The organism is Rhodoplanes sp. (genome assembly GCF_013377085.1).
Taxonomy (GTDB): Bacteria; Pseudomonadota; Alphaproteobacteria; order Rhizobiales; family Xanthobacteraceae; genus Rhodoplanes.
This window is the reverse complement of the sequence record NZ_JACAAX010000049.1, coordinates 1-48637: the sequence shown is the minus strand read 5'-3', so window position 1 is coordinate 48637 and position 48637 is coordinate 1. Positions and strand designations below refer to the sequence as shown.

Annotated in this window: 42 protein-coding genes; 24 read left to right on the top strand and 18 right to left on the bottom strand. The window is 69.7% G+C overall.

Features of this window, described 5'->3' with window-relative positions; genetic code table 11:
* The 5 genes from infB to pnp all read left to right on the top strand — a co-directional run.
* On the top strand, nt 1–2205 hold a 2205-nt coding region (gene infB / locus HXX10_RS25360), incomplete at its 5' end, for a translation initiation factor IF-2 (protein ID WP_296526085.1).
* Between the two features lie 149 nt (nt 2206–2354).
* Entirely contained in the window at nt 2355–2807 is a 453-nt protein-coding gene (rbfA, locus tag HXX10_RS25355) for a 30S ribosome-binding factor RbfA (RefSeq protein ID WP_296526084.1), read from the top strand.
* A complete protein-coding gene (gene truB, locus HXX10_RS25350) occupies nt 2804–3925 on the top strand; it encodes a tRNA pseudouridine(55) synthase TruB (RefSeq protein ID WP_296526083.1) in 1122 nt (373 codons plus the stop codon). Before rbfA ends, truB begins: the two co-directional genes overlap by 4 nt.
* A 3-nt stretch (nt 3926–3928) precedes the next feature.
* Complete coding sequence (gene rpsO / locus HXX10_RS25345) at nt 3929–4198, top strand: 30S ribosomal protein S15 (protein ID WP_296526082.1); 270 nt, start codon at nt 3929–3931, stop codon at nt 4196–4198.
* Between the two features lie 358 nt (nt 4199–4556).
* Complete coding sequence (pnp, locus tag HXX10_RS25340) at nt 4557–6719, top strand: polyribonucleotide nucleotidyltransferase (RefSeq protein WP_296526081.1); 2163 nt, start codon at nt 4557–4559, stop codon at nt 6717–6719.
* 217 nt (nt 6720–6936) lie between these two features.
* Here pnp and HXX10_RS25335 read toward each other — a convergent pair whose 3' ends face one another.
* Complete coding sequence (locus HXX10_RS25335) at nt 6937–7872, bottom strand: hydrogen peroxide-inducible genes activator (RefSeq protein WP_296526079.1); 936 nt, start codon at nt 7870–7872, stop codon at nt 6937–6939.
* 420 nt (nt 7873–8292) lie between these two features.
* On the opposite strand from HXX10_RS25335, the gene katG reads away from it, so the two are divergent.
* Nucleotides 8293–10479 (top strand): catalase/peroxidase HPI, encoded by a 2187-nt coding sequence (gene katG / locus HXX10_RS25330; protein WP_296526078.1) that lies wholly within the window; start codon nt 8293–8295, stop codon nt 10477–10479.
* A 137-nt stretch (nt 10480–10616) separates the two neighbouring features.
* On the opposite strand, the gene HXX10_RS25325 is transcribed toward katG, so the two are convergent.
* From HXX10_RS25325 to fabA, 4 genes are all read right to left on the bottom strand, one after another.
* Nucleotides 10617–11630 (bottom strand): transporter, encoded by a 1014-nt coding sequence (locus HXX10_RS25325; protein ID WP_296526077.1) that lies wholly within the window; start codon nt 11628–11630, stop codon nt 10617–10619.
* A 3-nt stretch (nt 11631–11633) separates the two neighbouring features.
* Nucleotides 11634–12470 carry an enoyl-ACP reductase FabI gene (gene fabI / locus HXX10_RS25320; protein WP_296526087.1) on the bottom strand — a complete coding sequence of 279 codons (837 nt, stop codon included), beginning with the start codon at nt 12468–12470 and terminating at the stop codon, nt 11634–11636.
* A gap of 306 nt (nt 12471–12776) precedes the next feature.
* On the bottom strand, nt 12777–13994 hold the full coding sequence (gene fabB / locus HXX10_RS25315; protein WP_296526076.1) for a beta-ketoacyl-ACP synthase I: 1218 nt from the start codon (nt 13992–13994) through the stop codon (nt 12777–12779).
* Between the two features lie 47 nt (nt 13995–14041).
* Entirely contained in the window at nt 14042–14569 is a 528-nt protein-coding gene (gene fabA / locus HXX10_RS25310; protein WP_296526075.1) for a 3-hydroxyacyl-[acyl-carrier-protein] dehydratase FabA, read from the bottom strand.
* A 218-nt stretch (nt 14570–14787) separates the two neighbouring features.
* Here fabA and irr point away from each other — a divergent pair, with 218 nt between their 5' ends.
* Nucleotides 14788–15291 (top strand): Fur family transcriptional regulator Irr, encoded by a 504-nt coding sequence (gene irr / locus HXX10_RS25305; protein ID WP_296526073.1) that lies wholly within the window; start codon nt 14788–14790, stop codon nt 15289–15291.
* Nucleotides 15292–15474: 183 nt separating this feature from the next.
* On the opposite strand, the gene HXX10_RS25300 is transcribed toward irr, so the two are convergent.
* Nucleotides 15475–16053: an SH3 domain-containing protein gene (locus HXX10_RS25300; RefSeq protein WP_296526072.1), complete on the bottom strand. Its 579-nt coding sequence runs from the start codon at nt 16051–16053 to the stop codon at nt 15475–15477.
* A gap of 205 nt (nt 16054–16258) precedes the next feature.
* Here HXX10_RS25300 and HXX10_RS25295 point away from each other — a divergent pair, with 205 nt between their 5' ends.
* Together HXX10_RS25295 and HXX10_RS25290 are read left to right on the top strand one after the other, a co-directional pair.
* Entirely contained in the window at nt 16259–17260 is a 1002-nt protein-coding gene (locus HXX10_RS25295; protein WP_296526070.1) for a D-glycerate dehydrogenase, read from the top strand.
* A gap of 209 nt (nt 17261–17469) precedes the next feature.
* On the top strand, nt 17470–17850 hold the full coding sequence (locus tag HXX10_RS25290) for a hypothetical protein (RefSeq protein ID WP_296526069.1): 381 nt from the start codon (nt 17470–17472) through the stop codon (nt 17848–17850).
* 131 nt (nt 17851–17981) lie between these two features.
* Here the strand turns inward: HXX10_RS25290 and HXX10_RS25285 are convergent, their stop codons facing one another.
* Nucleotides 17982–18788 carry a molybdopterin-synthase adenylyltransferase MoeB gene (locus tag HXX10_RS25285; RefSeq protein ID WP_296526068.1) on the bottom strand — a complete coding sequence of 269 codons (807 nt, stop codon included), beginning with the start codon at nt 18786–18788 and terminating at the stop codon, nt 17982–17984.
* A gap of 72 nt (nt 18789–18860) precedes the next feature.
* On the opposite strand from HXX10_RS25285, the gene HXX10_RS25280 reads away from it, so the two are divergent.
* Complete coding sequence (locus HXX10_RS25280) at nt 18861–20297, top strand: peptidoglycan-binding domain-containing protein (protein WP_296526067.1); 1437 nt, start codon at nt 18861–18863, stop codon at nt 20295–20297.
* 127 nt (nt 20298–20424) lie between these two features.
* Here the strand turns inward: HXX10_RS25280 and HXX10_RS25275 are convergent, their stop codons facing one another.
* The gene (locus tag HXX10_RS25275; protein ID WP_296526066.1) at nt 20425–21237 is read right to left on the bottom strand and encodes an enoyl-CoA hydratase; all 813 of its coding nucleotides are present in this window, start codon (nt 21235–21237) and stop codon (nt 20425–20427) included.
* Between the two features lie 472 nt (nt 21238–21709).
* On the opposite strand from HXX10_RS25275, the gene HXX10_RS25270 reads away from it, so the two are divergent.
* Both HXX10_RS25270 and hisG read left to right on the top strand, forming a co-directional pair.
* Nucleotides 21710–22867 (top strand): ATP phosphoribosyltransferase regulatory subunit, encoded by a 1158-nt coding sequence (locus tag HXX10_RS25270; protein WP_296526064.1) that lies wholly within the window; start codon nt 21710–21712, stop codon nt 22865–22867.
* Nucleotides 22864–23832 carry an ATP phosphoribosyltransferase gene (gene hisG / locus HXX10_RS25265; protein WP_296526062.1) on the top strand — a complete coding sequence of 323 codons (969 nt, stop codon included), beginning with the start codon at nt 22864–22866 and terminating at the stop codon, nt 23830–23832. The genes HXX10_RS25270 and hisG overlap by 4 nt, the downstream gene beginning before the upstream one ends.
* 127 nt (nt 23833–23959) lie before the next feature.
* Here the strand turns inward: hisG and HXX10_RS25260 are convergent, their stop codons facing one another.
* On the bottom strand, nt 23960–24511 hold the full coding sequence (locus HXX10_RS25260) for a GtrA family protein (protein ID WP_296526060.1): 552 nt from the start codon (nt 24509–24511) through the stop codon (nt 23960–23962).
* Between the two features lie 163 nt (nt 24512–24674).
* On the opposite strand from HXX10_RS25260, the gene HXX10_RS25255 reads away from it, so the two are divergent.
* From HXX10_RS25255 to HXX10_RS25245, 3 genes are all read left to right on the top strand, one after another.
* The gene (locus HXX10_RS25255) at nt 24675–25760 is read left to right on the top strand and encodes a glycosyltransferase family 2 protein (RefSeq protein ID WP_296526058.1); all 1086 of its coding nucleotides are present in this window, start codon (nt 24675–24677) and stop codon (nt 25758–25760) included.
* Nucleotides 25757–26611 (top strand): ChbG/HpnK family deacetylase, encoded by an 855-nt coding sequence (locus HXX10_RS25250; RefSeq protein ID WP_296526056.1) that lies wholly within the window; start codon nt 25757–25759, stop codon nt 26609–26611. The genes HXX10_RS25255 and HXX10_RS25250 overlap by 4 nt, the downstream gene beginning before the upstream one ends.
* 155 nt (nt 26612–26766) lie before the next feature.
* On the top strand, nt 26767–27660 hold the full coding sequence (locus HXX10_RS25245) for a DUF2076 domain-containing protein (RefSeq protein ID WP_296526054.1): 894 nt from the start codon (nt 26767–26769) through the stop codon (nt 27658–27660).
* A 74-nt stretch (nt 27661–27734) separates the two neighbouring features.
* On the opposite strand, the gene HXX10_RS25240 is transcribed toward HXX10_RS25245, so the two are convergent.
* Together HXX10_RS25240 and HXX10_RS25235 are read right to left on the bottom strand one after the other, a co-directional pair.
* Nucleotides 27735–30173: a tetratricopeptide repeat protein gene (locus tag HXX10_RS25240; protein WP_296526053.1), complete on the bottom strand. Its 2439-nt coding sequence runs from the start codon at nt 30171–30173 to the stop codon at nt 27735–27737.
* Nucleotides 30174–30460: 287 nt separating this feature from the next.
* Nucleotides 30461–31204 (bottom strand): L,D-transpeptidase, encoded by a 744-nt coding sequence (locus HXX10_RS25235; RefSeq protein ID WP_296526052.1) that lies wholly within the window; start codon nt 31202–31204, stop codon nt 30461–30463.
* Between the two features lie 365 nt (nt 31205–31569).
* Between HXX10_RS25235 and HXX10_RS25230 the strand changes: the two genes are divergently transcribed.
* Nucleotides 31570–32331, top strand: a complete 762-nt coding sequence (locus HXX10_RS25230) for a chemotaxis protein (protein ID WP_296526051.1) — start codon at nt 31570–31572, stop codon at nt 32329–32331.
* 21 nt (nt 32332–32352) lie between these two features.
* On the opposite strand, the gene HXX10_RS25225 is transcribed toward HXX10_RS25230, so the two are convergent.
* On the bottom strand, nt 32353–33543 hold the full coding sequence (locus HXX10_RS25225; protein WP_296526050.1) for an MFS transporter: 1191 nt from the start codon (nt 33541–33543) through the stop codon (nt 32353–32355).
* A 144-nt stretch (nt 33544–33687) separates the two neighbouring features.
* Here HXX10_RS25225 and HXX10_RS25220 point away from each other — a divergent pair, with 144 nt between their 5' ends.
* The gene (locus HXX10_RS25220) at nt 33688–34698 is read left to right on the top strand and encodes a tripartite tricarboxylate transporter substrate binding protein (protein ID WP_296526049.1); all 1011 of its coding nucleotides are present in this window, start codon (nt 33688–33690) and stop codon (nt 34696–34698) included.
* 175 nt (nt 34699–34873) lie between these two features.
* On the opposite strand, the gene HXX10_RS25215 is transcribed toward HXX10_RS25220, so the two are convergent.
* Nucleotides 34874–35308, bottom strand: a complete 435-nt coding sequence (locus HXX10_RS25215) for a GNAT family N-acetyltransferase (RefSeq protein ID WP_296526048.1) — start codon at nt 35306–35308, stop codon at nt 34874–34876.
* Between the two features lie 15 nt (nt 35309–35323).
* Nucleotides 35324–35878 carry a hypothetical protein gene (locus HXX10_RS25210; protein ID WP_296526047.1) on the bottom strand — a complete coding sequence of 185 codons (555 nt, stop codon included), beginning with the start codon at nt 35876–35878 and terminating at the stop codon, nt 35324–35326.
* Between the two features lie 510 nt (nt 35879–36388).
* Here HXX10_RS25210 and groES point away from each other — a divergent pair.
* Nucleotides 36389–36685, top strand: a complete 297-nt coding sequence (gene groES / locus HXX10_RS25205; protein WP_296526046.1) for a co-chaperone GroES — start codon at nt 36389–36391, stop codon at nt 36683–36685.
* Nucleotides 36686–36786: 101 nt separating this feature from the next.
* Nucleotides 36787–38424 carry a chaperonin GroEL gene (groL, locus tag HXX10_RS25200; RefSeq protein WP_296526045.1) on the top strand — a complete coding sequence of 546 codons (1638 nt, stop codon included), beginning with the start codon at nt 36787–36789 and terminating at the stop codon, nt 38422–38424.
* Between the two features lie 87 nt (nt 38425–38511).
* On the opposite strand, the gene HXX10_RS25195 is transcribed toward groL, so the two are convergent.
* On the bottom strand, nt 38512–40368 hold the full coding sequence (locus HXX10_RS25195) for an FAD/NAD(P)-binding protein (RefSeq protein WP_296526044.1): 1857 nt from the start codon (nt 40366–40368) through the stop codon (nt 38512–38514).
* 272 nt (nt 40369–40640) lie between these two features.
* Here HXX10_RS25195 and HXX10_RS25190 point away from each other — a divergent pair, with 272 nt between their 5' ends.
* Nucleotides 40641–41699 (top strand): ABC transporter substrate-binding protein, encoded by a 1059-nt coding sequence (locus HXX10_RS25190; RefSeq protein WP_296526042.1) that lies wholly within the window; start codon nt 40641–40643, stop codon nt 41697–41699.
* A gap of 153 nt (nt 41700–41852) precedes the next feature.
* On the opposite strand, the gene HXX10_RS25185 is transcribed toward HXX10_RS25190, so the two are convergent.
* Nucleotides 41853–42353 carry a MarR family transcriptional regulator gene (locus tag HXX10_RS25185; protein WP_296526041.1) on the bottom strand — a complete coding sequence of 167 codons (501 nt, stop codon included), beginning with the start codon at nt 42351–42353 and terminating at the stop codon, nt 41853–41855.
* Between the two features lie 157 nt (nt 42354–42510).
* Here HXX10_RS25185 and HXX10_RS25180 point away from each other — a divergent pair, with 157 nt between their 5' ends.
* The 3 genes from HXX10_RS25180 (at nt 42511) to HXX10_RS25170 (ending at nt 44827) form a co-directional block, all read left to right on the top strand.
* Nucleotides 42511–43380, top strand: a complete 870-nt coding sequence (locus HXX10_RS25180; protein ID WP_296526040.1) for an ABC transporter ATP-binding protein — start codon at nt 42511–42513, stop codon at nt 43378–43380.
* The gene (locus tag HXX10_RS25175) at nt 43377–44195 is read left to right on the top strand and encodes an ABC transporter permease (RefSeq protein ID WP_296526039.1); all 819 of its coding nucleotides are present in this window, start codon (nt 43377–43379) and stop codon (nt 44193–44195) included. Before HXX10_RS25180 ends, HXX10_RS25175 begins: the two co-directional genes overlap by 4 nt.
* Before the next feature lie 200 nt (nt 44196–44395).
* The gene (locus HXX10_RS25170) at nt 44396–44827 is read left to right on the top strand and encodes a RidA family protein (protein ID WP_296526038.1); all 432 of its coding nucleotides are present in this window, start codon (nt 44396–44398) and stop codon (nt 44825–44827) included.
* A gap of 142 nt (nt 44828–44969) precedes the next feature.
* On the opposite strand, the gene tcuC is transcribed toward HXX10_RS25170, so the two are convergent.
* Nucleotides 44970–46283 (bottom strand): tricarballylate/proton symporter TcuC, encoded by a 1314-nt coding sequence (tcuC, locus tag HXX10_RS25165; RefSeq protein WP_296526037.1) that lies wholly within the window; start codon nt 46281–46283, stop codon nt 44970–44972.
* Nucleotides 46284–46353: 70 nt separating this feature from the next.
* Nucleotides 46354–47430, bottom strand: a complete 1077-nt coding sequence (locus HXX10_RS25160) for an Ldh family oxidoreductase (protein ID WP_296526036.1) — start codon at nt 47428–47430, stop codon at nt 46354–46356.
* Between the two features lie 94 nt (nt 47431–47524).
* Here HXX10_RS25160 and HXX10_RS25155 point away from each other — a divergent pair, with 94 nt between their 5' ends.
* Entirely contained in the window at nt 47525–48430 is a 906-nt protein-coding gene (locus tag HXX10_RS25155; protein ID WP_296526086.1) for a LysR family transcriptional regulator, read from the top strand.
* The last annotated feature ends 207 nt before the right edge of the window (nt 48431–48637 follow it).

The following is a 48637-nucleotide window of genomic DNA, read 5'->3' as shown; positions in this document are numbered from 1 at the left end:
GAGGACGACCGCCGCCGCCTCGAGGACGAGGCCAAGCGCAAGGCCGAGCACGAGGCCAAGAAGCGATTCGGCGAAGACGAGAGCTCCAAGGCGACCGCAGCCGCGCCGACGTCGACATCGCCATCGACATCGGCGCCGAGCAGACCGGCCCGCCCGGCCGGCGGCGCTCCGGCGTCGACGACGCCCTCGGTCAACACCCGCACGGCCGTGCAGGAGCCCGACGAGGAGGAGCGTCGCCCGGTTCGCCGCGGCAGCGGCGCCGGTCCGGCCCGTCCGGTGCCGGCTCCCAAGCCGACCAAGACCACGACCGTGAAGACCCGCGGCCGCCTGACCGTGGTGACGGCACTCGACGCCGGTGAAGAGCGCGAGCGCTCGGTGGCGTCGTTCCGCCGGCGCGTCCAGCGCCTCAAGGGACATGCCGCAAACGAGCCCAAGGAGAAGCTCGTGCGCGAGGTCACGATTCCGGAGGTGATCACCATCCAGGAGCTCGCCAATCGCATGGCCGAGCGCGCCGTGGACGTGATCAAGCTCATGATGAAACAAGGCCAGATGGCGAAGATCACCGATACGATCGACGCCGACACGGCCCAGCTCATCGCCGAGGAGCTCGGCCACACGGTCAAGCGCGTCTCCGAGGCCGATGTCGAGGAAGGCCTGTTCGACGTCGCCGACGCGCCCGAGGATCTGGTGTCGCGGCCGCCGGTCGTCACCATCATGGGCCATGTCGACCACGGCAAGACGTCGCTGCTCGACGCCATCCGCAAGACCAACGTGGTCGGCGGCGAGGCCGGCGGCATCACCCAGCATATCGGTGCCTACCAGGTGACCGCGCCGTCCGGCGCCAAGATCACCTTCATCGACACGCCCGGCCACGCCGCCTTCACGGCGATGCGCGCCCGCGGCGCCAAGGTGACCGACGTGGTGGTGCTGGTGGTCGCGGCGGACGACGGCGTCATGCCGCAGACGGTCGAGGCGATCCTGCACGCCAAGGCCGCCAAGGTGCCGATGATCGTCGCCATCAACAAGATCGACAAGCCCGACGCCAAGCCGGAGCGGGTCCGCACCGAGCTGTTGCAGCACGAGGTGCAGGTCGAGACGTTCGGCGGCGACACCCTCGAGGTCGAGGTCTCGGCCAAGCAGAAGACCAATCTCGACAAGCTGCTCGACATCATCGGGCTGCAGTCGGAAATCCTCGAGCTGAAGGCCAACCCCAACCGGCCGGCCGAAGGCACCGTGATCGAGGCCAAGCTCGATCGCGGCCGCGGTCCGGTGGCCACCGTGCTGATCCAGCGCGGCACCCTCAAGGTCGGCGACATCGTCGTCGCCGGCGCCGAATGGGGCCGCGTGCGCGCGCTCATGTCCGACAAGGGTACGCCGATCGACACCGCCGGCCCGTCCGTTCCAGTCGAGGTGCTCGGCTTCAACGGCACCCCGGAGGCGGGCGACCGTCTCGCGGTGGTGGAAAGCGAAAGCCGCGCCCGCGAGGTCACGGACTACCGCTCGCACCAGAAGCGCGAGAAGCAGGCGGCCCGGGCGACCGGCATGCGCGGCTCGCTCGAGCAGATGATGAGCCAGCTCAAGACCAGCGGGCGCAAGGAATTCCCGCTGCTGATCAAGGGCGACGTGCAGGGCTCGGTCGAGGCGATCGTCGGCGCGCTGGAGAAGCTCGGCACCGACGAGGTCGCGGCCCGCATCATCCTGTCGGGCGTCGGCGGCATCACCGAATCCGACGTGACGCTGGCGGAAGCCTCCGGCACGGCGATCATCGGGTTCAATGTCCGCGCCCACAAGGAGGCCCGCGAGGCCGCCGAGCGGCTCGGCATCGAGATCCGCTACTACAACATCATCTACGACCTCGTGGACGACGTGAAGAAGGCCATGTCGGGCCTGCTGCCGCCGACCACGCGCGAGACGATGCTGGGCAACGCCCTGATCCTGCAGGTCTTCAACATCACCAAGGTCGGCAAGGTGGCAGGCTGCCGGGTCACCGACGGGGTCGTCCAGCGCGGCGCCAATGTCCGCCTGATCCGCGACAACGTGGTGATCCACGAGGGCAAGCTCGGACAGCTCAAGCACCTCAAGGACGACGTCCGTGAGGTCACGACCGGCCACGAATGCGGCATGTCGTTCGAGAACTACCAGGACATCCGGGCCGGCGACATCATCGAGTGCTACCGGCTCGAGACCATACAGCGCAGCCTGTAAGACAGCGGCGCCTGATCAGCCAGGCGCCTTGATCCGTCGTGCCCCGCTTCGGCGGGGCACCGGGCGTCCGGGATCGACGGCACATTTCCGAGGCTTTCGGATTTCCCCTCGCCCGCCCACGCGGGCGCCGCAGACGAACAGAGGTCGACATGTCGCGCGGACATCACCGCGACCCCGCCGCCGGGCCCTCGCAGCGCGCGCTGCGCGCCGGCGAGCTGGTCCGTCACGCCATCGCCGACGTGCTGGCACGCGGCGAGGTCCACGATCCCGTCATCGAGACGCATCTGATCACGGTGCCCGAGGTGCGCATGAGCCCGGATCTGCGGCTCGCCACCATCTACGTCATCCCGCTCGGCGGCCAGAACCAGAAAGAGGTGCTGGCGGCGTTGGAGCGCAACAAGCGCTTCCTGCGCGGCGAGGTCGCCAAGCGGGTGAACCTCAAATTCGCACCCGACATCCGCTTCCACATCGACGACCGCTTCGCCGAGGCCGCCCGCATCGACGGGCTCCTGCGCTCGCCCGCCGTCAAGCGCGACCTCGAGGCCAGTGACGTGGACGCGACGGGAAGTGACTTGGACGCGAAGAGAGAAGAACACGAATGACGTCCATCATCGCCGAAGACGACGTCCCGGCCGCGACGGCCGCAGGCACCCCGAGCGAATCCGAAGCCGGCGCTCCGGCGGCCGAAGCCACGGTCGAAGGACAGCCCGAGACCGCGCCGTCCGGGCACGAGCGCGGACCGCGCCGCAACCGGGGCGAGCAGAAGAAACGCGACAAGCGCGACGTGCACGGCTGGCTGGTGCTCGACAAGCCGGTCGGCATGACCTCGACCCATGCGGTGTCGATCGCCAAGCGGCTGTTCTCGGCCAAGCGCGCCGGCCACGCCGGCACGCTCGACCCGCTCGCCTCCGGCTGCCTGCCGATCGCGATGGGCGAGGCGACCAAGACCGTCATGTTCGTGATGGACGGCAAGAAGCGCTACGAGTTCACGGTGCGCTGGGGCGAGGAGCGGGATACCGACGACGCCGAGGGCCGCGTGGTCGCCGAGAGCGAACAGCGCCCGACCGCAGAGGCGATCCAGGCCCTGCTGCCGCAGTTCACCGGCACCATCGAGCAGGTGCCGCCGAAATATTCGGCCATCAAGATCGAGGGCGAGCGCGCCTACGACATTGCCCGCGACGGCGAGACCGTCGACCTCAAGGCCCGGCCCGTGGAGATCCACCGGCTCGACCTGATCGCCACCCCGGATGCCGACCATGCCGTGTTCGCCGCCGAATGCGGCAAGGGAACCTATGTCCGGGCCATCGCCCGCGACATGGGCCGCCTGCTCGGCTGCCGGGGCCATGTCGCTGCGCTGCGCCGCACCGCGGTCGGCCCGTTCGCCCGCGAGGACATGATTCCTCTGGCGGATTTGCAGGCGTTGTGCGATAGAGCGGCCGTTGGCGAGGTCAGCCTCGCCGATGCACTTCTGCCTGTCTCGACCGCGCTGGACGACATCCCGGCGCTGGCCGTCAGTCGGGCGGACGCGGCAAGGCTCCAACGGGGCCAGGCCGTATTGGTGCGCGGGCGGGACGCCCCCATCGTCCGCGGTACGGTCTGTGTCACGGTCGCCGGCCAATTGCTGGCCCTCGCCGACATGGACCGTGGCGAGATCGTCCCCAAGCGCGTGTTCAACCTCGCCGGCCTGCATGGCAGGGCCGGCCGACAGCAAGGTGTTTGACCGATGTCGATCACGACGGGCCGCAAGGCCGAACTGATCACAACGTTTGGAGCGAAGGCCGGCGACACAGGGTCGCCGGAAGTGCAGATCGCGATCCTCACCGAGCGCATCACGAACCTGACCGAGCACTTCAAGAGCCACGTGAAGGACAACCATTCGCGACGCGGCCTGCTCAAGCTGGTGTCGCAGCGGCGCCAGCTTCTCGACTACCTCAAGCGGACGGAAGAGAGCCGGTATCGCACCATCATCGAGAAGCTCGGCATCCGCCGCTGAGCGATCGGCGCGGGTCCGTTCCCGCGTCGCGTGAGCGCGAGGCGCACGACGCCTCGCGGCAGATGGCGGTCCCGTCGACGACAGGACCGTGGACGACAGGCGACCGAAAGGTCCGGAGCGCAGCGAATTCGGTCGGAGTGGCGCTCCGGCGGCGGACCGAGGGTCCTTGCCGCGCCCGTGTGCGGCGGCACCCCCCGCCGACCGAGTCGGGCCCGGGAGGCCCGGCTAACGCTGGAGATCGCCATGGCAGGATCGCCGGACGCTGTCGCGTGAATCGCGTGTGAACGCGCGCGGCAGCCTCTCGCCGTCTTGCTCATGGCTGTCCGAGGCAACCCCGCAACCATGAAAGAAACCGAACATGTTCGACAAGCATACCGTGGAGATCGACTGGGCCGGCCGTAAGCTCGTGCTGGAGACCGGCCGCATCGCCCGTCAGGCCGACGGCGCCGTGCTCGCCACCTATGGCGAGACCACCGTGCTCGCCACCGTGGTGGCCGAGAAGACGCCGCGCCCCGGCATCGACTTCATGCCGCTGACCTGCAACTATCAGGAGAAGACCTACGCGGCCGGCCGCATCCCCGGCGGCTTCTTCAAGCGCGAGGGCCGGCCGAGCGAGAAGGAGACGCTGACCTCCCGCCTGATCGACCGCCCGATCCGCCCGCTGTTCGCCGACGGCTGGCGCAACGACACCCAGGTGATCGTGACGACCCTGTCGCACGACCTGGAGAACGATCCCGACATCGTCGCCATGGTGGCGGCCTCGGCCGCGCTGACCATCTCGGGCATTCCCTTCATGGGCCCGATCGGCGCCGCCCGCGTCAGCTTCATCAACGGCGAGTTCGTGCTCAACCCGCAGCTCGACGAGATGACGGAGAGCCAGCTCGACCTCGTCGTCGCCGGCACCCAGGACGCCGTCCTGATGGTCGAGTCCGAGGCCAAGGAGCTCCCCGAGGAGGTGATGCTCGGCGCCGTGATGTTCGGTCACCGCCACTTCCAGCCGGTCATCCAGGCGATCATCCAGCTCGCCGAGAAGGCCGCCAAGGAGCCGCGCGACCTCGTCACGCAGGACAATGCCGAGATCGAGAAGGAGATGCTGGGCATCGTCGAGCAGGATCTCCGCGCCGCCTACGCGATCCCGCTGAAGCAGGAGCGCTACAAGGCGGTCGACGCCGCCAAGGCCAAGATGAAGGCGCACTTCTTCCCCGAGGGCGGCACGCCGCGCTTCGACGAGCTGCGCGTCAAGGGCGTGTTCAAGGAGCTCGAGGCCAAGATCGTCCGCTGGAACATCCTCGACACCGGCCGCCGCATCGACGGCCGCGACGTGAAGACGGTGCGTCCGATCGTCGCCGAGGTCGGGGTGCTGCCGCGCGCGCACGGCTCGGCGCTGTTCACCCGCGGCGAGACCCAGGCCCTGGTGGTGGCGACGCTCGGCACCGGCGAGGACGAGCAGTTCATCGACGCGCTGGAGGGGACCTACAAGGAATCCTTCCTGCTGCACTACAACTTCCCGCCCTTCTCGGTCGGCGAGACGGGCCGCATCGGCTCGCCGGGCCGCCGCGAGATCGGCCACGGCAAGCTCGCCTGGCGCGCCATCCGGCCGATGCTGCCGCTCAAGCACGACTTCCCCTACACGATCCGCGTCGTCTCGGAGATCACCGAGTCGAACGGCTCGTCGTCGATGGCGACCGTGTGCGGCACCTCGCTCGCCCTGATGGACGCCGGCGTGCCGCTGCGCGCGCCGACGGCCGGCATCGCCATGGGCCTGATCCTCGAGGGCGAGCGCTTCGCGGTGCTCACCGACATCCTCGGCGACGAGGATCATCTCGGCGACATGGACTTCAAGGTGGCCGGCACCGAGAAGGGCGTCACCTCGCTGCAGATGGACATCAAGATCGCCGGCATCACCGAGGAGATCATGCAGGTCGCCCTCAGCCAGGCGAAGGACGGCCGGCTGCACATCCTCGGCGAGATGTCGAAGGCGCTGACCTCGGCCCGCGCCCAGCTCGGCGAGCACGCGCCGCGCATCGAGATGTTCTCGATTCCCGTCGACAAGATCCGCGAGGTGATCGGCACGGGCGGCAAGGTGATCCGCGAGATCGTCGAGAAGACCGGCGCCAAGATCGACATCCAGGACGACGGCACCGTCAAGGTCGCCTCGGCCAGCGCCGAGTCGATCCGCGCCGCCATCAACTGGATCAAGTCGATCGCCTCGGAGCCCGAGGTCGGCCAGATCTACGAGGGCACGGTCGTCAAGGTGATGGACTTCGGCGCCTTCGTGAACTTCTTCGGCTCGAAGGACGGCCTGGTGCACATCAGCCAGCTCGCCTCCCGCCGCGTCCAGAAGGTCAACGAGGTCGTCAAGGAAGGCGACAAGGTGAAGGTGAAGCTGCTCGGCTTCGACGAGCGCGGCAAGGTCCGCCTGTCGATGCGGGTGGTCGACCAGGAGACCGGCGAGGACCTCGAGGCCAAGCAGAAGGCCGAGGGCGGCGACCACCGCGAAGGCCGCGAGGCCGGCGAGTAAGCCGACGCCTCTCGAAGGTTTCACGTGTTGCGACAGGGCGGCCTCCGGGCCGCCCTGTTTTTTTGTTGCGCGTGATCCCGGTCTTCACAAACTCCAATTCGTCATTCGCGGGCTCGACCCGCGAATCCATCGCTTGGGAAGAGTTTCTTTCGAAGGTCGATGGATGGCCGGGACAAGCCCGGCCATGACGGCGGACAGGTCGAGCGGCACGAAATGATCAGGCCGGCATTGGCGTCAACGTCGACGTCGCCTCGTCGAGGCTCAGCGCCTCGGTGACGCGCCGGGCCAGCGCGAAAAAATCCGGCTTTCTAGGCGAGGTGCGGCGGAAGGCGAGCGCGATGGTGCGGCCGGGCTCCGGCGCCACGAAGCGCAACAGCTTTATGCGCGGGTTCTGCGCCTCGACGCGGGCGGCGACCTGCGGCAGCAGGGTGGCGCCGTAGCCCGAGCAGACGAGCTGCACCACGGTGGCGAGGCTGGTGGCGCCGAGCCCGATCGCGTCGCTCCGCCCGCCGGCGCGCGCCCCCGAGCACACCGCCAGCGCCTGGTCGCGCAGGCAGTGTCCCTCCTCCAGGAGGATCAGCCGCTCCCGCTCGATCGAACGCACCGTGATGGGCTTGGCCGCCGGCCTCGGGTCGTCGGCCGGCACGGCGAGCACGAACGGATCCTCGAACAGCGGCACGGTCTCGATCTCGTTTTCCTCGACCGGCAGGGCCAGCATCACCACGTCGATCAGGCCGCGGGCGAGCTCGTCGAGCAGATGCCGGGTCTGGCTTTCGCGCAACTCCACCATCAGGTCCGGGTGATGGCGCTGCAGCGCGGGGAGCACCTTGGGCAGCACATAGGGGGCGAGCGTCGGGATGACGCCGAGCCGCAGCCGACCCGACAGCGGCGCGGCGTGGTGGCGGGCGATGTCGACGAGGTCGCGGCTTCCCGCCAGCAGCTCCTCGGCCCGGCGGGCGACCTCGGCGCCGATCGGGGTGAGCACCACCTCACCGGGGCGGCGCTCGACCAGATCGACCCCCAGCCGCGCCTCGAGGTCGCGGATCTGCATGGAAAGGGCAGGCTGGCTGACCGCGCACTCGCCCGCGGCCTTACCGAAATGCTTCCGGCGGGCGAGCGCCGCGAAATACTTGAGCTGTCTCAGCGTGATCATGTCGATAAGATAACCTGATCGATATCGGCAGACAATACGATTAGACCTGATCGAAAGACGGGTCCATGGTGCCACGACACCGAGCGCCCCCCGCGCCCCGTGGAACACCGAAAAAAAGCCCGGAGGAGCTCGCATGGCGGAGCGTCCCGTCCTCACCACCACGGCCGGCAATCCGACCGTCTCCCACGCCGAGGGCCGGGGCACCTGTGGCGAACCCGTCATCGGCGCCGACATATCCTGATGCATCGACGCCGAGTCGTGGTCGGCGAGATGGTGCGGCTGACGAAGAGCGCGACATCCACGGCGCCGCGCTGAAGCTCGCGCACCGCGAAGGGCAACCGGGGCGTCGTCGGCGACACCTCGAATTCGTCACGGACGGAACAACGCGAACAAATTCACCGAACACGATCGGAGAGACCCATGACCGCAAAGACTGACGAGAGCGCCGGCAAGTGCCCGGTCGTGCATGCGACCGCGCCCAGGGCCAACCGCGACTGGTGGCCGAACCAACTGAACATCTCGGTTCTGCACCAGCACTCCCCGCTGTCCAATCCGATGGGCGAGGCGTTCGACTACGCGGAGGCGTTCAAGACGCTCGACATCGAGGCGCTGAAGAAGGACCTCACCGCGCTGATGACGGATTCGCAGGAGTGGTGGCCGGCCGACTTCGGCCACTACGGGCCGCTGTTCATCCGCATGGCGTGGCACAGCGCAGGCACCTACCGCACCGGCGACGGCCGCGGCGGCGCCGGCGGCGGACAGCAGCGTTTTGCGCCGCTCAACAGTTGGCCGGACAACGTCAACCTCGACAAGGCGCGCCGCTTGCTGTGGCCGATCAAGCAGAAATACGGCCAGAAGATTTCCTGGGCCGACCTGATGATTCTCACCGGCAACGTCGCCCTCGAATCGATGGGGTTCAAGACCTTCGGCTTCGGTGGCGGCCGCGCCGACACCTGGGAGCCCGAACAGGACATTTACTGGGGGCCCGAAGGCAAGTGGCTGGCCGACGAGCGCTACTCGGGCGACCGTGATCTCGACAATCCTCTCGCCGCCGTTCAGATGGGCCTGATCTACGTCAATCCGGAAGGCCCGAACGGCAATCCTGACCCGCTCGCGGCGGCCAAGGATATTCGCGAGACGTTCGCCCGCATGGCGATGAACGACGAGGAAACCGTGGCGCTGATCGCCGGCGGCCATACCTTCGGCAAGACCCACGGCGCCGGCGATGTGACTCTGGTGGGCCCGGAGCCGGAAGCCGCCGGCCTCGAGCTGCAGGGCCTCGGCTGGCAGAACGCCTATGGCAGCGGCAAAGGCGACGACACCATCGGCTCGGGCCTGGAAGTCATCTGGACCACGACGCCGACCAAGTGGAGCAACAACTTCTTCTGGAATCTGTTCGGCTACGACTGGGAGCTGACCAAGAGCCCGGCCGGCGCGCATCAATGGACGCCGAAGCATGGCGCCGGCGCCAATTCGGTGCCGGATGCGCACGACCCGACCAAGCGTCACGCCCCGTCGATGCTGACCACCGACCTCGCCTTGAAGGTCGACCCGGCCTACGAGAAGATCTCGCGCCGCTTCCACGAAAACCCGGATCAGTTCGCCGACGCCTTCGCCCGCGCCTGGTTCAAGCTCACGCATCGCGACATGGGACCGATCGTGCGCTATCTCGGCCCGCTGGTCCCGAAGGAGGTTCTGCCGTGGCAGGATCCGATCCCGGCGGTCGATCACGAGCTGATCGGGGAGCAGGACATTGTCGCGCTGAAGGCCAAGATCCTCGCGTCGGGCCTGTCGGTGTCGCAGCTCGTCTCGACGGCCTGGGCCTCGGCGTCGACGTTCCGCGGCTCCGACAAACGCGGCGGCGCCAACGGCGCGCGCATCCGCCTCGCGCCCCAGAAGGACTGGGACGTCAACCAGCCGGCCCAACTGGCGAAGGTGCTTGAAAAGCTCGAAGCGATCCAGAAGGAGTTCAACACGGCGCAGACCGGCGGCAAGAAGGTCTCGCTCGCCGACCTGATCGTTCTCGGCGGCGCTGCGGCGATCGAGAAGGCCGCGAAGGATGCCGGGCACGACGTGAAGGTGCCGTTCACGCCCGGCCGGATGGACGCGTCGCAGGAGCACACCGACGTTCCGTCCTTCGCGCCGTTGGAGCCGACCGCCGACGGTTTCCGCAACTATCTCGGTGGCAAGCCGCGCGTGTCCCCGGAGGAGCAGTTGGTCGACCGGGCGGAATTGCTGACGCTGACGGCGCCCGAGATGACGGTGCTGATCGGCGGCCTACGCGTGCTGAACGTCGGACAGCCGGCGCACGGCGTGTTTACCACGAAGCCCGAGACGCTGACCAACGACTTCTTCGTCAACCTGCTCGACATGAGCACGCGATGGCAGCCGTCGGCCGGCACCGAAGGCGTGTTCGAAGGGCGCGACCGCAAGACCGACGAGGTGAAGTGGACCGGCACCCGGGTCGACCTGATCTTCGGCTCGCACTCCCAGCTCCGCGCGCTGGCGGAAGTCTATGCGCAGGCGGATTCCAAGGAGAAGTTCGTGAGGGACTTCGTGGCGGCCTGGACCAAGGTGACGAACGCCGATCGCTTCGACCTCGCCTGATCCCCGACCCCCCGGTCCCGAACCCCCGCGGGACGAACGAAGCGGCCGGAGCGCAAGCTCCGGCCGTTTTGGTTTTCGAACTCTATGTGTTTGTCTGGTGGATCCGGAACGGCGCGCTGCGCGCGCCCGCTCCGCACCTACCCGCGCGTCAGGCCGCGCCAGCGCAGAACCAGATAGGTCGCGACCGAGGAGACGACCGAGGCGACGACGCCCGACCAGAATCCGAGATCGTGGTCGGAGAAGGCCATGCCCTTCAGGTTCATCCCGAAGAAGCCCGCCATCAGCGTCGGCGGCAGGAACAAGATGGTGACGATCGACAGGGCGCGGAGATTGCGGTTGGTCTCCTCGACGAGCTGGCTCGAGATCTCGTCCTGCAGCAGGCGGGCGCGGTCGCGCAGCGCGTCGATCTCGTGGTCGAGCCCATCGAGCCGCTGCGACAGCCGCCCGGCCTCGAGCCGCAGCGGCGGGCTCAGCGCCTCCGGATCCTGCGCCTCGAGCCGATGGAACAGGGCGCGCAGGCCGGACAGTTGCCGGTGCAGCCGCACCGTGGTCCGCCGGAAGGCGCCGAGCCGCTGGCGGTCGCCGGCCGTCTCACGATCGAGAATGCGCTCCTCGATGCGGTCCATCTGCACGGCGAGATCGTCGGCGAGACGATCGATCGCGTCGGCGATGTGGTCGACGATGAGGTCGAGGAGCGACGCCACCGACTCGAGCCGGCGGCCGCCGCGCAGCGCCTGCCGGGTCGCCTCGACGGCGTTGAGGGCGCGCCGCCTTGCGCTGACCAGGCAACGCTCCGTCATGGCGAAATGCAGCAGCCGGATCTCTTCGGTGATGCCCTCGAAGTCGCGGCCGAGATCGGCGATGACGCCGTACACGCAGGCGCTGTCGGCCTGGAGCTGCTGGTGCGTGTCGGGCCCGACCAGCGCCTCGATCGCCTCCTCGGGCAGATCCGGGAACGCCTTCAGGAAGGCGCAGCCGCGCGCGTCGGCGAGGTTGAAGTGGAGCCACAGCCAGCCGTCGTGACGCGGCTCGATCGGGCGATCGACCGCGAGCTCCTCGGCGCCGCCGTCGTCGTGAATGCGGAACGCCCAGACCAGCCCGGGCAGCGGGTCCGACCCGACTGTCGGGCCCGGGCTCGGCAAATGCGTCATCCTCTACTGCGCGGCGTCCTTGGCGGCCCGCTCCTCGGCGGCGGACTCGGCGTCGTCGACGGTCTTGAGGGCTTCCGGGTGCGGCATCGAGATGATGTTGTAGCCGGAGTCGACGAAATGGATGTCGCCGGTGACGCCGGTGGAGAGGTCCGACAGCAGATAGAGCGCGGCGCCGCCGACCTCCTCGATGCTGACAGTCCGCCGCAGCGGCGCGTGGCGCTGCTGATAGTTGAACATCAGCCGCGCATCGGCGATGCCGGCGCCGGCCAGCGTGCGCACCGGCCCCGCCGAGATGGCGTTGACGCGCACGCCCTGCGGCCCGAAATCGGTCGCCAGATAGCGCACCGACGCCTCCAGCGCCGCCTTGGCGACGCCCATCACGTTGTAGTTCGGCATCACGCGGGTGGAGCCGCCATAGGTCAGCGTGACCATGCTGCCGCCGTGGTTCATCAGCGCCGCGGCGCGCTTCGCCACCTCGGTGAAGGAGAAGCAGGAGATCAGCATGGTGCGCATGAAGTTGTCGCGCGTCGTGTCGGCGTAGCGGCCCTTCAGCTCGTTCTTGTCGGAGAAGGCGATGGCGTGCACCAGGAAGTCGATGCCGCCCCAGGTCTCGCCGAGCCGCGCGAACACGCCGTCGACCGAGGCGAGGTCCTCGACGTCGCACGGCAGCACGAGGTCGGAGCCGACCGATTCGGCGAGCGGCTTGACGCGCTTGCCGAGCGCCTCGCCCTGATACGTGAAGGCGAGCTGGGCGCCGTGCGTGGCGAGCGCCTTGGCGATGCCCCAGGCGATCGAGTGGTTGTTGGCGACCCCCATCACCAGGCCGCGCCGGCCCAGCATCAGGCCGCTCTTGGTGCCGCCCTGCTCGGCCGTCATGACGAACGGCCTGCGTGGCGGAAACCGAACCACGGCGTGTTCCGCCGTCTTGCTGTCCTTCGCCATGTCTGCCCCGCCTTCCCTGGCGCCGCCAGCCGCGGCGACCCGCCCGGACTCGCCCGCCGTGACGATATGTCCCGTCGGGCCGTCTGGTTCTCTATGTCGGGCGTGCAACAGCCGCGTGACGGCAACGGCACGGACGAACGGCCCTGTGGACGAGTCTCTGCCAGCACGACATGACCTTTCGAACGGAGGGCCGCGAAGGCCGGCTCAGGCATCCACGTGCTTGAAGACGATCGAGGCATTGGTGCCGCCGAAGCCGAACGAGTTGGACAGCACGCAACCGAGCGTGAGGCCGTCCTTGCGCTCGCGCACGATCGGCATGTCGGCGAAGGCGGGATCGAGTGTCTGGATGTTGGCGCTCTCGCAGATGAAGCCGTTGTTCATCATCAGCAGCGAGTAGATCGCCTCCTGCACGCCGGCCGCGCCGAGCGAATGGCCGGTCAGCGACTTGGTGGCGGAGATCGGCGGCACCTTGTCGCCGAACACCTCGCGGATCGCCTCGATCTCCTTGATGTCGCCGACGGGAGTCGAGGTGGCGTGCGGGTTGATGTAGTCGAGCGGCGCCTTGACGTCGGCGAGCGCCATGCGCATGCAGCGCGCCGCGCCCTCGCCCGAGGGGGCGACCATGTCGTAGCCGTCCGAGGTGGCGCCGTAGCCGGCGACCTCGGCATAGACGCGGGCGCCGCGGGCGCGCGCATGCTCGAGCTCCTCCAGCACCAGCACGCCGGCGCCGCCGGCGATGACGAAGCCGTCGCGGTCGGCGTCGTAGGCGCGCGACGCCGTGGTCGGCGCGTCGTTGTACTTGGACGACATCGCCCCCATGGCGTCGAACAGCACCGAGAGGGTCCAGTCGAGCTCCTCGCAGCCGCCGGCGAAGATCACATCCTGCTTGCCGTACTGGATGGTCTCGTAGGCGTTGCCGATGCAATGGTTCGAGGTCGCGCAGGCCGACGAGATCGAATAGTTGACGCCCTTGATCTTGAACCAGGTGGCGAGCGTCGCCGACGCGGTCGAGGACATCGCCTTCGGCACCGCGAACGGCCCGACCCGCTTCGGGCCCTTGCTGCGGGTGATGTCGGCGGCTTCGACGATGGTACGGGCCGACGGGCCGCCGGACCCCATGATGATGCCGGTGCGGATGTTGGAGACCTCGGTCTCCTCGAGCCCGGCGTCGCGGATCGCCTGCTCCATGGCGACGTGGTTCCACGCCGCGCCGCACCCCAAGAAGCGCATGGCCCGCCGGTCGACCACGTCCTCGGGGACGAGGGTCGGCGCTCCGTGCACCTGGCAGCGGAAGCCGAGCTCGGCGTATTTGTCGGCGCGCGAGATGCCGGACTTGGCTTCGCGCAGGCTCGCCAACACCTCCTGGGTGTTGTTTCCGATGGACGAAACGATGCCCATCCCGGTGACGACGACGCGTCTCATGATTCCGATTCCTGAATGTCCGGCGGGCGCCTCGCCCGCGCTACCGGCTACGCCGGGCCCGGCTGCGGCGCCTGATCCCGGAACAAGCCCACCTTGAGATCCATTGCGCGGTAAATGACCGAACCGTCAGCGGACAGCCAGCCATCGGCAACCCCCAGCACCAGCCGGGACCGCACGACGCGCTTGACGTCGATGCCGTAGACGACCTTACGGACGGTCGGGAGAACCTGACCGGAGAATTTCAGCTCGCCGAGCCCGAGGGCGCGGCCCTTCCCTTCGGCCCCGAGCCAGCCGAGGAAGAAGCCGAGAAGCTGCCACAGCGCATCGAGGCCGAGGCAGCCGGGCATCACGGGATCGCCCTTGAAATGGCAGGGAAAGAACCACAGATCCGGCTTGACCTCGAGCTCGGCCCGCACGAGCCCCTTGCCGTGATCGCCGCCCTGCTCGCCGATCTCGCCGATGCGGTCGAACATCAGCATCGGGGGCAGTGGAAGCTGCGGTCCCTCCGAAAACATCTCGCCTCGGCCACAAGCCAGGAGATCTTCGTACTCGAAGCTCGACCGACGATTGTGCATTCCGTGAGACCCCCGAAAATCCCGGTCCTTGGGCCGGGTCGCCTTTCCCTAACACACGACAACGACCGGTCAAACCGCCCGTCGAGCCAGGTTCATCGGAATTGTCGGCGCGCCTCCCGGGGCGCGTAAATGCGATGCAGTTGCAAGAAGCAGGGCCTGCCGATATGATGGCCTCACACAAACAGGTTCAGCCGCCGCGGCACGCGAGTTCGGTCAACATGCAGAGAAATTCTCCGGCTTTCAATGCCGGTCCGGGGTCGAAGGCGGGGGAAGCAGGAGCATTCTTCGCCCAGCGCACCGAGCTCAACGGTTGCCCGTGGCACGACGTGAAGAGCATGCTGCGCGGCGTCGGCCTGCGTCCGACCCTGCAGCGCATGGCGCTCGGCTGGATCCTGTTCGGCAAGGGCGACCGCCACCTGACGGCCGAAATGCTCTACGAGGAGGCGTCCCGCGCCCGCGTGCCGGTGTCGCTCGCCACCGTCTACAACACGCTCCACCAGTTCACCGATGTCGGCCTGCTGCGCCAGGTCGCGGTCGACGGCTCGAAGACCTATTTCGACACCAACGTCTCCGAGCACCACCACTTCTTCCTCGAGGACAAGAACGCCCTGGTCGACATCCCGACCGTCGAGACGGCGATCGGCACCCTGCCGGCGCTGCCCGAGGGCTACGAGGTCGGCCGGGTCGACGTGGTGGTCCGCCTCAAGCAGAAGAGCAAGTAGGCCGGAGACGCTGCACCTGCCGCAGCCGTCGTCATTCCGGGGCGCGAACCAAAGGTTCGCGAGCACGGAATCCATACGCCCGGTGCCGATGGCGATCGAGAGACAGGGGATATGGGTTCCGGGCTCGGCCTGCGGCCGCCCCGGAACGACCGGAAACATCCTGCGCCGCGCGGCGCCCCTCCCTCAATCGATCTTCTCGTTGGGGTAGACGCCCCACAGGCGCTCCTGGGCGATCCAGCCGTCGAACTTGTCGCCGACGAAACGGCACCAGCGGCCGTCGCAACGCTTGACCGTGCCGACCACACCGGGCTCGAGCTGTGCCTTGACGGCACTCGCCGGGTCGGCGTCCTGGCGCACCACAACCAGGTCGTCGGCGCCCTTGGCGCGCGCCACGAAGGCGGTGCGCTTGCCCGACAGGAGCGAATGGTAGACCCAACCCTCGGCGCCTTCCCAGTCGCGGATGCGGCGCCAGTTCTCGTACTCGGCCGTGATCTCCACGGGCAGACCGGCGCGCGTATAGACCCAGGTCACCTCGTGGTCCTTGGTCGGACCACCCCGAACATTGACCCGATCCGGCTTGAGGCTGACGAAACGCGGCACCGGCAGGCCGCTCTGCGCGCCGGTGGGCAGATCGCCGGCCCGGGCGGGCCCGCGGTCGGCCGCGGCGAGGGCGAGAATCGCGGCCCCGAGCAGCACGGCGCGGACGCCGGCGCGGCACGCGCGCGAGGCGTCGACAGCATGCGGGCTTGCCTTTCGGCGCATGCCGAAAGCAGCCCGAACAGGGGATGGTCGCAGCCGGTTCTGGCGCATTGTGTTATCCCGGCCATCTGATAGAGAAGAACCGGTGTGGTCCGTCTCCAAGAGCCTCTGAGCGCGGGAATCCAATGTCCGCGATGAGGGTTAAGGAGGACTGAAAGACCGCGAGCCCGCTCGTTGCGAGCGCCCTGGACGCGGTGGGGCAAACGACATGCCGAATCGGAAGAAGCCGGTCGTGGTGGTGACGCGCAAGCTGCCCGACAGCGTCGAGACCCGCATGCGGGAACTTTTCGACACGCGCCTCAACATCGACGACACGCCGATGACGCCGGCCGCCCTCGCCGAGGCGATGGCGGATGCCGACGTGCTGGTGCCGACCGTGACGGACCGCATCGATGCGCACGCGCTCGGGCACGCCGGCGACAACCTCAAGCTGATCGCCAATTTCGGCAACGGCGTCGACAATATCGACGTCGCCGCAGCCCTCCAGCGCGGCATCACGGTGACCAACACGCCCGGCGTCCTCACCGAGGACACCGCCGACATGACCATGGCCCTGATCCTCGCGGTGCCGCGCCGGCTGACCGAAGGCGCCGCCCTGATGATCGGCGACAAGCCGTGGACCGGCTGGACGCCGACCTGGATGCTCGGCCACCGCATCTCCGGGAAAAGGCTCGGCATCATCGGCATGGGCCGCATCGGCCAGGCAGTGGCGCGGCGCGCCCGCGCCTTCGGGGTGCAGATCCACTATCACAACCGCCGCCGGGTGCCGCTCAAGATCGAGGAGGCCGTGGAGGCGACCTATTGGGAGAGCCTCGACCAGATGCTCGCCCGCATGGACATCATCTCGGTCAACTGCCCGCACACGCCGGCGACCTATCATCTGCTGTCGGCGCGGCGCCTCAAGATGATGCTGCCGGGCGCCTATCTGGTGAACACGGCACGCGGCGAGATCATCGACGAGAACGCGCTCGCGCGCATGATCGAGTCGGGCGAGATCGGCGGCGCCGGCCTCGACGTGTTCGAGCACGAGCCCGCCGTCAACCCGAAGCTGATGCGGCTCGCCCGCGCCGGCAAGGTGGTGCTGCTGCCGCATCTCGGCTCGGCCACCATCGAGGGCCGGGTCGACATGGGCACCAAGGTGATCATCAACATCCAGACCTTCATGGACGGTCACCGCCCGCCCGACCGGGTGCTGCCCTCGATGCTGTGACGACTGTCGGGCGCCGCGAGGCGCCCGATCCGCTTCGGGCCTACGCCCTCCTCCCCGCCCCTTCCCCGCGCAAAGCGACGCCGCCGACCCGGTCCGCGGCGGCCGTCCATGCCGGCCGCCTCCGTAACCGCCGCAGCTTGCCGCCGGCCACGCTTTGGTGGAGCATCGCCGGGTCCTGACACCCGCCCACCGAGGCATTGGGGACTACGATGTGTAACCGAGTGACGGCGCGCGACAGTGCGGCTCTGGCCGCAGTGCTGGTGCTGCTTGCCGTTCCGATGGCGGCGGCGGCGGCCGGCACGTTGGCGCCCAAGGACATCCAGACGACCTTCTTCGACGGCAAGGGATTTATGGCGACGACCCCGTCCGGCGTGACGTTCCGGATGGTGTTCGACGCCGACGGCAAGGTCCGGCGCGAGCCGACCGCCAAGACCGGCGCCAAGGGCGAAGGCACCTGGACGCTGGCCGGCGACGGCTTCTGCACCACCTGGAAGGGCGCCAAGGCCAACTGCTTCACGGTCGTCCCGGCCGGACCCAACACCTGGTCGGTGATGAAGGGTCCGACCCTGAAGGCGACCTGGAGCAAGTAGGACGCAGCCGCCATCGGCTCTGTAGGGCGCAATGAGCGCAGCGAATTGCGCCGCGCAATGAAGATCGGCCCGACCCGGATCGGCTTCCGACGGTGCAATTCGCTGCGCTCATTGCACCCTACGAAGCTGGCTCACGCCGCCCGGTAGGCCGACAGATCCGTGATGGTGGCATGCTCGCCGGTCAGCGGGTTCTCCGGATCCCAGGCGTAGCGCAGCGTCTCGAAGCGCAGGGCGCGGCCGTCGACCATCAGCAGCCGGCCGACCAGGCCCTCGCCGAAACCGACGATCTCGCGCACCACCTCGACCGCCATCAGCGACCCGATCACACCCGTGAAGGCGCCGAGGATCCCCGCTTCGGCGCAGGCCGGCACGGTGCCGGGCGGCGGCGGCTCCGGGAACAGGCAGCGATAGGTCGGATTGGGTCGCCCGTCGGCCCCGCACTCGTGCGCCCGCAAGGTCGTGATGGTGCCGTCGAAGACTCCGACCGCCGCCGTCACCAGCGGCTTTTTGGCCAGGCAGCAGGCGTCGGAGGCGAGATAGCGGGTGGTAAAATTGTCGGAGCCGTCGGCGACCAGATCGTAGCGACCGATCAGGTCGAGCGCATTGTCCGCCGTCAGCCGCACCGGATGCGGCTCCACCGCCACCAGCGGGTTGAGCCTCGCGATCGCCTCGGCGGCGCTCTCGACCTTGGGCCGGCCGAGATCGGGGGTCGCGTGGATCACCTGCCGCTGCAGGTTGGAGAGCGACACACTGTCGTCGTCGACGATGCCGAGCGTGCCGACACCGGCCGCCGCGAGATAGAGCAGCAGCGGCGCCCCCAGCCCGCCGGCACCGACCACCAGCACGCGCGCATTCTTCAAGGCGTTCTGGCCCGGGCCGCCGACCTCGTGCAGCACGATGTGGCGGGCATAGCGCTCCAGTTCGACGGTCGTCAGCATGGTCCGGCCTTTCTCGCCCCGCCTGCTTTGGGTAGGGTTCGCCCCGCGCTCTATCACGTTCGGGAGGCCGGAATGAACCGTCGCGTCGCGCACCTTGCGCTGGCCGTGTCGCTCGCGGGTTGCTTCGGCGTCGTGATCCCGGCGGCGGCGCAGGCGCCCGCCGCTCCGCCCGTACCCGCCGCGCCTGCCGCGCGGCCGAAGCCCGCTGCCGCTCCCCAGGCGCAGGCATCGCCGAAGCCAGCGGTCGCAAACCCCGCGGCGCCGAAACCGGCTGCGCCAAAACCATCGCCGGGCTCGGCGGTCTGGGCCACGGTGCCGGAGGCCGAGCGCATCGCCGTGCAGAGCGACCTGATCTGGACCGGCGACTACAACGGCGTCGCCACGCCGGAGTTCGGCGAGCGCGCCGTCGCCGCGGTGAAAGCCTGGCAGAAGCAGCACGGCTCCAAGGAGACGGGCCAGCTCGAGCCGGCCGATCGCGGCCGCCTCGCCGAGCAGGCCCGCATCCTGCGAGAGCGGGTCGGCTGGACCATCCGGGACGACCGGGCAAGCGGCGTGCGGCTCGGCCTGCCCGAGAGCATGGCGCCGAAGGCGTCACCGGCCCAGGGCGGCGGCGGCACGCACTGGCAGTCGGGCAAGGGCGAGGTGCAGGTCTACACCTTCCGGTTCGCTGGTCCGGACGTGACGCTCGCCCAGGCGTTCGAGCAGCAGAAGAAGGAGCCGAAGACCCGGTCGGTCCAGTACGCCGTGATGAAGGGCGACTTCTTCGTCGTCTCCGGCCTGCAGGGCCTGAAGAAGTTTTACGTGCGCGCCCACGTCAAGGACCGCGAGGTGCGCGGCATGACGGTGCTGTACGACCAGGCGCTCGAGGGCACCATGGATCCGGTCGCGGTGGCGATGTCGAGCGCCTTCGTGCCATTCCCGGAGAGCACCGCGGGCGTGGCGGCGCCGCGCCGCCGCGTCGAATATGCGAGCGCCGTGGCGGTCGGCGCGGCCGGCGACCTCGTCACCGACGCACGGGCGCTCGAGCAGTGCCGCAGCGTGCAGGTGGTCGGGCACGGCTATGCCGAAATCCGGGCCAGAGAGGCCGGTGTCGCGCTGCTGCATCTCTACGGCGCGCCGAGGTTGCCGGCGCTGGCGCTGGCGCCGGGCGGAACCGCGGGCAGCGACGCGACGCTGGTCGGGATCGTCGATCCGGCCCAGCAGGGCGGCGGCGCAGCGGTCTCGACTTGGGCCGTGAAGCTGGCGCCGGGCGGCACCGTGACGCCGCTGCCGCCGCCGGGCTTTTCGGGCGCCGCGGCCGTCGATGCGTCCGGCCGTCTGGTCGGTATGGTGGTGTCGTCGCCCACCCAGGTCGCCGGCCCCGGCGGGCCGGGCACCGGCTTCGTCTCGGCCGAGACGATCGGCCGCCTGCTGGCAGCCCAGGGCGTCGACGCGGGCGCCCCGCCGGCGCGGTCGGGCCTCGACGCCGCCAAGGCCGCCGCCGTGCGGGTGATCTGCGTGCGCGATTGATCCGATGGTCATTCCGGGGCGCGGGCTGCAAGCCCGCGAGCCCGGAATCCATACACACAGACCGGGATTATGGATTCCGGGCTCGCGGCCTGCTGGCCGCGCCCCGGAATGACCCGTTGTTCGTCGCCTACTCCGCCGCCTCGCGGAGGTCGTCGGGCGCCTGGTGATGCGGCTGGTTGAACTCCGGCTTGCGCTTCTCCAGGAACGCCGTCATGCCCTCGCGCTGGCCGTCGGTGCCGAACAGCGCGTGAAACGCGCGGCGCTCGAACCGCAGCCCTTCCGCGAGCGGCAGCTCGTGGGCGCGCTGCACCAGCTCCTTGGCCGTCATCACGGCCGGCAGCGACATCGACGCGATGGTCTCGGCCGCCTTCATGGCGACGTCCATCAGCTCGGCGAGCGGCACGACCCGCGAGACCAGCCCGCAACGCTCCGCCTCGACGGCGTCCATCATCCGGCCGGTCAGCACCAGGTCCATCGCCTTCGCCTTGCCGACCGCCCGGGTCAGCCGCTGCGTGCCGCCGAGCCCGGGCACGATGCCGAGCGTGATCTCCGGCTGGCCGAACTTGGCATTGTCGGCCGCGATGATCAGGTCGCACTGCATCGCCAGCTCGCAACCACCGCCGAGCGCAAAACCCGCCACCGCCGCCACCGTCGGCTTGCGCGAGCGCGCCGGGCTGTCCCAGTTCGCCATGTAGTTCTTGGTGAAGGTGTCGATGAACGACTTCGGCTGCATCTCCTTGATGTCGGCCCCGGCCGCGAAGGCGCGGTCCGTGCCGGTGATCACCACGCAGCCGATCTCGTCGTTCTGGTCGAAGTCCGCGAACGCCGCCCTGAGTTCTTCCGCCAGGGTCGAGTTCAGCGCGTTCAACGCCTTCGGCCGGTTCAGCCGGATGACGCCAACACGCCCTACGGTGTCGATGAGCAGGGTCTCGTACGTCATGGTTCAATCCTTTTTGGACCGAGCCGGGGGGAGCTCGGGCGCCGGGTCGTAGCGCGTCGCGGGGGTACTGCAGCCGCGCGAAGGGCGGAACGAATTGTAGTGGCCCAAACGTGCTGCATTGCAGCAGGGGTAACGCACCAGACCGTCACAGGCAATCATGATTCGCTTAATTTCCAGTGATCACGGGGGTTCTAAAAGAACCGCACAGCACAAAAACGATGCTGCAATGCGAATTGTGCATAGACTTTGCCGCCTCCACATGCGGCTTGGGGCGATTACTTGGTAACCTCCCGTACATCCTCGGCGCTGTCGGATGAGCATCCCGCAACCACCCCGGGAAAATATACGAGCTGTTTAGATCCGGTGACGGCCGAGCGGCACGGCCCGGCACGACGACAGCCCCGCCGAAGTCGTCGAAACCGGACAGAAGTCGTGCTACAGGCGGCCCGACCAACGGGTGGCCGGGGAGCACATGTCCGCTGCAACGATCATCGGCAAGGATGCGCGCGCCGACGCGCTGGTCGCATCCTATGCGGGCGCCGGCTATGCCCGCGTCGAGCCCGCCATCCTGCAGCCGGCCGAGCCTTTCCTGGCGCTGTCGGGCGAGGACATCCGCCGCCGCATGTACCTGATCGCCGACGGCGGCGCCGGCGACCTCTGCCTGCGGCCCGACCTCACCATCCCGGTGGCGCTCGACTACCTCGCCTCGCCCGACGCCGGCAAGCCGGCCCGGCTCAGCTATCTCGGCCCGGTGTTCCGCCAGCGGGCGGGCGCCTCCGGCGAGTTCCTGCAGGCCGGTCTCGAATCGTTCGGGCGCCCCGACAAGGCGGCGGCCGACGCCGAGGCGGTGGCGCTGGCGCTGGAGGCGACCGCGCTCTACGGCCTCGCCGCCCCCGACATCCGCATGGGCGATGTCGGCCTGTTCGCCGCCCTGATCGCGGCGCTCGACCTGCCGCCGGTGTGGCGCCGCCGGCTCGCCAAGGACTTCAACCGCAAATCCGTGCTGGCCGAGGATCTGCATCGGCTGACCGAGCCGCCCGGCAACGGCCCGCCCGAATACCAGGGCGTGCTGACGGCGCTCGCCAACTCCGATCCCAAGGGCGCCCGCGCGCTGGTCGCCGACCTTCTGTCGATCGCCGGCATCACCACGGTCGGCGGCCGCTCGGTGGCCGAGATCGCGGCGCGCTTCCTCGAGCAGGCCGAGCTGGGCGCCGGCGCCGCGCTGCCCGGCGAGGTGCGCGACCTGGTCGAGCGCTTCTTCGCCGTCGCCGGCACGCCGGCGGATGCCGCGGCGGCGCTCCGCAGCTTCGCGGCCGAGGCGAAGCTCGACCTCGCGGCCGCCCTCGACACCCTCGACGAGCGCCACCGCCTGCTCGCTGCAGCCGGCATCGACACGGCGCGCATCCGCTTCGCCACCGGTTTCGGGCGCGGGCTCGACTACTACACGGGCGTGGTGTTCGAGCTGCACGACCCAGCCGGCCGCATCGACGGCCAACTGGTGGCGGGCGGGCGCTATGACGGCCTGTTCGCCCGGCTCGGGCAGCCCGAGCCGATCGCGGCGGTCGGCTTTTCCGTGTGGATCGAGCGGCTGGTCGCGCTCGGCGCCGGACCGGCGGGAGAGGCACGATGAGCGCCTTCGTCATCGCGGTGCCGGCCAAGGGCCGCCTGCAGGAGAACGCCGAAACCTATTTCGCCCGCTCCGGCCTGAAGCTCGTCAAGCCGCGCGGCGCCCGCGAGTACCGCGGTACCGTCGCCGGCGTGCCGGAGATCGAGGTGGCGTTCCTGTCGGCCTCGGAGATCGCCCAGCAGCTCGCGACCGGCGCCGTCCATTTCGGCATCACGGGCGAGGATCTGATCCGCGAGAGCATCCCGCAGGCCGACGACAAGGTGGTGCTGCTGCACGGGCTCGGCTTCGGCTTCGCCACCGTGGTGGTGGCGGTGCCGCAGGCCTGGATCGACGTGCGCAGCATGGCCGATCTCGACGACGTCGCCACGGCGTTCCGCATCGAGAACGACCAGCGCATGCGGGTGGCGACCAAATACGTGAACCTGACGCGCGCGTTCTTCGCCCGCCACGGCATCATCGACTACCGCATCGTCGAGAGCGCCGGCGCCACCGAGGGGGCGCCGGCGGCCGGCACGGCAGAGCTGATCGTCGACATCACCTCGACCGGCACGACGCTCGCCGCCAACGCGCTGAAGATCGTCGACGACGGCATCATGCTGCGCTCGCAAGCCAACCTGGTCGCGGCCCGCGGCGCCAACTGGGACAGCGCCGCGCGGGACACCGCACGGCTGGTGCTCGACCGCATCGCCGCCTTCAGCCGGGCGAGCAATTTCCGCGAGATGCGCACCCGCTTTCCGGGCTGCAACGAGACGCTGCTGGCCGAGGCGCGGGACAAATTCGGCGTCGAGGCACCGTTCGGCGGCCCGACCTCGTCCGGCATGCTGACGCTGCACTGCCCGCCCGACCACGTCCACGCGCTCGCCACCTTTCTTCGCGCGCACGGCGCCGCGAGCGTGGTGGTGGGGCCGCTCGACTACGTCTTCGCCTGCGAGAACCCGCTGTTCGACCGGCTGGAGGCGGCGCTCTAGGGCGTGATGACGGGTCATTCCGGGACACGCGCGACAGCGCGTGGACCCGGAATCCAGTCACGAATGTTGAATGCGCCGCTGGATTCCGGGTTCGCGGACCTGCGGTCCGCGCCCCGGAATGACGGTGTCAAACGCGAGGATCGAGCTCGGCAGCCTCATCGGCCGGCCGTCGCACCCGGAACACGACGAAGTGCGACATGGTGAAGTTGACCACGAAGCTCACCAGGATGGCGCAGCCCTTGGCGAACCACACCGGCATCACCTGGGCGACCAGCACCAGGGTCGCGGTGTTGGCGATGGCGCCGACGATGCCCGAGGCGGCGAACACGCCGTAGTCGCGCAGCCGCAGCGTGCGGCCCGATTCGGCCGCGAACGTGAAGGTGGAGTTGAGCACATAGGAGCCGGTGACGCCGACCACCCAGCCCATCAGGTTGGCGGCGATCAGCATGAGGTCGTCGGCGCCGCCGCAGCCGCACAGGCCCGACAAGGCCGCAAAGCCGCGGACGCTCGCTCCGGCCGATTGGAGCGCCGCCAGCGCCAGGAAGAACACCCCGGCGTCGACAAAGGTGTTGATCACGCCGATCAGCGCGAAGCTGACCGCCTTGCGGACGAAGACCACGCGCCGGCGCAGCGCCGGGGCGGCGTGCGGAAACAGGGCTTCGATCCGGGTCGGGTCCATCAGGGCATCCGCTTCGACTGGCGCCGTGCCCTTACCACGGCGGCGGCGCGGAACCGAGCCCGAACCGCGGCGCGGCGGACAAGCGCAACGCCCCGCCGCGACAGCCCCGGCGCCTTGCGCTATAAGCCGCCCATCGCGACGAACACGGACGACGACGGAACGCATGACCTCGGGTGACCCAGCATTGCGGCAGGACGCGGGCGCAAACACCGCGGGCGCCGACGGCGCGGCCAAGGCCGCGCGGGCGGCCGCCGGGCTGTCGATCGTGATGCCGGTGTACAACGAGGCCGGCGGCCTCGCGGCGCTCCACGACCGCCTCGTCGCGGTGGCGCGCACGCTGCGCGAGCGCCACGGCCTCGCCTGCGAGGTCGTCTATGTCGACGACGGCAGCCGCGACGCCTCGCTCTCCATCGCCGACAAGCTCCCGCCCGACGGGCTCGACGTGCAGGTGGTGGCGCTGTCGCGCAACTTCGGCAAGGAGGCGGCGCTGCTCGCCGGGCTGGAGCATGCGCGGCTCGGCGCCGTGCTGTTCATGGATTCCGACGGCCAGCATCCGCCCGCCATGGTGGAGACGCTGGTCGGCCACTGGATCGACGACGGCTACGACGTCGTCTACACGGCGAAGGCCAGCCGCAAGGCCGAGTCGCTGCCGCGGCGGCTGAGCGGCCGGGCCTTCTACACGCTGATCAACTGGGGCTCGCGCCACAAGATCCCCGAGGACGCCGGCGACTTCCGCCTGCTGTCGCCGCGCGCCGCCGCAGCATTGCGGCAGCTTCCCGAGCGCAACCGCTTCTTCAAGGGGCTGGCGAGCTGGATCGGCTTCCGCCAGCTCCGCATCGACTACGAGCCGGCGGCCCGCGAGCACGGCACGTCGAGCTGGAATTTCGGCGCGCTGCTCGGCCTGTCGATCGAGGGCCTGACGGCCTTCTCGGTGGCGCCGCTGCGCATCGCCAGCCTACTCGGCATCGCGCTCGCCGCCACCGCGTTCCTGTTCGGCGTGCAGATCCTGATCGAGGCGCTGTTCTTCGGCACCGCCGTGCCGGGCTATCCGTCGCTGCTGGTCGGCGTGATGGTGCTGGGCGGCGTGCAGCTCGTGATGATCGGCGTGATGGGCGAGTACATCGCCAAGATCCTGTCGGAGGCCAAGGGACGGCCGGTCTATTTCGTCGCCGAGCGCAGCCTCAGGCGCGCCGACGGCGCCGATGCGCCGGTGACGACGTCTGCACCGGCCCCGGAGCGGCGCACGTGACCACCACCGCCTCACCCGCCGCGCCGCCGCGCCGCCTCATCCTGTGCGCCGACGATTACGGCCTCGCCCCCGGGGTCGACGACGCCATCCTCGACCTGATCGGGCGCGGCCGCCTCAACGCCACCAGCGTGATGGTGTTGCCCAAAACCTTTTCGACGGCCGAGGCCGAACGGCTCGCCGCCACGGCGCAGGGCCGCGCCGAGATCGGCCTGCACGTCACCCTGACGGCACCGTTCCGGCCGCTCACGGCCGGCTTCGGCCCGCTCGCCGGCGACGGCAGCTTCCTGCCGATCGGCCGCATGCTGGTCGCCTCCTTCGCGACGCCGATCGACCGCGGCGCGGTGGCGCGCGAGGTCGATGCCCAGATGGCGGCCTTCGTCGCCGCCTTCGGACGGCCGCCCGACTATGTCGACGGCCACCAGCACGTCCATCTGCTGCCCGGCGTGCGCGAGGCCGTGCTCGCCGCGGCGCAGCGCGCCAATCCGGGCGGCTGGGTGCGCCAGTGCGGCCAGGTGACCTCGGCGCTCAAGCGCCTGCGCGATCCCAAGAGCCTGCTGCTCGACCGGCTGAGCGGCGCCTTCCGCCGGCTCGCCGAGACGTTCGGCGTCGCCACCAACCCGGCCTTCGCCGGCACCTACACGTTCAAGCCCGGCACCGACTACGCGGCCCTGTTCCCGGGCTTCCTGAAGGACCTGCCGGACGGCGCCCTGGTGATGTGCCATCCGGGCCGGGTCGATGCCGAGCTGGCTCGGCTCGACCCGCTCACCGACTTGCGCGAGACCGAGTACGCCTACCTCTCGGGCGACGCATGTCCGGCCGCGCTGGCCCGGGCGGGTTTCACCCTAGCCTGACCCGGTGGGTGCGGCAGGCTGCCACGGGCCTCCTCCACCACCATTCCACCGCGACCGGCATCACCATATAGGGGGCGCACGAGACGGCGCGGCGCTCCGATGCGATCCGCAGCCGCTCGGCGCTCGTGCCGGACACCGGCCCACAGGAGAAAGAGATGACTCCGCAGGAACACCAGCTCGTCACCGATCTGTTCGAGCGCCTCGCCACCCTCGAGAAGGAGCCCCGCGATCCCGAGGCCGAGCGCGCCATCCGGGACGGGCTGTCGCGCGCGCCCAATGCCCTCTATGCCCTGGTGCAGACCTCGCTCCTCCAGGACGAGGCGCTGCGGCAGGCGCAGGCCCGCATCGACGAGCTCGAGGCGGCGCTCTACCCGCCCCAGCCGGCCCAGCAGCAGGGCGGCGGTTTCCTCGACAATCTGCGCAGCGCCATGTTCGGCGGCGGCCAGGGACAGCCGCAGGGCCAGGGCCGCGGCTCGGTCCCCTCCGTCCGCCCGGGCGAAAACCAGGGCGGCGATCCGCGCTGGGGCGCGCCGCCGATGGGCGCGCCGGCCGCTTACGGCCAGCCCGGCTACGGCCAGGATCCCCGCTATGCGGATCCCCGCTATGCCGGCCAAGGTTACGGCGGCCAGGCCCCGGGCTATGGCGGGCCGGGCGCTCCCGGCTACGGCGCGCCGCCCGCGGGCCCCTTCGGCGGCCGCGGCGGCTCGTTCCTCGGCACGGCGGCGGCGGCGGCGGCCGGCATGATCGGCGGCTCGCTGCTGCTCGACAGCCTGCGCAACATGGGCCATGCGGCTGGCGGCGGCAGCCATGCCGCCTTCGATGCCGGCAGCGGCGGCGGCGACAGCCGCTCGGCCTGGGGCAACTCGGCCGACAGCGGCCTCGCCCGTGACGCCGGCCTCAACGACATCGGCAGCGGCAGCGGCAGCGGCGGCGCCAGCCGCAGCGCGGGGGCCTACGAGGATCCGGGCGCGTTCGACCAGGACGACGGCGCCGACGATGACGAGGACGGCGGCGACCTCGGCGGCGGCGGCGACTCCGATTACGCGTGAGGCCCGCGAAACGAACGCGCTCTGAATCTCAGAGCGCGTTCGAAGCTGCACCACCGATACGTTGCTGACCTGCCCTACCGCCCCCGCGCCTTGGCCAGTTCGCGCTCGGCGAGCGGCAGCCAGCGGGCCTGCTCGGGGCTCAGCTTGCGGCGCGCCGCGAGGTCACGCAGCACCGTCACTACGGCGCGGTAGCGCTCGACCGGCTCGTCGCCGGCGCTGGCGAGGCGCCACTGCAGCACCGCCAGCTCCCACTGCCACTGCGTGTTGGCGGGATCGAGCAGCGCCAGCCGCTGGCTGATGGCGAGCGCCGCCCGGTAGCTGGCCAGCGCCGCGGCGGCGTCCCCCTTGGCGGCGAGCGCGTCGCCGATCTTGCTCTGCGCCACCGAGACGTCGCGCTGGGTCGTCGGGGCGGGGGTCTCGGCGGCGAGACGCTCGCGTGCCGCCAGGCTGGCGCGGTAGGCGGCGAGTGCGTCGTCATAGGCCCCCTTGGCCATCAGCACGTCGCCGATGCGCTCGTGCGAGACCGGCAGGTCGCGTTGCCAGCGGGTCGTCTGCGGATCGCCGCCGGCGAGCCGCTCGCGGATGGCGAGGCTCGCCCGGTAGGAGGCGAGCGCCTCGTCGAAGGCGCGTTGCGCCTTCAGGGCATCGCCGAGCCGCTCGTAGGACACCGACATGTCGCGCCGCGCCGCCGCGTCGGCCCGATCGGCGACCGCGAGCTGGAGCGCAAGGCCGGCCCGGTAGCTGCCGAGCGCGTCGTCGCTCGCGCCCTGCGCCATCTGCACGTCGCCGATCTTGTTGTAGAGGATCGACAGGCTGCGCTGCCAGCCGGCCCCGGCACCGGGATCGACCGCGGCGAGCCGCAGCGACAGGCCGGTGCGATAGCCCTTCAGGGCCTCGTCGTGGGTACCGCGGGCGACCAGCACGTCACCGAGCCGCTCATAGGCGACCGACAGGTCACGCCGCGCCGCCTCGCCGCCGGGGTCGAGCGCCACCAGCTTCTCGCGGATCGCCAGCGCGGCGCGGAACTGCCTGAGCGCCTCGTCCTGCGCCCCTTTGGCGAGCAGCGCGTCCCCCACCGCCGTGACGGCGCGCGAAACATCGCGTTGCCGCTCGGTGCTCGACGGATCGGCGGCGGCGAGCCGCTCGGCGCCGGCCAGTGCGGCGCGCGCGCTCTGCAGGGCCCGGTCGGTCGCGCCTTGGGCGAGTCGCATGCCGACGACGCCGAGTTGCGCCGCGATGATCTCGCGCTGCAGGTCCGGGGCGGAGATGCCGGGTCCGTTCAGGCCGTCCAGCAGCGCCTCGGCGGCGGCCGTACGGGTCCGCTTGCCGTCGGCGAGGCCGAGCGCCTCGTAACGCTGCTCGAAGGCGACCAGCATGGCCGCCCGGCGCAGCCGCAGCCGCGGCTCGTCGCCGCCGGACGCCGCGAGGTCGCGCAGCATCGCCTCGGCCGGCTCGGCGATCGCCGCGATCACGATGCGGGGCGCGCCCATCCGGTCGGCGAAGTCGACCGTGCGCAGCGTCGCGTCGGTGCCGGCCGCGACGACCCCGTCGAGCAGCGCCGGGCTGTGCGGCAGGACGAAGCGGGCGAGGCCGAAAGCGCCGCCGACCAGCACCAGGAGAACCGCGGCGGCCGTCAGCCAGAAGCGCCGGCGCCGGCGGCTCCGGTGCGCCCGCTCGGCCGGTCCGCGAAACTCGTCGACGCCGAGCCCGAGCAGCGCGGCGGCAAGCCGCATCACCACCTCGGACCGCGGCGTGCGGCCGGAGCGCGCATCGATGACGAGCGGGGCGAGAGGCTCTTCAGGCGTCTCGCCGACACTGCCGTCGGGCTTGATCTGGAAGCGCAGCGCCGGCGGGCAGAGCTCGGCCTCCGGCTGCTCGGGCGTGCCGCCGACCAGCACGGCGATGATGCGGTCGCCGCGGCCGAGCGCCTTGAACCGGCGCACCACGTCGTCGACGGCCCGATTCGCGGCGGCGTCGGACGAGCACAGGACGATCAGGAAGCGTGAGTCGGCAAGCGCCGCGACGGCCGGATCGGACACGATCGGCTGGGCCGGCACCAGCAGCCCCGGCGGCTCCGGTAACGGCGCGGCGACAGGCGTCGGCGCCGGCAGCTCCGGCGCTGCGGCCGCCGCGGCCTCGGCCGGCGACGGCAGGATGAGGGTGAGCCCCGGCGTGGCCGTCGCGACGGCGGGCGTCGTGGCGACCGGAGGGGGTGCGGAAGCCGGCGTCTCGGTCGTGGCCTCCGGGCTCGCAGCCGGAACGGCGGCCGATTCGGGAGCCGGAACGGACGGCGCCGGCGCAACCTCGTCCGGCATCGCGGGCGGCGACTCGGCGGCGAAGCGGAACAGTGGCTTGAGCGATTTCGGCACTGGCCCCTGCGGGGTCTCGCGCCCGACCAGCGCCCACGGCACGCCGGTGTCCTCGAGGCCGCGCTGGATGGCCCGGCCCAAGGCGTCGTCCGCCTGCGCCTCGACCAGGAACGCTCGGTATTTCGGCTGGACCACTTGAGCCACGATCTCCTCCCCGGCCGCCCCCGCGGCCGGTCCGTTATCGCACCGACCGGGACCCTATGGGCAAGATTTTGGCCCCCGCGTGTCAAAGGCGTGCCGCCCGGCCTGCGCCGAACGCAGGAACGCGCCCGATCCCTCAGCAGAATCGGACGCGCCCCGCGCCAGTAATCAACAGGTCGACGTGCGGTCGTGCTGTGGGGCCTGGACCCTCCGGAATGGCGCCGTCCGGCGGACGGCGCGGAATGCCTGCCGGGGCGGCGGCGCCGCTCCCGCTTCGCGACTCAGCGGCTTTAGATCACCACCACCTTGGTGCCGACCTTGACCCGCTCGTAGAGGTCGATGACGTCCTCGTTGCGCATGCGGATGCAGCCGGACGACACCTGGGTGCCGATCGTCCAGGGCTCGTTCGAGCCGTGGATGCGGTAGAGGGTCGAGCCGAGATAGAGGGCGCGCGCGCCGAGCGGGTTCTGCGGGCCGCCCGCCATGAAGGTCGGCAGGCTCGGCTGGCGTTGCAGCATCTCGTCCGGCGGCCGCCAGTCCGGCCATTCTTTCTTGGCGCTGACCGTGTGGACGCCCGCCCAGGTGAAGCCCGGACGGCCGACGCCGACGCCGTAGCGCATCGCCCGGCCGCCCCCCTCCACCACGTAGAGATAGAATTGCCGCGTATCGACGACGACGGTGCCGGCCGGCTCGTCGCCCGTATAGGCGACCACCTGGGGCCGGAACCGCGGATCGACGGCGGTCCGGCTGTAGTCGGCCGGATCGACGCCGGCGTAGCGGCCGCCGCTGAACTGCTCGGCCGGCTCCTGCCGATACTGCGGCGTTCCGCGGGCGCCGGCATCGCCGCCGCCGAAGATCGCCTCGATGAAGCCGCCGCCGAGGGCTGGCCGTGGGGCGGCCGGCCGCATCTCCGTCTGCGGCACCACGTAACTGCGCCCCGACGTGCCGTAGGGGCCGGGCACGTAGGACTGAGCGGTCGCCAGCGATCCGGACAGCGCGGTCGCGGCCAAGGCGCAAAGAAGAACGCGATACATGACGGTCTCTGCACTCGTTACTGCGTTAAACGGTTCTGACACCAAGCCTTGGTGCATTTCGAGTAAAAACGAAAAGTGGACACCAAGTCGTAAAAATGAGCGGCCCGGCGTTTACTGTAGCGGTATGATCGAAACAATTCGAATGACCATGGTGTCCGAAACGTAAACACCGAAGTTTCATGGTTAAGGCCGCGTCAACACGAAAAACACGGTTAATGCTTGGTTGACGACCTGAGGTCTGGCGACCGCTGGGCGCTGGACACGCCCGGGCCGCCCCTCAGGACCCCGCGTGCCGGGCCCGTGAACCGGGCGTTAAAGAATGGTCGGCTAGAACGATAAACAACACCTCGAATTGCGAACCCTCCATGCAGCCGCGCAAACTCTTCCGCATCGAGCAGCTCCGCCCCGTCGAGGACGTCGCCACCGGCGTCGCCGGCGCCGAGAGCGACGGCGTGCCGCCGGCCTCGGCCAACGACGCCGATGCCGCCCTGCGGCACCTCGAGGTCATCACCGAGATCCGCGGCGTCCGCGCCCTGATCGAGGGTCGAGCCCAGGACTCTGAACGCGCCCTGGAGAAGTTCCAGTCGCAGTTCAACGAGTTTCACAAGCTCAAGGCCGAGCTCGACGTGATCGGCAACGCCATCACGGAGACCAAGCGCGAGCTCGCCACCATCCATGTGACCGGCTTCAACGGCCAGGACATGTCGCGGGTGGCCAACGAGCTCGACGCCGTGGTGGACGACACCGAGCGGGCCACCGACGCGATCCTCGGCGCCGTCGAGGACATCGACGCCCGCGCCAACACGCTCGCTGCCACGGTGACGGCCGAGTCCGACCAGGCGACCGCCCGCGAAATCCAGGACTGCGTGGTTCGAATCTTCGAGTCCTGCAACTTCCAGGATCTCACCGGACAGCGGATCAGCAAGGTGGTGGCGGCCCTGAAATTCATCGAGGACCACATCCACCGGATGGAAGAGATCTGGGGTGGCATCGAAGCCTTCGGGGAGTTCGCGCCGGCCGTGGCGGCACCCGAGAAGCCGGAGGAGGACAAGCTCCTCAACGGCCCCAAGCTCGAAGGCGACATCGGCCACGCCTCCCAGGACGACATCGACGCGCTGTTCGGCTGAGCCGGACGGCTCCCGCCGGCCTCACGCCGGCTTACGGATCATCGCAAAGCACGCGAGCGCCACCACGGCGAACACCGCCGACAGGGCCAGCGCCGCCATGTCGGAGCTGCGCTCCGCCACGATCGCCAGCACCAGCGGCGCGGCCGCCTGCATGGCGAGCCACGGCGCCGCCAGCCGGCCGACCAGCACGCCGAACCCGGACGGGCCGAACAGCGCCAGCGGCACGGTGCCGCGCGCGATGGTGACGAGCCCGTTGCTCGCCCCGAACATCACATAGAAGACCGCCGCCGCGGCGACCGACAGGCCGGCCACCGCGATCAGCACAAAGGCCGCGACCATCAGCGTGAAGGCGAAGCGCGCCAGATACAGCGGGTGGGCGCGGCCGCCGAAGGTGAACTCGCACACCCGCGCCAGCACTTGGCAGGGGCCGAACAGCATCCCGATCAGCACCGCCGTCGAGGCATCGATGCCGCCGCGCTGCAGAATCGCGATGAGATGTGCCGACAGCGCCGAAGGAATGAACGCATAGGCGGCGAAGCCGGCCATCACCAGCAGGAAGGCTTTACCACGCGGCGGCAGGACCTTGGCCGGCGGCGGCGCGTCGGCGACCGGCCCGGGTGACGGCGCCGCCGGCTTGCGCGGCAGAACGAACGCATGCAGCGGCGCGGCGACGCCGGCGAGCAGCGCCGCGTAGACGAGGCAGCAGCCCTGCCAGCCGAGCGCGTCGCAGAGCGCCCGCGTGGTCGGCCAGCTCACCGTCGAGGCGAGGCCGCCGACGAAGGTGAGGAGCGTGATGGGCCGCCGCGCCGCGGCCCCGAACAGACGCCCGAGGGTGGCGAAGGCGGGGTCATAGAGCGACGCCGCCATGGCGACGCCCATCACGGCCCAGGCGGCCAGATAGGCGAGCGGATGCGTCGCGACGGCGAGCGCGACAAGCCCGACGGCGCCGGCGAGCGAGCCGGCCGTCATCGCCACATGGCCGCCGCGGCGATCGATCACCCGGCCGACCAGCGGGGCCACGAGCCCGCCGGCGAGCAGCGCGGCCGAGAAGCCGCCCATCGCGAAGGACAGCGACCAGTCGCGCTCGGCGGCGATCAGCGGCACCGTGAGGACGGGCGGGTAGAACAGCGCCCCCCAGGCGAGCACCTGGGTGACGGCGAGCACCGGTAGGGCGCGCCAGGGACCGGCCAGGATCGTGCGGATGCTCGCCATCACTCCCCGACAGTCCCGCTCCACCGACCGCCCGGCAAGGTGGCGTCCTCCCCCGCACGCAAGGCTCGCGGGCGGCACGCGCCCATGCTAGCCGTAAGGGAAAGGATCGGCACTCACAACGATCCGCAACGGGAGGACGACCTGATGACCGCTCGACGGCGCGCGCTCGCCTTCGTCTCGTCTTGCTTTGCCATCTCTTGCTTTGCCATCGCCCTGCTCGCCCTCGCGTCGGCCCCGCCCGCCGTCGCGCAGGACTATCCGTCCCGGCCGGTGCGGCTGATCGTGCCGTTCGGGGCCGGCGGCCCGGCCGACGTGTTCGCCCGGGTGCTGGCGCAGCATCTCTCGGAGTCGCTCAAGCAGTCCTTCGTGGTGGAGAACCGGCCCGGCGCCGGCGCCATCATCGGCACCGAGGTGGTGGCGAAGTCGCCGGCCGACGGCTACACGCTGCTGATCATGTCGAACACCCAGACGACCAACGAGTCGCTGGTGCCGAACAAGCCGTTCGAGCTGATGCGCGACTTCGTCGCGGTGTCGCCGATCAACTCGTCCGACCTCTTGATGGTGGTCAACAACGCCGTGCCGGCCAAGACGCTGGGCGAGTTCATCGCACTCGCCAAGGCGCAGCCGGGCGGGCTCAACTACGCCTCGTCGGGCAACGGCACGCCGTATCACATGGCCGGCGAGCTGTTCAAGGCGATGACCGGCACCACCATCGTCCACGTGCCGCACAAGGCCTCGGGCGAGGCCCGCAATGCCGTGTTGGGCGGCCATGTGCAGATGATGTTCGACGCCATCACGACCATGCGCAGCAATGCCGAGGCCGGCCAGGTGCGCGCGCTCGCCACCACCGGCGCGGTCCGCTCGACCCTGATGCCGGACGTGCCGACGCTCGCCGAGGCCGGCGTGCCCGGCTACGAGGCGACGATCTGGATCGGCCTGATGGCGCCGGCCGGCACGCCCCCCGCGATCGTCGAGAAGCTCAACGGCGCGGTGCGGGCCGTGATCGCGAGGACGGACGTGCGCGAGGCCTGGAGCCGCCAGGGCGCCGTGCCGATGGACATGACGCCGGCCCAGTTCGACGCGTATCTGCGCGCCGACATCGAGAAATGGGCCAAGATCGTCAAGCTGTCCGGCACCGGCGCCAAGACGGATTGAGGCCGAAAACCTCAAAGCGAACTCCTCGGTCGTGCTCCGCGAAGGCGGAGCACCCAGTACGCCGCAGCGATCCGAGTGAAACAAAGTCGTCCGATGGATACTGGGTCGTCCGCCTGCGCGGACGAAGACGATCGAGATTCCGTGCTCGGGTGCGGCTCGCGGCCGGCCGCCGCCCTCACCCGACCTGCTTGGCCATGACCAGGTCGGTGCCGGCCGGCAGGCTCGCGGCGATCGCGACCGGGATCGCGTCGGGCCGGGACGGCACATAGCCCTGCTCGGCGAAGAAGGCCGCCTCGCCGCCGACCACGACATAGAGGGTGCGGCAGCCGAGCGCGACCGTCTCGCCCTCCAGCGCCGTCGCGATGGCACCGCCGAGGCCGCGATGGCGCAGCACCGGCAGCGTGACGATGCGCAAGAGGCCGTCGTCGCCATGCACCTCGATGCCGCCGAAGCCGACCGGCACGTCGTTCTCCTCGAAGCGCCAGAACCAGCGGCCCGGCGCATCGATGTCGTCATGCGGCAGGCCGGCGCGCTCGAGCGCGCGCCGCAGGCCTTCACGCTCGAACGGCGCGAGCGGCAGCCAGAGAAGCTTTGGATGTCCCGCCGTCATGCGGGCCTCGCCATATCAGCGTGGCGCCGCGGGAGCCGGCGCCGGACGCGGGCCGCGCGACGCGGTGGTGCCCTCGGCGCCGCAACGCACCAGCACCATGGTACCGTAGCGACCGGCGACCTCGGGGTCGACCCATCTCAGCACCAGCACGCGGCCGTCGAAGGAGACCACCTCGCGGTCGTCGGCGTCGCCGGACTGCGGGTTCGGGCCGATATAGGTCTTGCCCTCGGCACTGCCCTTGAGGAGCATGTCCTGCATCTGCGGGTTGTCGTGGCCGTACATGGCGACGCCGACCGAGCTGCGGTTGATGACGAAGGGCAGCTTGCACTGGCCGCGGGCGGAGGCCTCGGTGCGGGCGCGGTCCTCCGGCCGGTGATAGGCGGCCATGCCCCAACGGCCGACGATGTCCTCGGGCCGGATGTTGGACGGCGGCGCCGCCGCCATCGGGGCGGGCTCGGGAGCCGTGCCACCACCGGAGAATGACGGGAGACTGCTCGCGCATCCGGCGAGGGAGGCGAGTGCGGTGGCGGCCGTCATCATACGCGCGGCGCCCCGGAACAAACCGACCATGACGATCTCCGACATCAATGTCCCACTGTGATGGGCGGAAGGCATTGGCGCAAGCGGGAGTTTTACCGCGTCCCGACACCGAATGGCTCGGCCGTGTCGTCGATCTTGCGGTCTATGATGAACGCCGCATCGGGCTCTCCGAGATGGGCAATTCGATGACGCGGTGGCCGGCCCGGCCGGTGGGAGCCGACCGCGGGCGGTTCGGTCGGTTGCGCCACGCGCCCTGCCCGGCTAAGCCTTGGCCGCGACGCGAGCCGCCGCGGCGGCTCCCCCTGCCGGCGGGACGCCGCGGGCCGGCGAGCTTCGGGCTCGGCCCCGACCGGGCGGAATGCCCATTAACCGCGCTTATCCGACCCCGGCCCGGCGCGGGTCCGGCGCCTTGACAGCCCCGGCTCCAGACCCTATCTCCCGGCCAGCGCTGGCACTCGCGAGGTCCGAGTGCCAAGCCTTCAAGCCCAGGTTTTCAATCGAACCCCAGCCACCCCCAGTGGCGACGAGGATACACAGTCCATGGCGAAGACCACGTTCCGCCCGCTGCACGACCGGGTCGTCGTGAAGCGTATCGAGGCCGAGGAGAAGACTGCCGGCGGCATCATCATCCCGGACAGCGCCAAGGAGAAGCCGAGCCAGGGCGAGATCATCGCCGTCGGCCCGGGCGGCCGCGACGAGGCCGGCAAGCTGATCCCGCTCGACCTGAAGGTCGGCGACAAGGTGCTGTTCGGCAAGTGGTCGGGCACCGAGGTGAAGCTCGACGGCGTGGACCTCCTGATCATGAAGGAGTCCGACATCATGGGCGTGGTCGGCTGATCCACCGCCTGTCCCCTCGTCGTCCGTGACCGCGGGCGCGCACCTGCGCTGCCCCGCCCGGACGACGACCCCCCGACTGAAACGATTTCGGAGCAAGCAACATGGCTGCCAAGGACGTTCGCTTTTCCACCGACGCGCGCGACAAGATGCTGCGCGGCGTCGACCTGCTCGCCAATGCCGTCAAGGTGACGCTCGGCCCCAAGGGCCGCAACGTCGTCATCGAGAAGAGCTTCGGCGCTCCCCGGATCACCAAGGACGGCGTCACCGTCGCCAAGGAGATCGAGCTCGAGGACAAGTTCGAGAACATGGGCGCCCAGATGGTGCGCGAGGTCGCCCAGAAGACCAACGACCTCGCCGGTGACGGCACCACCACGGCGACCGTGCTGGCCCAGGCGATCGTCCGCGAGGGCGCCAAGTCGGTGGCCGCCGGCATGAACCCGATGGACCTCAAGCGCGGCATCGAGATCGCCGTCGCGGCGGTGGTGAAGGACATCGAGAAGCGCGCCAAGAAGGTCGGCTCGTCGGCCGAGGTCGCGCAGGTCGGCACCATCTCGGCGAACGGCGACAAGGCCGTCGGCGAGATGATCGCCGGCGCCATGCAGAAGGTCGGCAACGAGGGCGTCATCACGGTCGAGGAGGCCAAGGCGCTCGAGACCGAGCTCGAGGTCGTCGAGGGCATGCAGTTCGACCGCGGCTATCTGTCGCCGTACTTCATCACCAATGCCGAGAAGATGACGGCCGAGCTCGAGGACGCCTACGTCCTCCTGCACGAGAAGAAGCTGTCGGGCCTGCAGGCCATGCTGCCGGTGCTCGAGTCGGTGGTGCAGTCGGGCAAGCCGCTGGTCATCATCGCCGAGGACGTCGAGGGCGAGGCGCTGGCCACGCTGGTCGTCAACAAGCTGCGCGGCGGCCTCAAGGTCGCGGCCGTGAAGGCGCCGGGCTTCGGCGATCGCCGCAAGGCGATGCTCGAGGACATCGCCACCCTGACGGGCGGCCAGGTGATCTCCGAGGACCTCGGCATCAAGCTCGAGAACGTCACCATCCAGATGCTCGGCCGCGCCAAGAAGGTGCTGATCGAGAAGGAGAAGACCACGATCGTCGACGGCGCCGGCAAGAAGGACGACATCGTCGCCCGGGTCGGCCAGATCAAGGCGCAGATCGAGGAGACCACCTCGGACTACGACCGTGAGAAGCTGCAGGAGCGCCTCGCCAAGCTCGCCGGCGGCGTCGCGGTGATCCGCGTCGGCGGCGCCACCGAGATCGAGGTGAAGGAGAAGAAGGACCGCGTCGAGGACGCCCTCAACGCGACCCGCGCGGCCGTCGAGGAAGGCATCGTCCCGGGCGGCGGCGTCGCGCTGCTGCGCGCCAAGGGCTCGGTCGGCAAGATCAAGCACGACAATCCCGACGTCCAGGCCGGCATCAACATCGTGCTGAAGGCGCTCGAGGCCCCGATCCGGCAGATCGTCGAGAACGCCGGCGTCGAAGGCTCGATCGTGGTCGGCAAGATCCTCGAGAACAAGTCGGAGACCTACGGCTTCGACGCCCAGAGCGAGAAGTATGTCGACCTCGTCGAGGCCGGCATCATCGACCCGGCCAAGGTCGTCCGGGCGGCCCTGCAGGACGCGGCCTCGATCGCCGGCCTGCTGGTGACCACCGAGGCGATGGTCGCCGAGCTGCCGAAGGACAAGCCGGCCCCGGCGATGCCGCACGGCGGCGGCATGGGCGGCATGGACTTCTGATCCAGGTCGACTGATCCAAGCCGGCTGATCCAAGTCGGACATCGAGACGAAGGGGCTGCCGAAGGGCGGCCCCTTTTTTGCGGTCGTTCACCCGATCAGCTCGCGCACGGCGCGGGCCGCCTGATCGATCGCCGTGTGGGCATAGGCGTCGCCGCCGGCATCGGAGTTGGCGATCGCCACCCGGCCGGCGGGTTTTCGCGCACGGGCGAGCAGCGCCCGGTGGCCTTTGTCGAACAGCGTGCTCGCCGTGTAGGCATAGCCGTGCGACCAGCGGTTCACCGTGATGCCGGCAATGTCGCGTCCGCAGGAAAAGCCGCCGGGGCCGAGCATGCGGTCGAGCTCGTCGCGGATGCGCTCCTCGAAATCCGCGAAGGTGGCGTCGAGCAGCGTCGCCCGGCCGATGCGGAACTGCTCGCGCGCATCGAGGCCGCTGTTCGGCGCGCCCGGCACGTGGACCAGATGCAGGCCGATCGGCTCGTCGGGCCCGCGCGAAAAACCGTAGCCGCCCATCGAGACCGGATAGTCGAGCTTGACCCGGCAGTGAAACGACATCGGCGCGGCGATCTCGTGGACGCCGAGCGCCACCCACGGGCGCCAGTCGCGCACCGCCACCTTGGTGTAGACGAGCGGCGCCCGGACGCCGGCGGCAAGCGCAAGGCGCTGCGCGGCCGGCAACTCTGGCATCAGATGCGGCACCATCGCGCTGAAGCAGGCGAGCACGACGTTTGCGGCGGCGACGCGCTCGGTTCGGCCGTCTCGCACATAGGCGATGTCGACGCCTGCGCCGGCGTTGCGGACATGCACGCAGGTCGAGTCGAGCCGGATGCGCACAAGACTGCCGTCGCGGTCGAGCGCCGTGTAGTCGACCGGCGCAAGCACGATGTCGTCCATGCTGCGGCCCGGGATCGCGGCCGGCACCAGCGAGCGCACCAGGAGGCGCGCCAGCGACGCGTTGCCGTCCGGAAAATGATGGATGTAGGGCTCCGCATCGGCCGCGCCCGACCTGCCCAGGCCGAGCTTGGCGAAGCCCGGATAGCCGGCCTTACGCGCGTCGTCGGCCGACACCGCGTCGCAGCCGAGCGCGAAATAATCGAGCGTGCGGCCTTGGAAGCAGTTCGCCGCCTCCTCGCTGCAGCCGCAGATGCGGATCAGCCAGTCGCGATAGCTGGTGGCGGCCAGAATGGCGCGCTTCTCGGCCCGCGACTTGCCGGCGAGCGGATCGACCGCCTGCTCGTAGAGAGCAACGAGCTGCGCCCGGCTCGGCTCCGAGATCGGGAAGCCGGCGACGAAGTCGCGCACGGATTTGGCGTTGAGCAGGCCGGGGCCGAGATCGTCGGCGACCGTCATGGTCGGGTCGCCCGCCACCAGCACGTCGCGCCCGAACTTTTCGCGCGGGAAGAAGACGCCGCGGGAGAGGCCGCGGGACGGATAGAAGCGGCGATCGAACGTGGTCTTGAATCGATCGAGGTCGATGCCGAGCGCCGTGACGAGGCCCATCGCGGCAGGGCTGAACATGGTGTGCGGCGACTGCAGCGACTCGCTGCCGCCATAGCCGAGGATCAGCCGGTCGCCGACCCGGAGCTCGTTGCGCTTGGCGTGCCCGCCGAAATCGTCGTGATTGTCGATGACGAGAATTTTTTGCCGCCGCCCGGCCTCCCGGCGCCAGAACCAGGCGGCGGCGAGCCCGCTGATTCCGGCGCCGACGACGACGAGATCGTAGCGCTCCGACACCGCCACGCCGGCGAGATCGACGCTGTGCCCCTCGCGCAGGGCGTGCGCGACCTCGAACGAGCCCGCATGATGACCGCGCAAGCCGCCGAGCGCCGGCGGATCGCGCGCTGCCGCACCAGCCGCCGCCCGCGCCTGCGTCGCCGGCGCCAGCCCGGCGGCGATCGCCAGGGCGACGCCGTCGAGAAAATCGCGTCGCGAGATGTCGTGCGCCAAGCGGCCCGCTCTCCCATACCCACGTGCATCGCCACCTGCATCTTGGCGTGCATCGCCGCCCGTTTCTCGTAGCAATACGGGGCCGTGCCGTCGATCCCGGGACCCGGCCCGGGGCTCGCCGCGGGGCTGGCACCACCGGATGGGCACCCGCGTCGACCCGCCACTTGCGCCCTCGGCGACACGTGGTGCACATTTCATACAACGCATGCACTCATCCCGCGGCATCGGTCTTGCATTTGCTCGGTGCCCACAGTCCCACCCCCGGAGGCGCCATGCCCTTCTCTCCCGATCGCCGACGCTTCGTGTCCACGGCCGCCGCGGCCGGCCTCGCCGTCTCGCTGCCGCGGAGTGTTTTCGCCCAAGAGCCGCGTGTAAAACTCCGGCTCGGCATCGTGCCGCTGATCTCGTCGGGGCCGATCTTCCTGGCGCAGGCGAAGGGCTTCTTCGACAAGGTCGGGCTCGACGTCGAGCTGCGCATCTTCAACGACGGCGTGCTGGCGATGCCGGCGCTGGTCGCCGGCGAGATCGACGCGACCGTCGCGACGCTCAATGCCGGCCTGTTCAACACCGTGTCGAAGGGCGCGCCGTTCAAGCTGATCCTCGACCGCGGCTCGGAGAAGCCCGGCTCCGGCTCGATGACCATCGCGGCGTCGAACGACATGGTGAAGGCCGGGATGACGTCGCCCGACAAGATGGGCCTCTTGAAGGGCAAGCGCATCGCCATCCAGGCGCCGGGCGGCATCGACCAGTATCTGCTCGGGCTCGGCGTGCAGCGCGCCGGCCTCGACCCCAGGACCGACGTCGAGTGGTCGACCGGCCTCGCCTATCCGGACATCGTCAAGGCGATGGGCGCCGGCCAGGCCGACGCCGCCAATATTCCGGTGCCGCTCGGCTTCCTGGTCGAGAAGAACAATTTCGGCAAGCTGGTGTTCTCCGGATACGACATCGAGCCCAATACCCAGCTCGGCTGCTGGGCGATGTCGCAAAGGTTCCTGCAGGCCAACAAGTCGGCGGCGGTGCGCTTCGCCATGGTGCACACCCATGCGGGCCGGCTCTACAACAAGGCCGCCGCGGCAAAGGACCCCGACGTGATCAGGATCATCTCGGAGGCGACAAAAGTGCCGCCCGCCCTGATCGAGATGGCGGCGCCGCGCTGGACCTGGTTCAACGAGGACGGCATGCCGAACATCGACTCCTGCATGGCGCAGGGGAAGTTCTGGACCGACCCGATGAAGCTGGTCAGCGGCAGCGTCACCAAGGAGCAGCTCTTCGACCTGTCACCGGCCGTCGAGGCGAACGCCGCGCTCGCCAAGGCGAACCCGTTCGGGTGAGCCGATCAGACGAGCCTTAGTGTGCTGGTCGTTCCGGGGCGGCGCGACAGCGCCGAACCCGGAATCCAGCGACGCCTTCGGAGTACGCGGCTGGACTCCCGGTTCGCACCTTCGGTGCGCCCCGAAGTGACCGAGGATGTGCATACGCCGCCCTCACTCCCGCTCGCCGCTCTCCCTCTCCACCTCGAACGAGCGCAACAGCTTCCGCAGCAGACGGGCGAGCGTCTCCTGCTCGGCCCGGCTGAGCTGATCGGCGATGCGCCGCGACTGTGCCGAGTGCTCGGTCATGGCCTTCTCGGCCAGGTTCTCGCCGCGCCGGGTCAGCGCCACGCGGGTGGCGCGCTTGTCGTCGGGGTCGGGGCGGCGCACGGCGAGGCCGAGCTTTTCCACCCGGTCGATGCGGTTGGTCATAGCACCGGAGGACAGGAGGCAGGCGTCGGTGAGCGCGGTCGGCCGCAGGCCGTCGCTGTTTCCGGCGCGCTGCAGCGTGACGATCAGGTCGAAGACGTCCCAGGTCAGCCCGAACGGCCGCAGCCAGTCGTCGACGGCCTCCCGCAGATGCGAGGAGAGCCTGAGAATCCGCCCGAGCGTCGCCAGATAATGCACGTCGATGTCGGGCCGCGCCGCGCCCCACTCGACGATGAATCGATCCATGGCGTCTGCATCGGATTTGCGCACCGGCCGCACTCTCATTTATCTTGACATGAAGATAATATCGCCTCAGGCTTTTGCATAACAGGAGATCGGCCGGCTGCAAAGCCGGGCGCGATCGTCGACACCGGTTCCGGAGATGGACGCGACGATGTCATCCGTGTCGTCAGCAACGGCGTCCTCGGCAGCGGCCTCGTCGGCCGCGACCACCATCGTGGTCGAGGAGATCGGCCTCACCTTCCCATCGAAGAGCGGCGAGGCCACGGTGGCGCTCGCCGAGGTGAGCTGCAGGTTCGCCCCCGGCAAGGTGACGGCGATCATCGGCCCGAGCGGCTGCGGCAAGAGCACGCTGCTGCAGATCGTCCGCGGCTTTCTCACCCCGACGCGCGGAAAACTGCGCTTCGTCGCACCGGGTGCGAGCACCGACGCGAACGCCGAGGCCGCAGCCGCTCTCGGCAAGCCGCCCCACATGGCCACCGTCTGGCAGGCCTTCAACCTGTTTCCGTGGCGCACCATTCTCGACAATGCCGCCTTCGGGCTCGAGGTCGCCGGCGTGCCGAAGGCCGAGCGCGTCGCACGCGCCAAGAAGGCGCTCGCCGCGGTCGATCTCACCGGGTTCGAGCAGAAATTTCCGCGCCAGCTTTCCGGCGGCATGCGCCAGCGCGTCGGCATCGCCCGCGCTTTGGTGATGGAGCCCGAGGTGCTGCTGCTCGACGAGCCGTTCGGCGCGCTCGACGCGCAGACCCGCCTGGTGCTGCAGGAGCAGCTCGCCGCGCTGGTCGAAACCTCGGGTACCACCGCCATCCTGGTCACGCATTCGATCGAGGAGGCCGTGCTGCTCGCCGACACCATTCTCGTCATGACGGCGCGGCCCGGCCGCATCGCCGCCGAGATCGTCAACGACCTGCCGCATCCACGCAGCATGGCGACGACGCGCGACCCGCGCTTCGCCGCGCTGTTCGACCGCATCTACGGTCTGTTGCGCCAGGAGGTGATCCGCGCCATGGCGACCGAAGGAGCCGACGCGTGAGACCCGACGCCCCGATCGCGACGCCGGCTGCCGCCTCCGCGCCGAGCGCCGGCCTGCTGGTGCGCCTCGGAGAGCCGAAGACGCTCGGCTGGATCGCGGTCGCGGCCGTGCTGCTCGTCTGGGAGCTCGCCGTCATCGTCCTGGAGCTCAACCCGATCTACCTGCCGCAGCCGAGCCGCATCGTCGTCGCGCTCGTCGAGATGTTCAGCAGCGGCGGTCTCACCAAGGATCTGATCGCGACGCTGACGCGAATCTTCGGCGGCTTCTTCATCGCGCTCGGCTTCGGGGTGGCGCTCGGCGTGTGGATGGCGACGTCGGAGCGGGTGCGGGCCATTGCCGACAATTTCATCGCCGCGCTCTATCCGCTGCCCAAGGTGACGCTGATCCCGCTCCTGATCATCTGGCTCGGCACCGGCGGCCCGTTCATGCTCACCATCAGCATGCTGGGGGCGTTCTTCCCCGTCGTGATCAACACGGTGCTGGGCATCAGCCAGTGCGACCAGGGTCTGGTGCTGGCGGCGCGCGACCTCGGCGCGAGCCGGCGCCAGATCATCCGCATGGTGCTGCTGCCGAGCGCCATCCCGTCGATCTTCGCCGGCATCAGGCTCGGGCTCGGCGTCTCGATCATCCTGGTGGTGGCCGCCGAGATGGTGGTCGGCAAGGTCGGGCTGGGCGCCCGCCTCTATCTCGCCGGCCAGGTGCTGGAGACCGAGCAGGTGTTCGCCGTGCTGATCGTGCTGGCGACGCTCGGCATCGTGGTGACAAAGTTCCAGGATGCCATCGACATCCGCCTCGGCCACTGGCGCGTCAACTAGAGCCTCGCCGGACGCATGAAACGAGTCCTCCTTCCGCTCGTCCCCGCGCAGGCGGGGACCCAGGGGCGACACGGCAGAGAAACCCTGGATTCCCGCTTTCGCGGGAATGAGCGGAATGTGGAGCCGACGCGACCAAAGACATTTCGACCCTGAGGTCCTTTTTTCTCACGTCATCACCAGCAACGCACCGGAGACGTCCCATGACCTTCGAGCTGAAGTCGATCCATCCCGATCCGTCGCAGGCCCACAAGATGCCGTATGCGCCGGCCGTGCACATCGTCGGCGCCTGCGACCTGATGTTCATCTCGGGCGCCACCGCCTCCCCCCTCTATCACCATCATCCGCATCACGACGACGAGCACGTCCATCCGCACTCGATCGAGCAGCAGACCAAGAACGCCATGGAGGCGATCAAGTCGATCCTCGACCATGTCGGCGCGAGCTGGAAGGACGTGGTGAAGGTCACGAAATACCTGACCGACATCCGCGACGGCGACGGTATGCACAAGACCATGCGGGCCTATTTCGGCGACTGGGCGCCGGCCAGCACCATGGTGTGCATCAACCAGCTCTCCTCCCCGGGCGCCCGGGTCGAGCTCGACATGATCGTGGCGCTGCCGAAGAAGGGGTGACCGACACGGTCGCGCGCGACCTGCTGTCCGTCTCGTCCGGAGGAGCGCTCCACGGGAGCGCGTCTCGACCCGTATGCCCCGCCGGCCGCCGCCCCCCGCGCTCGTAACGCGGGGGGGACCGCCAGCGTGCGTCGTGACGAGGTCAGTGCAGCGGCGCGACCTGGGCGTCGGCGACCGTCCTCTTGTCCATTGCCAACGCGGCGGCGAGGCCGATGAGTGCATTGAAGGCGAGCCACGCGCCGACCATGGCGTTGTTGTCGAACGTGTGGGTCAGCCAGGCCAGGATCGCCGGGGTGAAGCCGCCGAACAGCGCCGCGGCCACGGCCTGGGCGAAGGAGTAGCCGGACGTTCGCGCCGCCGCCGGAACCAGCTCCACCATGGTGGCGACCTGCACCGAGCTGTAGGCCGCATACATGAACGAGAACCACAGCTCGAACACGGCGAACTTGAACACACTCGGCGACGCCGCCAGCCAGGCCAGCAGCGGATAGGCCGTGATCGCCGCCGTGAGGGTGACGACGATCAGCATGGTCCGGCGGTTCACCCGGTCGGCCACCATGGCACAGACCGGCAGGCAGACCAGCGTGGTGAGGCCGACGAAGAACAGCGTGACGAAACCGGCGAGCGCGCCGAGATTGAGACTGGCGATGTAGGTCGGCGCGTAGGTCTGGATGGTCTGCGACGTCACGGTGGCGAACGTGACGGTGCTCATGCAGAGCAGGATCGTCCGCCAGCCGGTGACCAGGCTCTTCAGGATTTCGCCGAAGCGCGGCGTGGTCTTCTTGCGGGCGAACACCGACGTCTCGGCGAGGCTCGCGCGCAGCCAAAACATCACCGGCATCACGGCGCAGCCGATCAGCAGCGGAACGCGCCAGCCCCAACCCTGGATCTCGGCCGGGGTCAGGGACTGCAGCATCACGATGCCGACGATGGAGGCGGCCATCACGGCGAACTGCTGGCTGCCCACCTGCCAGCAGGTATAGAAGGCGCGCTTGTTCGGCGGCGCGATCTCGGCGAGATAGACCACGACGCCGCCGAGCTCGGCCCCGGCCGAGAAGCCCTGCAGCAGGCGGCCGAGCATCACGATCAGCGGGGCCGCGAGGCCGATACTCGCGTAGGACGGCGTGCAGGTGACGGCCAGGATGCCGATCGACATCAAACTCAGCGACAGGACCAGCCCGTTCCGCCGCCCGTGCCGGTCCGTGTAGGAGCCCAGCACGATGGCGCCGATCGGCCGCGCCAGGAACCCGATGGCGAAGGTCATCAGGGCCAGCATCAGCGAGACATGCTCGTCGGAGGTCGGGAAATAGGCCTGCCCGATGTAGCGGGCGTAATAGCCGTAGATCATGAAGTCGTAGATCTCGAGCGCATTGCCGGCGCCGACCTGCACGATCGGCTTGATGGCGAATTTTCGCGGGGCGGCGGCGAGCGGGATCGTGCTGACGGCCTCCGACATGAGCCTTTCCTCCTGGCTGCGTTCTTGTTCGTAGCGGGACGGCAGAGCCGCGGCGCGGCTTAAAAAAAGATCAGGCGAGGAGCGTGGCATCGACCCCGAGACGCCCGCCCCAGTCGAGAAGGCTCGCGCGCGTCTCCTGCGAGACCGGCACGCCCTCGGCGCGGCACCGGGCGATGTTCCGCGCGGCCTGGTCGCCGGGGAGTCGCACCGGATTCGCCGGATCGATCGGCGCATTGGCGCGGCACTGGTCGGCGAAGAAGCCCATCTGGGCCGCGAAGGCATCGCGTCCGGCGAACGCCTCGGGGTCGAGAAGCTGGAGATAGACGTTCGCGCCCCACCGGTTCGGCGCATCCATCCGCCCGTGCCCGGACAGCCCCTGGGTCAGCGCCTCAACCATCAGCGCGAGGCCGAACCCTTTGTGGCCGGCCTCTGCCCCGCCCAGCAGCATCAGGGTGCCGCGGTCCTCGGCGCGCTCCACCAGCGACGGGTCGCGGGACGGCTGCCCGCCGCTGTCGAGCACCCAAGGGTGGTCGAACAGCTCGCCTGCCGCCGTCTTTTCGCGCGTCATCGAGACGGTGGTGAGCGAGGCGGAGATGTCCACCAGCACCGGGCTGCGGCCCGCCGGAAAGCCGATGGCGAGAGGGTCGGGGCTGAACAGCCCCTCCCGGCCGCCGTACGGCGCCACCGACTTTGTATGCGGACCCGACGAGGCGATGATCGCGACATAGCCGCGGTCGGTCGCCTCCTTGGCATAGGCGGCGAGGCAGCCGATGTGGTGGCTGCGCCGCATCGCCAGGGTGAACACCCGGTGCTCCGGCAGGCGCGCGAAGCCGAGCTGCAGGGCCTGGTCCATCAGCCAGGGGCCGGGCAGGTAATTGCCGTCCCAGACGACCGTCGCGCCGCCGTCCCGCACCCGATCGGGAGCCCCGGTCTTGGTCATCCCGCCGTCGACGAGCTGGCGCAGATAGGCGCCGCACTGGGCGAGGCCGTGGGTGTGGCGGCCCATCATGTCGGTCAGCAGCAGAAAGCGCCCGACGCTGTCCGCCTTGTCGGCGTCCAGCCCTGTCGCGGCGAACAGGGCCGCAGCGAACCGCCCCAGATCCTCGGAGGGAAAGCGAGCCATGGTGGCGAGCCAGTGGACGTTCATACCGTGTCTCCCGGCCAGGACTGTCGTTGTCTACGCCCGACAGTTGCAACCCGTCCAAGTTTGAAACGGCATCGTTCGATGCTATTTGAGTATCATGATCACGTTGGGGCAGATGCGGTGCTTTGCCGCCGTGGCGCAGGAGCTGAACTTCCGCCGCGCCGCGCGACGGCTGAACATGACGCAACCGCCGCTCAGCCGGCAGGTCCAGGCGCTGGAACACGAGGTCGGCGCCGCGCTTCTCGACCGCACCGGCAGGGCCGTGAAGCTCACGCCCGCCGGGCAGGTTTTCGCGCGCTCGGCGCTGCGCATCCTGCACGAGGCGTCGGAGGCGGTGCGGGAGGCCCAGCGCATCGCCCGAGGTGACGCGGGCGCGCTGACCATCGGGTTCACGGCCGCGTCGAGCTACGTGTTCCTGCCGCGCCTCGTCGCGCTGGCGCGCGAGAAGCTGCCGGGCCTCGCCCTGACGCTGCGCGAGCTGACGACGCCGGAGCAGTTGGAAGCGCTCGAGTCGGGCCATATCGATGCGGGCTTCATGCGGCCGGTAACGCATCGGGCGGGCCTGCGCACGATCCGGGTTTTTCGCGAGGCCCTGGTGCTCGCGCTCCCGGCGGCGCACCGGCTGGCGGCGCAGCCGCAGGTCGGGCTGCACGACATCGGCGGCGAGACGCTGATCACCTACCCGCCGGTCGAAGGCCCCTATTTCCACAATCTCGTCTTCGGGCTTCTGAACGTGGCCGGCGTCATCCCGGGCGGCGTGCAGCACGTCACCCAGACGCATTCGATCCTGGCGCTGGTGAGCGGCGGCTTGGGAGTGGCGCTGGTTCCGCAATCGGCCGCGCACTGCCTGCCGGCCGGTGTCGTTCTGCGGCCGCTGAGCGGGACCGAGGAGCCCCGCTGCGACCTCGTCCTCGGCTGGCCGGCGACGACCGAGCAGGCCGCCTGCGAGGCCCTGGTGAGCCTCGTGTCGGATCACGCCGAAGTTCTTCAGGCGCCGCCGTGAGGCCGAACCATCAAGGCCGCGCACTCACCCGAGGCTCTGAACCGACTGTCTCATCAGGCCTGCACCGGCTCTTTCCTCGTGGTAATGAGCGATCGGCAGGATCGCGTTACGGCCGTGGCCACCCTCACCCTGAGATGCGGCCTGCGGCCGCTTCTCAGAGCCTGACTCGAAATTCGTCCTTTATCGACAGGGCCTGGCGAGGCGGCG

Excerpts from the sequence above, each read along its gene's own strand:
- rbfA (WP_296526084.1), top strand. The coding sequence starts at position 2,355 with ATGTCGCGCGGACATCACCGCGACCCCGCCGCCGGGCCCTCGCAGCGC.
- truB (WP_296526083.1), top strand. The coding sequence starts at position 2,804 with ATGACGTCCATCATCGCCGAAGACGACGTCCCGGCCGCGACGGCCGCA.
- rpsO (WP_296526082.1), top strand. The coding sequence starts at position 3,929 with ATGTCGATCACGACGGGCCGCAAGGCCGAACTGATCACAACGTTTGGA.
- pnp (WP_296526081.1), top strand. The coding sequence starts at position 4,557 with ATGTTCGACAAGCATACCGTGGAGATCGACTGGGCCGGCCGTAAGCTC.
- HXX10_RS25335 (WP_296526079.1), bottom strand. The coding sequence starts at position 7,872 with ATGATCACGCTGAGACAGCTCAAGTATTTCGCGGCGCTCGCCCGCCGG.
- katG (WP_296526078.1), top strand. The coding sequence starts at position 8,293 with ATGACCGCAAAGACTGACGAGAGCGCCGGCAAGTGCCCGGTCGTGCAT.
- HXX10_RS25325 (WP_296526077.1), bottom strand. The coding sequence starts at position 11,630 with ATGACGCATTTGCCGAGCCCGGGCCCGACAGTCGGGTCGGACCCGCTG.
- fabI (WP_296526087.1), bottom strand. The coding sequence starts at position 12,470 with ATGCTGGGCCGGCGCGGCCTGGTGATGGGGGTCGCCAACAACCACTCG.
- fabB (WP_296526076.1), bottom strand. The coding sequence starts at position 13,994 with ATGAGACGCGTCGTCGTCACCGGGATGGGCATCGTTTCGTCCATCGGA.
- fabA (WP_296526075.1), bottom strand. The coding sequence starts at position 14,569 with ATGCACAATCGTCGGTCGAGCTTCGAGTACGAAGATCTCCTGGCTTGT.
- irr (WP_296526073.1), top strand. The coding sequence starts at position 14,788 with ATGCAGAGAAATTCTCCGGCTTTCAATGCCGGTCCGGGGTCGAAGGCG.
- HXX10_RS25300 (WP_296526072.1), bottom strand. The coding sequence starts at position 16,053 with ATGCGCCGAAAGGCAAGCCCGCATGCTGTCGACGCCTCGCGCGCGTGC.
- HXX10_RS25295 (WP_296526070.1), top strand. The coding sequence starts at position 16,259 with ATGCCGAATCGGAAGAAGCCGGTCGTGGTGGTGACGCGCAAGCTGCCC.
- HXX10_RS25290 (WP_296526069.1), top strand. The coding sequence starts at position 17,470 with ATGTGTAACCGAGTGACGGCGCGCGACAGTGCGGCTCTGGCCGCAGTG.
- HXX10_RS25285 (WP_296526068.1), bottom strand. The coding sequence starts at position 18,788 with ATGCTGACGACCGTCGAACTGGAGCGCTATGCCCGCCACATCGTGCTG.
- HXX10_RS25280 (WP_296526067.1), top strand. The coding sequence starts at position 18,861 with ATGAACCGTCGCGTCGCGCACCTTGCGCTGGCCGTGTCGCTCGCGGGT.
- HXX10_RS25275 (WP_296526066.1), bottom strand. The coding sequence starts at position 21,237 with ATGACGTACGAGACCCTGCTCATCGACACCGTAGGGCGTGTTGGCGTC.
- HXX10_RS25270 (WP_296526064.1), top strand. The coding sequence starts at position 21,710 with ATGTCCGCTGCAACGATCATCGGCAAGGATGCGCGCGCCGACGCGCTG.
- hisG (WP_296526062.1), top strand. The coding sequence starts at position 22,864 with ATGAGCGCCTTCGTCATCGCGGTGCCGGCCAAGGGCCGCCTGCAGGAG.
- HXX10_RS25260 (WP_296526060.1), bottom strand. The coding sequence starts at position 24,511 with ATGGACCCGACCCGGATCGAAGCCCTGTTTCCGCACGCCGCCCCGGCG.
- HXX10_RS25255 (WP_296526058.1), top strand. The coding sequence starts at position 24,675 with ATGACCTCGGGTGACCCAGCATTGCGGCAGGACGCGGGCGCAAACACC.
- HXX10_RS25245 (WP_296526054.1), top strand. The coding sequence starts at position 26,767 with ATGACTCCGCAGGAACACCAGCTCGTCACCGATCTGTTCGAGCGCCTC.
- HXX10_RS25235 (WP_296526052.1), bottom strand. The coding sequence starts at position 31,204 with ATGTATCGCGTTCTTCTTTGCGCCTTGGCCGCGACCGCGCTGTCCGGA.
- HXX10_RS25230 (WP_296526051.1), top strand. The coding sequence starts at position 31,570 with ATGCAGCCGCGCAAACTCTTCCGCATCGAGCAGCTCCGCCCCGTCGAG.
- HXX10_RS25225 (WP_296526050.1), bottom strand. The coding sequence starts at position 33,543 with ATGGCGAGCATCCGCACGATCCTGGCCGGTCCCTGGCGCGCCCTACCG.
- HXX10_RS25220 (WP_296526049.1), top strand. The coding sequence starts at position 33,688 with ATGACCGCTCGACGGCGCGCGCTCGCCTTCGTCTCGTCTTGCTTTGCC.
- HXX10_RS25215 (WP_296526048.1), bottom strand. The coding sequence starts at position 35,308 with ATGACGGCGGGACATCCAAAGCTTCTCTGGCTGCCGCTCGCGCCGTTC.
- HXX10_RS25210 (WP_296526047.1), bottom strand. The coding sequence starts at position 35,878 with ATGGTCGGTTTGTTCCGGGGCGCCGCGCGTATGATGACGGCCGCCACC.
- groES (WP_296526046.1), top strand. The coding sequence starts at position 36,389 with ATGGCGAAGACCACGTTCCGCCCGCTGCACGACCGGGTCGTCGTGAAG.
- groL (WP_296526045.1), top strand. The coding sequence starts at position 36,787 with ATGGCTGCCAAGGACGTTCGCTTTTCCACCGACGCGCGCGACAAGATG.
- HXX10_RS25190 (WP_296526042.1), top strand. The coding sequence starts at position 40,641 with ATGCCCTTCTCTCCCGATCGCCGACGCTTCGTGTCCACGGCCGCCGCG.
- HXX10_RS25185 (WP_296526041.1), bottom strand. The coding sequence starts at position 42,353 with ATGGATCGATTCATCGTCGAGTGGGGCGCGGCGCGGCCCGACATCGAC.
- HXX10_RS25170 (WP_296526038.1), top strand. The coding sequence starts at position 44,396 with ATGACCTTCGAGCTGAAGTCGATCCATCCCGATCCGTCGCAGGCCCAC.
- tcuC (WP_296526037.1), bottom strand. The coding sequence starts at position 46,283 with ATGTCGGAGGCCGTCAGCACGATCCCGCTCGCCGCCGCCCCGCGAAAA.
- HXX10_RS25160 (WP_296526036.1), bottom strand. The coding sequence starts at position 47,430 with ATGAACGTCCACTGGCTCGCCACCATGGCTCGCTTTCCCTCCGAGGAT.
- HXX10_RS25155 (WP_296526086.1), top strand. The coding sequence starts at position 47,525 with ATGATCACGTTGGGGCAGATGCGGTGCTTTGCCGCCGTGGCGCAGGAG.